The following is a 53,021-nucleotide window of genomic DNA, read 5'->3' as shown; positions in this document are numbered from 1 at the left end:
GCGCCCCAGCCGCCCGGCCCCGCGCTCGCCGACGGTGGAGCCTGTGCCGATCACCGCGCCGACGCCCAGTGTTTCCTACGTCTTCCTCGGCGACAGCGCTCTGGCCGGGGCGACGACAGCGGGCGGGGGCTCCGGCGTCGGCAGCGGCGCCGGGACCGGAACGGGCACGGGGTCCGGCAGCGGGTCGGGCTCAGGCTCTGGATCTGGCTCGGGCGGGGTCTGCAACATGGTCGAGCGCCTGCAGAACGCCCTGCGCGACGACCCGCGCATTCGCGCCCGCCTGACCGAGGCCTATCGCGAGTCCGGTGCGCGCGGCCGGGCCATCGTCATCTGGAACGGCGACTGGGTGCTGAGCCCCGGCCAGGAGGGCAAGGGGCTGGCGGGCGTGCGTCAGGCCGTGGCCGTCGTGGTCGGGTTCTCGCCGCGCGAGTGCAAGTCGCAGACGGTGCGCGGCTATGTGGTCGTGACGCTCAGCGACGATCCCGGCGCGCCCAAGCTGGCGCTGGGGACCGGCCAATGGCGCTGGTCGGACCTGCTGGGCCTTTAATAGGGCGACAGACGGTCGGCAGCTGTCTGGCACAGGGTCTTGATCCAGCGCCGCGCCGCCTTCAGCCGCGCCGTGCCGTGGACCTCGCGGTGGGTGCTGAGCCAGAAGCGGCGCTCGATCAGGACGGCGTCAGGCAGTATCCGCGTCAGGCCTTCTGCCAGAAAGCAGGGCAGGACCCCGACGCCGCCGCCCGCCGCGATCATGTCTCGCTGCGCCCGGATCGAGGACGAGGCCAGGCGGGGGCGCAGGTTGGGCCGGATCTCGTCCAGATAATGCAGCTCGGGCGCATAGATCAGGTCATCGACATAGCCGACGATGTCGAAGCGGGGCAGGTCGTCCACGCTGTCGGGCGCGCCATGTCGGGCGACGTGTTCGGGCGCGGCGTAGAGCGCCAGTTGATAGGGCGTCAGCGGCTCGACGATCAAGCGCGGGCTGGCGGCGGGGCTGAGGGTGATGGCCATGTCCACCTCGCGGCGGCTGGGCGACAGAAAGCCTGAACTGGCGGCCAGTTCGATGTTCAGCCCCGGGTGCGCCGCCAGCAGGGCGGGCAGTGCGGGGGCCAGGACGGCGCCGCCGAAACCTTCCGAGGCGCTGATCCGCACCGTGCCGGCGATCAGGTCGGGCCGCGTCACCCGCTCGGCGGCCTCCATGGCGCTCTCGGCGTCCAGCGCCGTCTCCAGTAGTTGCGCGCCCGCCGCCGTCAGCAGCAGCCCAGACGCCGAGCGCACCACCAAGGTCGACTTCAGGGCCGTCTCCAGCCGCGCCACGCGCCGCCCGACCGTGGCCGCGTCTATGCCCAGCCTTTGGGCCGCCGTCGCCAGCGAGCCGGCGCGGGCGGCGGCGATGAAGATGCGAACGTCGTCCCAGTCGAACATTGCAGGAGTGCACAGCATAGGATGCAAGATTGCAATGGGTAGTCTCGCGCCGGTCTGCTAGGCCATGCTGGAACGAACAAAGACATCACAGGGAAACGCCTCCATGCGCGACATTCGCCACTTCATCGACGGTGCGGCCTTCGACGGCGCATCGGGCCGTTTCGGCGACGTGTTCAACCCCAACACCGGCGAGGTTCAGGCCCGCGTCCAGCTGGCGACCGTCAGCGAAATGGACCGCGCGGTTCAGGCCGCCCAGGCCGCCTTCGAGGGTTGGTCGAGCACCAATCCGCAGCGCCGCGCCCGCGTCATGTTCGAGTTCAAGCGCCTGGTCGAGGCCAATATGAACGAGCTGGCCGAGCTGCTGTCCTCGGAACACGGCAAGGTCATCGCCGACTCCAAGGGCGATATCCAGCGCGGCCTGGAAGTCATCGAGTTCGCCTGCGGCATCCCGCACGCGCTGAAGGGCGAATACACGCAAGGCGCCGGCCCCGGCATCGACGTCTATTCCATGCGTCAGCCCCTGGGCGTGGTGGCGGGCATCACCCCGTTCAACTTCCCCGGCATGATCCCGATGTGGATGTTCGGCATGGCGATCGCCGCCGGCAACACCTTCATCCTGAAGCCGTCGGAGCGTGATCCGTCCCTGCCGGTGCGTCTGGGCGAACTGATGATGGAGGCCGGCGCGCCCAAGGGCGTCCTGAACGTCGTCCACGGCGACAAGGTGGCGGTCGACGCCATCCTGACCCACCACGACATCCACGCCGTCAGCTTCGTCGGTTCGTCCGACATCGCCCACTACGTCTATCAGATGGGCGCCCAGCACGGGAAACGCGTCCAGGCCATGGGCGGCGCCAAGAACCACGGCATCGTCCTGCCCGACGCCGACATGGATCAGGTGATCAAGGACCTGACCGGCGCAGCCTATGGCTCGGCCGGCGAACGCTGCATGGCCCTGCCGGTGGTGGTGCCGGTTGGTCAGCGCACGGCGGATGAACTGCGCGAACGCCTGGTCTCGGAAATCCCCAACCTGCGCGTCGGCGTCTCGACCGACGCCGAGGCCCACTACGGTCCGGTCGTTACACAGACCCACAAGGACAAGGTCCTGGGCTGGATCAACAAGGGCGTGGAAGAAGGTGCCGAACTGGTCGTCGATGGCCGCGAGTTCAGCCTGCAAGGCCACGAGAAGGGCTTCTTCATCGGCCCGTCGCTGTTCGACCACGTCAAGCCCGAGATGGAATCCTACAAGGAAGAGATCTTCGGCCCGGTGCTGCAGATCATGCGCGCCGCCAGCTTCGAGGAGGCGCTGAGCCTGCCGTCGAAGCACCAGTACGGAAACGGCGTCGCCATCTTCACCCAGAACGGCCGCGCGGCCCGCGACTTCGCGGCCCGCGTCAACGTCGGCATGGTCGGCATCAACGTGCCGATCCCGGTGCCGGTGGCCTATCACTCGTTCGGCGGCTGGAAGCGTTCGGCCTTTGGCGACATCAACCAGCACGGCATGGAAGGTCTGCGCTTCTGGACCAAGACCAAGACCGTCACCGCCCGCTGGCCCGACAGCGAACTGGAACACGCCGACAGCTCCTTCGTCATCCCGACGATGGGCTGATGAGACCGGAACCCGACCTCAGATCTTGAGGTCGGGTTTTTCTTTGGTTTAGCGCCGGATGGCCTCGAAGCCGCCGGTGAAGACGGCCTCCATGGCGTCGCAGATGGCGCCCATTTCCGAGGACTTGCACAGGCCGCCGGACAGGACGTCGATACGGCCGGTCTGGGCCAGCGACAGGGTCAGCGATCCCGACAGCAGGTGATAGAACCAGTAGATCTGACGCGGCGGCGTTTCGGGCGCGATGCGTCTCAGCACGCCGATGAAGCGGTCGATCACCGGGTCGAAATGCTTGTGCATGGTGTCGCCGCCCCAGACCGGGGTGTTGTTCACCTGGGCCACCAGGGCGGCATAGTTCAGCCAGGCCGGGTCGCCGTTGTCGAACAGGACGAACAGGGGGCGCAGGAAGGCGTCGATGGCGCCGCGCACCGTCATGGCGTCGCCGTGCTCGGCCTCATAGCGGTCCAGACTGTCGAGGCGGAGCTTGTTCACCACCTCGGCGCGACGGCCGAAGACGGTCGAGAACAGCCGGTTCTTGTCGTCGAAATAATAGTGCAGCAGGGCCGTATCGACCCCCGCCTCCTTAGCTACGGCCTTCAGGGTGACTCCGTGCAGGCCGTCGCGCGCGAACAGGGCCTCGGCCACGTCGAGGATGCGGGTCGTCGTCTCCTCGCGGCGCTGGGCCTTGGGCTTGGGCGGCGCCTTGGCTTTGGCCTTGGCGCGCGGCTTGGTCTCGGTCGTGGTCATTTACGCAGTCTAGACGAGAACAGGGTTCGCAGGCGATCACGCGCCCGCAGCAGCAGGATCAGCAGCTTCCCCTTGCGCCCGTGGTGGTCCAACGCCGCCTTCCACCAGCAGCGCTTCACCTCGCCGCCGGGCGTGTCGTTGAACACCATCCAGGCGTCGTCGGCGGGGACATAGGCGGGCCAATCGGCGCCCGGCGCGCCCGTTTTGGCGAAGTCGACCCAGCGGGCGTGCATGGCGGCGCTGATCGCCCGATCCGCCTTAGTCGCGGGCGGGGCGCCGTCGGGGCGATGGTCTAGGGTCTCGAAGACGTGGAAGATTTCCGCCGCATGACTGGCGCGCGGCATGGTCTCGCGCCGCGCCTCTTCGACATAGTCGAAGGCGTAGAGCCAGGCCTTCGACCGGCGCGGACGCGAGGCGATCCAGCGCGCCGGGGCGGCGAAGGCGAAGTCGCGGAAGCCCAGGCGGATCAGCTGTTCCTCGTCGCCGTTCGCCTGCGGATAGAGGGCGGCCAGTTTGGCGTTCGGCTTGATCAACTGGCCGAAGCGCTTCAGCCCGCCGCCGTAGTTGAGCAGGGAATCCTCGCCGCTGTTGACCCCGATCATCAGCGGCACGTCGGCGAAGTCGCAGAGCGCAAAGGCGCTGATCGGGTCGCGGTCCAGCAACCGACCGTCGATGACCGGCCCGAAGGCGCCCTCAATTGCTGTCAGATGCTCGGGCGCGAGGGCGCGCAGGGCGGCGGCGTCGGGGTGGGTCAGGCCCAGCGCGGTCGCTGCCGTTGCGCCGCGCTCGTGCGCGGTCTTCAGCGGCGTGGCGGGCAGCCAGCCGCCGCCGGACTGGACAGCAGCCTTGTGGAACAGGCCGCGCGCCCGCCTGGCCGTCATCAGGGCCAGGATGTCCAGCCCCCCGGCAGACTCTCCGACCAGGGTGATATTGGTCGGATCGCCGCCGAAGGCGCTGATGTGGTCGCGCACCCATTCCAGCGCCGCGATCTGATCCAGCAGGGCCTGATTGCCGAGCGGTTCGTCAGGCGCGGCTTCCGCCGTCAGCGCCGGGTGGGCGAAGAAGCCGAGCTGGCCCAGCCTATAGTTGACGCTGACCAGCACCACCCTGTCGCGGGCGAAGGCCGCGCCGTCGTAGAAGGGCAGGGAGCCCGCCCCCATGCGGTTCGATCCGCCGTGCAGCCAGACCATGACCGGCGCCGGATCTGTCGTCTCTGCGGGCGCCCAGACATTCAGCGTCAGGCAGTCTTCACTGGTCGGTTCCGGCGCGCCGCCGATGGAGACGATGTCGGCCACGTCGGACGGACCGGCCTGAGGGGCGGAGGGTCCGAAATCCGCGGCCTCGCGCACGCCGTCCCAGGCCGGAAACGGTCGCGGCGCCCGCCAGCGCAGCTCGTCCACGGGGGCGGCGGCGTAGGGCACGCCGCGAAACACGTTCGCCGATCCTTCGCGACGACCGCGTAGGTCGCCGGACGGCGTGTGCGCGACCGGCGAGGTCGCGGCCAGATTGATCTGATCCATAATTCCGTCCCTTGAGGCGCGATCTTCGCCGCGCTCGTTCACTTGAGAATGAACAACGCTCGCCCGGCTGTCGAGCCGCTACGTGAAACTTCATTCATGCAAGAATGAATGATGTTGACAGCGGGGCCATTCACGGACCACCGTCTGGCCAACACAGATCAGCGGCGACCAAACGACCGCGCGTGGAGAGGAAACGAGAATGCGAACGACAGGACAGTTGCGTCTGGCGCTGATGACCAGCGTCTTCATCACGGCCTCGCTCTGCGCAGCGCCGAGCTTCGCCCAGCAGGCGGAGACCGAGCAGGTCTCCAGCATCGACGACATCGTCGTCACCGCCCGTCGCCGTGAAGAGTCGTTGAAGGACGTGCCGGTCGCCGTCACCGCCGTCAGCGCCGAGCGTCTGGAACAGACCGGCGCCGCCGACATCACCACCCTGCAGCAGCAGACGCCCAACGCCACGGTCCAGATCGCGCGCGGCACCAACTCGACCCTGACCAGCTTCATCCGCGGCGTCGGCCAGCAGGACCCGCTATGGGGCTTCGAGCCGGGCGTCGGCCTCTATGTCGACGACGTCTATGTGGCCCGTCCGCAGGGCGCGGTGCTGGACATCTTCGACATCGAGCGGCTGGAGGTCCTGCGGGGACCGCAGGGCACCCTCTACGGCCGCAACACCATCGGCGGCGCGATCAAGTACGTCACCAAGCGCCTGGGTCAGGACCCGGAGCTGACGCTGAAGGGCGCCTATGGCAGCTATAATCAGGTCGACCTGATCGCCTCGGGCTCGACGCCCCTGACCGACACCCTGCGCATCGGCGGCGCGGTCGCCCGCTATACGCGCGACGGCTACGGCACGAACCTGACCACGGGCGCCGAACACTACAACAAGGACGTCACGGCGGGTCGTCTGAGCGTCGAGTGGACCCCGACCGACGACCTCTTCTTCCGCCTGGCCGGCGACATGACCGAGGACGAGTCCAACGCCCGTCACGGTTATCGCCTGATCGGCCCGACCACCGACAGCGTCTATGACACCCGCGCCGGCATCGGCGACGAGGGCTATGTGCGCACGCGCGGCCTGTCCTTCACTGGCGAGTGGAACGTCAACGACGCCGTGACGCTGAAGTCGGTCACGGCCTGGCGCGACGGCGACACCAAGGGCGACGGCATCGACTTCGACGGCCTGCCGCAGCCCATTCTCGACATTCCCGGCTATTACGCCGACAGCCAGTTCACCCAGGAATTCCAGGTCCTGTTCGAGGGCGAGCGCTGGCAGGGCGTGGCCGGCGTCTTCTATATGGACGCCTCGGCCGAGGGCGCCTTCGACACGGTCATCGGCCTTTATCCGCTGGTGCCGCCCGGCTTCGCGCCCGGCCTGACGACCTTTACGGGCGGCAAGGTGGACACCGAGAGCTTCGCCGTCTTCGCCGACTTCAGCTACGATCTGACGGATCAGTTGTCGCTGTCGGTCGGCGGTCGCTGGACGCAGGACAAGAAGAGCGTTGATCAGTTCCGTCAGAACTATCTAGGCATCAAGAGCCCATTCTTCGGCAACAGCTCGGCGGTCGCCGCCGGCGCGCCCTCGACCGACTACACCAACTCGGACACCTATTCCGAGTTCACCCCGCGGATTAGCGCCAGCTACAAGTTCACGCCTGAACTGACCGGCTACGCCTCCTATGGACGGGGCTTCAAGTCGGGCGGCTTCGACATGCGCGGCGACGCCAGCCTCTATCCCGAGACGATCGACGGCTATCAGCCGGAACTGGTCGACACCTATGAGATCGGGCTGAAGGGCTCGCTGCTTGACCGCCGCGTCAACTTCGCCACGGCCCTGTTCAAGTCGGACTACACCGACCAGCAGATCACCTCGCAGTTCTTCATTCCGCCCGCTTCGGTCGTCAGCTTCGTCGACAATGCGGGTTCCAGCGAGATCTGGGGCTGGGAACTGGAGGCCAGCGCGCGGATCACCGACAGCTTCATCCCGCGCCTGACGCTGGGCTACCTGGACGCCCAGTTCAACGACTTCGTCACTTTCAACCCGTTGACCGGCAGACGCGAGAACATGGCCGACCAGCGCGAGTTCCAGAACACGCCGGATTGGACGGCTAATATCGCGCTGCCCTACAGCGTCGATCTGGGCGATCGCGGCTCGATCATCTTCACGCCCATGGCCTCGTATCGTGGCGCGACGCAGATGTTCGAGACGGCCATCCCGCTGCTCGATCAGGGGGCCTACTGGCTCTATGACGCCACCCTGATGTGGACCGCGCCCGACGCCCGTTATCGCGTCAGCCTGGCCGGGCGCAACCTGTCCGACGAACGTTATCGCGCGGGCGGCTACAACTTCCCCGGCGCTCTGACGGGCGATTCCGTCATCGGCTTCTACGGCGCGCCGCGCACCGTGACGCTGAGCGTGACCGCCAACTTCTAGGGTTTCCAGCCCCGGAAAAACTGAAGCCCCGCCGGTCCGCCCGGCGGGGTTTTCTTTTGAGCCTCAGCTGAGGGTGTAGGGGATCACGCCGCGCTCGTTTTCCGGCACGCGCAGGGTCCGGTCGATGGGCGGGAAGGCGCGTTGGGCGCAGTCGGTGCGCTCGCAGATGCGGCAGCTTACGCCCATGCGGGTGGGCGGCCCGTTCAGGTCCAGTCCCGCCGCATAGACCAGCTGATCCGCGTGTTCGATCTCGCAGCCGAGGCCGAGTGCATAGCGGCGGTCGGGTTCGAGGTAGGAGCCGCCCGGCTTGGATACGCTCTTGGCGATGCAGATGTAGCGTGAGCCGTCCGGCATCTCCGACAGGTTGACCAGGATACGGTCCGGCGCGCCAAAGGCTTCGTGCACGTTCCACAGGGGGCAGGCGCCGCCGAAGCGGGCGAACTGGAAGCGCGTGGCGCTGTGCCGCTTGGTGATGTTCCCGGCCATGTCCACCCTCGCAAAGTAGAAGGGCACGCCGCGCCAGCCTGGACGCTGCAATGTCGAAAGCCGGTGGCAGACCTGCTCGAAGCTGACGTGGAAGCGGTTGCGCAAGCGGTCCACGTCGTGCCGCAGTTCGCGCGCCGCCTCCAGGAAGCGGCGATAGGGCAGCAGCAGGGCACCCGCCGCATAGTTGGCCAGCCCCACCCGGCAGACGTCGCGCGCGGCGGGAATGTCGAAGGCGGCGCGGTCCAGTTCATGCTCGATCAGGTCGTGGAAACGCAGCAGGACCAGCTGATGCGCCATCAAAAAGGACCGCGTCGCGCCGGGCAGGCTGGCGTCGATATAGAGGATGCGCGCCGCCGGGTCGAAGCGCCGCATGGCCCCGCGCCCTTCGCCGGTCGCCAGGCGCACCCCGCACAGGTCGTTCAGCGCCGCCTCCAGATCGCGCTCCGGGTGGCCGCCAGCGCCCAGACCCAACTGCTCCGCCAGCGCCTCCGCCGCCTGATCCAGAACGTCGATGTAGTTGTCGCGATAGTGGAAGAAGTCGCGCACCGCCTCATAGGGCAGGGCGGGGGCCGCTTGCGCCCGCTCGTCGCGACCCAGGGTCTCGTTCAGCGTCTTCAGCCGCTCGTCGAGGCGGCGGTAATCCTGATGCAGGGCCAGAAACTGTCGCGCCAGTCGCGGCGTGGTGGTCACCGCCTGCTTCAGCTCGACGGCGGACGGCGCCTCGGCGTGACCGGCCACGTCGGTGACAGCCTCGCGCAGGTCGGCGATCAGGCGGGCGTCGCCGTCCAGATCGAACAGGCTGGCGTCCACGTCGAAGGCCCGCGTCAGGGCGATCAGAACCCGCGCCGTCGCCGGGCGTTGATTGGTCTCGATCTGCGACAGGTAGGAAGGCGACAGGGCCAGCCGCCCAGCGCAGGCTTCCAGCGTCCAGCCGCGCGCCTCGCGCAGCTTGCGCACCTTGGCCCCGAGGTAGAGTTTTTCCGCCATCGCAACTTTGCAAAACAGCCCTTCGACCTTGGCAGGCTTACGCACTTACGCCCCTTTTGCAAAGTTGCGATTGCCTTTTTGCAACGAAGCGTCTCAGTGATCATCAAAGATTACAGGGAGCAGCCCAAACCATGAGCCAGGCCATCCTCGAGGAGCTTGAACGCCGTCGCGCCGCCGCCAAACTGGGCGGTGGTGAAAAGCGCATCGCCTCCCAGCACGCCAAGGGCAAGCTGACCGCGCGCGAACGGATCGAAGTCCTGCTGGACGAAGGCAGCTTCGAAGAGACCGACATGTTCGTAGAGCATCGCAGCCACGACTTCGGCATGGATCAGCAGCGCATTCCGGGCGACGGCGTCGTCACCGGGCGCGGCACCATCGGCGGCCGTCTGGTCTATGTCTTCTCGAAAGACTTCACCGTCTTCGGCGGCTCCCTGTCGGGCGCGCACGCGGCCAAGATCGTCAAGATCCAGAAGATGGCGTTGACGGCGGGCGCGCCGATCATCGGCCTGTTCGACGCGGGCGGCGCGCGCATTCAGGAAGGCGTGGAATCGCTCGCCGGCTACGCCGACATCTTCCTGCAAAACACCCTGGCCTCGGGCGTCATCCCGCAGATCTCGGTCATCATGGGCCCGTGCGCGGGCGGCGACGTCTATTCGCCCGCCATCACCGACTTCATCTTCATGGTGAAGGACACGTCCTACATGTACGTGACGGGCCCGGACGTGGTGAAGACCGTCACCAACGAGGTCGTCAGCCACGAGGACCTGGGCGGCGCCCGCGTTCACGCCGGCAAGTCGGGGGTCGCCGACGGCGCCTTCGAGAACGATCTGGAGGCCCTGTCCGAGGTCCGCCGTCTGATCGGCTTCCTGCCCCTGTCGAACCGCGAAAAGCCGCCGGTGCGCGACAGCTACGACGAGCCGGATCGCGATGAGGCGTCGCTCGACACCCTGATCCCGACCAATCCGAACCAGCCCTACGACATGAAGGAGCTGATCCTGAAGATGGTCGACGAGGCCGACTTCTTCGAGATCGGCGCCGACTTCGCCCGGAACATCATCTGCGGCTTCGGTCGTCTGGACGGCCAGACCGTCGGTATCGTCGCCAACCAGCCGCAGGTGCTGGCGGGGGTGCTGGACATTGACTCGAGCCGCAAGGCCGCGCGCTTTGTCCGCTTCTGCGACGCCTTCCACATTCCGCTGGTGACGCTGGTGGACGTGCCGGGCTTCATGCCGGGAACCAAGCAGGAGTATGGCGCCCTGATCAAGCACGGCGCCAAGCTGCTGTTCGCCTATGCCGAGGCCACCGTGCCCAAGCTGACGGTCATCACGCGCAAGGCCTATGGCGGCGCCTATGACGTCATGAGCTCCAAGCACCTGCGCGGCGACGTCAACTACGCCTGGCCCACCGCAGAGATCGCGGTCATGGGCGCCAAGGGCGCGGTCGAGATCATCTTCCGCAAGGAGGCCGGCGACCCCGAGGCCCTGGCCGCGCGCGAGGCCGAGTACAAGGAACGCTTCGCCAACCCCTTCGTCGCGGCCGGGCTCGGCTACATCGACGACGTCATCATGCCGCACGGCACGCGCCGCCGCCTGATCAAGGCCCTGCGCACGCTGAAGAACAAGACCCAGGAAAATCCCTGGAAGAGCACGACAACATTCCGCTGTGAATTTTCCCAACTGAAAAAGGAAATTCGCCGATGGAGCAGATTCAAAGCACTGCGCTTTGGGAGTTTGGCGTTCAGCTCACCAAAATGTTGGACTGGGATGCTGTAGGGGCTGTTCTCGTCTTTCTAACTCTGCTGCAGGCGATAGCTCTATCGAACACCGGCAATAGGCGGCTCGAGACGCAGCAGGCCGTAGTCATTGGTTACGTTAGATTGCAAATCATGAAGTTGGCTACGATCCAAAAAATGACGTCAGGTGTCATGAAAAGTGGGTTGAGGCTCCATGAGATGCCAGCATTTGAAATGCTCGACGAGTTGTCGGAGTCTTTAAAAAGAATCGATCCAATGACGTTGCCTACGCCGGCTGCAATAGATGCTGTTGAGCAGTCGGTAAACGCAATCTCTACATTGAAATGTCTCTACGATCCTAACGAAGAGGAGCGTGGTTTGATGGAAGTGTTGTTCCCATTCACGGCCGCTTATACGGAATATTCTATAAAAATTCTTGATCGAGAAATTGAAGATCGAGATCCGTCGTTGGTTTCTAGGTCGATTAAGAAACTAAAACGCGGGAAGCCTCCAAGGCGACCAGATAGCTTCCTCGGAAGCGCGATGGGTGCAGCCGCAGATTCAGATGCCTCACAGCCAAAAAGCCAAGGGAGTGCTTAGTCAACAACGTTACTCCAAGGCGTTGCAGATAGCATTAGCGGTATAAAAATGTTCAAGAAAATCCTCATCGCCAACCGGGGCGAGATCGCGGTTCGGATCATCAAGACCTGCCGCAAGATGGGCATCAAGACGGTGCTCGTTTACTCGGACGCCGACGCCGGTTCGCTGGCCTGCGAGATGGCCGACGAGACCATCCACATCGGGCCGTCCCCCGCCGCCCAGTCCTATCTGATCCAGGACAAGATCGTGGACGCGGTGCGTCAGTCGGGCGCCGAGGCGGTGCACCCCGGTTTCGGCTTCCTGTCGGAAAACCCGGTCTTCGCGCGCCGGCTGGAGGCCGAGGGCATCACCTTCATCGGCCCGAACCCGCACGCTATCGAGGCCATGGGCGACAAGATCACGTCCAAGAAGTTCGCGGCTGAAGCGGGCGTCTCGACCGTGCCGGGCCACATGGGCCTGATTGAATCGACCGAAGAGGCGGTCCAGATCGCCAATGAGATCGGCTATCCGGTCATGATCAAGGCCAGCGCCGGCGGCGGCGGCAAGGGCATCCGCGTCGCCCATTCCGATGCCGACATGGCCGAGGGCTTTGCCGCCGTGAAGGCCGAGGCCCTGACCGCGTTTGGCGACGACCGGGTCTTCCTTGAGAAGTTCATCGTCAATCCGCGCCACATCGAGATCCAGGTGCTGGGCGACAAGCACGGCAACATCGTCTCGCTGTTCGACCGCGAATGCTCGATCCAGCGCCGCAACCAGAAGGTCATCGAAGAGGCGCCGTCGCCCCTGCTGGACGACGCGACGCGCAAGGCCATGGGCGATCAGGCCATCGCCCTGGCGCGGGCCGTGAACTATGACAGCGCCGGCACGGTCGAGTTCGTGGCCGGTCAGGACCGCAGCTTCTACTTCCTGGAAATGAACACCCGTCTGCAGGTCGAGCATCCGGTGACGGAGCTGATCACCGGCGTCGATCTGGTCGAGCAGATGATCCGTTCATCGGCGGGCGAGACCATGGCCTTCAAGCAGGAAGACCTGTCGATCAACGGCTGGGCCATCGAAAGCCGTATCTACGCCGAGGACCCCTATCGCGGCTTCCTGCCGTCGATCGGCCGTCTGGTGCGCTATGAGCAGCCCGAGGAAGGCGATCAGGGCGACTACACCGTTCGCAACGATTCCGGCGTCCGCGAGGGCGACGAGATCAGCATGTTCTACGACCCCATGATCGCCAAGCTGTGTTCCTGGGGCGAGACGCGCGAGGCCGCCGTCACCGGCATGGCCCGTGCGCTGGAGGACACCCACCTGTCGGGCGTCGGCCACAACGTGCCCTTCCTGTCGGCGGTGATGGATCAGGAGCGCTTCAAGTCCGGTCAGTTGTCGACCAGCTACATCAAGGACGAGTTCCCCGACGGCTTCCGCGGTCTGGAGCCCAGCGAAGAGCAAAAGGACCTCGTTCATCACCGTGGCCGCGGCGATGAACGAGGTCCTGGCCGAGCAGGCGGGCGATCCGTCGGAACGCACCGACTGGACCGTGCTGATCGACCGCGAGGCCCATGAGGTGTCGCTGTCGTACGATGAGGCCGAGGATCTGGTCATCTCGCTGGACGAGCGCGACCTGACCCTGTCGGAAATCGACTGGCGTCCGGGCATGGCCCAGTTCCGCGCCGTGCTGGACGACGAACCCTTCACCGCCGAGGTCAAGCGCGCGCCAGACGGCTTCGACATCCGCCACCGGGCGGCCAAGGCCCGCGTCCGCGTCCTGACGCCCAGCACCGCCGCCATGTATCAGCGCCTGCCTGAAAAGGTCGCCGCCGACACCTCCAAGCTGGTGCTGTCGCCCATGCCGGGTCTAGTCGTCGACATCCCCGTGACCGTCGGTCAGGAGGTCAAGTCGGGCGAGACCGTCGCCATCATCGAGGCCATGAAGATGCAGAACATCCTCAAGGCCGAGCATGACGGCGTGGTGAAGGCGGTCGGCGCCAAGGCCGGCGATCCGGTCGCCGCGGACGATGTGCTGGTGGAGTTCGCGTAGATGACGACCTTTCCCACGCCGACGCCGCTGGAGTGGCGGGAACAGGCCGAGAAGGCGCTGAAGGGGCGGGCCATCGAAAGCCTGCTGCATCTCGACGCCGACGGCCTGCTCATCCGGCCGCTCTATGCCGACGCAACCGGGGTGCAGGCGCTTCGCGCGCCGCGTACCACGGACGCCGAGGGGCGGGCGTGGGACCTGCGCACCTTGGTTGAGGGCGACGAGGCGGCGGCGGTCAACGCCGCCGTCCTGACCGATCTTGAAAACGGCGCCGCCTCGGTGGTGCTGAAGGGCGCGTTCACGACGGACGAGACGGCGCTGGCCGCCGCCCTCGACGGCGTGGCTCTGGAACTGGCGCCGGTGGCGCTGGATGCGGGCTTCGACGGCGTAAAGGCTGCCGAGGCTCTGGCGGCCGTGGCCAAGGGTTCGCCCCGCGCCCAGCTGCAATTCCACCTCGACCCGATTTCGGCTTTTGCTGAGGCGGGGGAAGGCGAGATCGACGCCGCCGTGACCGAGGCGGCTGAGGCCGCCACGCGTCTGGCCGGGACCTACCCCGAGGCCAGACTGTTCCTGGCGTCGGGCCGCGTGGTGCACGAGGCCGGCGGTTCGGCAGGCCAGGAACTGGCCTTCGCCGCCGCCAGCGCCGTCGCCTACGTCAAGGCCGCCGTCCTGGCCGGCCTGAGCACCGAACAGGCGCTGAAGGGCGTGGTGCTGGGCGTTTCGGTCGACGCCGAATATTTCGACGCCCTGGCCAAGGTGCGGGCCATGCGCCTGATCTGGGCCAGCGTCTCCAAGGCCTTCGGACATGAGACCCCGGCTGTCATCGAGGCCCGTTCGTCGCGGCGGATGCTGTCGGCGCGCGATCCCTGGCCCAACCTGCTGCGCCTGACCGCTGCCGGTTTCGCGGGCGCAGTCGGCGGTGCCGATGTGGTGGTGCTGGACGCCTTCACCCGCGCCGAGGGCCGTCCCGACGCCTTCGCCCGGCGTCAGGCCCGCAACACCCAGCTGGTGCTGATGGAAGAGGCCAATCTGGGTCGGGTCGATGATCCCGCCGCCGGGTCCTGGTTCCTGGACAGCCGCACTCGCGATCTGGCCGAGGCGGGCTGGACCGAGTTCCAGTCGATTGAAGCCGAAGGCGGCGTGGTCGAGGCCTTGAAGCACCACCTGATCCAGCCGCGCGTCGAACGCGCGCGTGGTCAGTTGGAAGCGGCGCTGAAGGACGGCGCCCGCCACATGGTCGGCGTGACCAAATACGTCGATCCCGATCCGCGCCCGGCCCCGGTCGAGGCCGCCGATCCCGCCTTCGTCCCGGTACGCCACGGGGCCCTGACCCCGGTGCGGTTCGCCGCGCCCTTTGAGATCGCGTCCGAGGAGGCGAACCCATGAGCTTCCCCGACTTCTCCAAGGTCGACCTCGACCTGACCGCGACCGGCGCCGGTCCCGCGCGCGATCCCTGGCTGACGCCCGAGGGCCTGACGGTCGAGACCGCCTATGGCCCCGAGGCGCTCGAAGGCCTCGACGCCATCCACGGCCTGCCGGGCTTCGCCCCCTATATGCGCGGCCCCTATCCGACCATGTATGCGGGCAATCCGTGGACGATCCGCCAGTACGCGGGCTTCTCGACCGCCGAGGAATCCAACGCCTTCTATCGTCGCAACCTGGCGGCGGGTCAGAAGGGCCTGTCGATCGCCTTCGACCTGGCCACCCACCGCGGCTATGACAGCGACCACCCGCGGGTGAAGGGCGACGTCGGCATGGCCGGCGTGGCCATCGACAGCATTCTGGACATGCGGACCCTGTTCGACGGCATCCCGCTGGATCAGATGTCGGTGTCCATGACCATGAACGGCGCGGTATTGCCGATCCTGGCCCTCTATGTCGTCGCCGCCGAAGAACAGGGCGTGCCGCACGCGGCCCTGACCGGGACCATTCAGAACGACATTCTGAAGGAGTTCATGGTCCGCAACACCTACATCTATCCGCCCGCGCCCTCGATGCGGATCATCTCGGACATCTTCGCGTGGACCGCGCAGGAGACGCCGAAGTTCAACTCGATTTCGATTTCCGGCTATCACATGCAGGAGGCGGGGGCCTCGGCCGAGATCGAGCTGGCCTATACGCTGTCGGACGGTCTGGAATACATCAAGGCGGGCGTGGACGCGGGGATGGACGTGGATCGGTTCGCGCCGCGCCTCAGCTTCTTCTGGGCCATCGGCATGAACTACTTCATGGAGGTGGCCAAGATGCGGGCCGGCCGCCTGTTGTGGGCCGAAAAGGTCGCCGAGACGTTCTCGCCCAAGGATCAGCGGTCGCTGTCGCTGCGGACCCACTGTCAGACCTCAGGCTGGAGCCTCGCCGCGCAGGACGTGTTCAACAACGTGCCCCGCACCATGGTCGAGGCCATGGCGGCGGCGGGCGGTCAGACCCAGAGCCTGCACACCAACGCCCTGGATGAGGCGCTTGCCTTGCCGACCGACTTCTCGGCCCGGATCGCGCGCAACACCCAGATCCTGTTGCAGATGGAGACGGGCCTGACCCGCACCATCGACCCCTGGGGCGGCAGCTTCTACGTCGAGCGCCTGACCCACGATCTGGCTGAGCGCGCCCGCGCCCTGATGGCCGAGGTCGAGGCGGCGGGCGGCATGGCCAAGGCCATCGAGGCCGGCATTCCCAAGCTGCGCATCGAGGAGGCGGCGGCCAAGACCCAGGCCCGCATCGACACCGGCAAGCAGACCGTGGTCGGCGTGAACCGCTATCTGAACGACACGCCCGACGACATTCCGATGCTGAAGGTCGACAACGCCGCCGTCCTGACGGCCCAGATCGAGAAGCTGAAGCGCCTGCGCGCCGAGCGTGATCAGGCTGCCACCGACGCGGCCCTGGAAGCCCTGACCGCTGGCGCGCGCGGAAACGCCAACCTGCTGGAACTGGCGGTTCAGGCCGCCCGCGCCAAGGCCACGGTGGGCGAGATTTCTGACGCTCTGGAGGCCGCCTTTGGGCGTCACGTCGCCACGGTGAAGACCGTGTCGGGCGTCTATGGCAAGGAAGCCGGCAATGATCCCAAGGTCGCTCGCGCCCGCGACATGGTCGCCACCTTCGTCGAGAACGACGGCGGTCCGCCGCGCATCCTGATCGCCAAGCTGGGCCAGGACGGCCACGACCGGGGCCAGAAGGTGGTCGCAACCGGCTATGGTGACATCGGCTTCGACGTCACCGCCGGCTCGCTGTTCCAGACGCCCGCCGAGGCCGCCCGGGATGCGGTAGAGAAGAACGTCCACGCGGTCGGCGCCTCGTCGCTGGCGGCCGGACACCTGACGCTGGTGCCGGAACTGCGCGCCGAACTGGCCAAGCTGGGCCGCGAGGACATCATGATCGTGGTCGGCGGCGTCATTCCGCCGTCGGACGTGCAGCCCCTGCTCGATATGGGGGCGGCGGCGGTCTATCCGCCCGGCTCGGTGATCGCCGACACGGCGGCGGACCTGATTGAAAAGCTGAACCAGCGTCTGGGCTACGCCCAGCCCGCACCCAAGGATGTGAAGTGATGATTGGCGCCCTGAACCATGTCGGCGTCGCCACGCCCTCGATCGCGGACTCGATCAAGCTGTATCGCGACATCCTGGGGGCGACGAAGATCGGCGAGCCGTTCGACCTGCCGGCCCAGGGGGTGAAGGTCTGCTTCATCGACACCCCCACGGCCCAGATCGAACTGATCGAGCCCTATGACGCGACCAGCCCGATCACCGGCTTCCTGGCCAAGAACCCCAAGGGCGGCCAGCACCACGTCTGCTTTGAGGTGGCCGACATCCACGACGCCATCGCGGATATGCGCGCCAAGGGCGTGACCATCCTCGGCACCGGCGAGCCCCGCATCGGCGCCCACGGCACGCCGGTCGTCTTCCTCCATCCCAAGGAGATGGGCGGGGTCCTGATCGAGCTGATGGAGACGCCGAAAGAGGCGCACTGAAGTCAAAAGGCCCGGTCGATGACCGGGCCTTTTATCTTGGCTGCGATCCGCCCCTTTGCCGTCACCCCGGATGGCCCGAAGGGACAATCCGGGGCCCAGGCGGCGGCTTCAATGGCATGGGCGGAGAAGACCCTTGGTCTGGGTTCCGGGTTCGCTTCGCGCCCCGGAATGACGGCAGGGAGGATCAGAACAGAATCTTGCGCAGACTGATCCGGAAGGTCCGGCCCAAGGGGTCCAGATAGTCGGGCTGATAGGACAGGGGCGTTTCGCCCAGCCCGTCGCGCACATCCAGCCTTTGGTCGAACAGGTTTTCGATGCCGATGCTGACGCGGGCGCCCTTCAGCCACGGGTATTTCGCCACCCAGGTCTGGCGCGACGACAGGTCGGCGAACAGGTTCAGGTTCACCGTCGTCAGGTCCGAGAAGCTCAGGTCGTCGGTCGGCGACGAGCCGCCGCTGATCCGCGTGGACTCCTTCCAGTTGGCGTTCAGGAAGCCGCCCATGCCGCTCTTGAACAGGCCGGCCTGGAACTGGACCTCGTTACGCGACTGGCCCCCGCGCGCGCCGATGGCGGCGCCGTCCAGCAGGTCGAGCACCGGCAGGCCGTCGCGGATCGTGATCTCATCCTGGATGCGATAGGTGTGATAGAGCGAGACGTTGAAGCGCCCCTGGCCGGGCTGCATGGCTGCGCCACGACCGCCGCGTCCGCCGCCGCCCATTCGCATGCCGCCGCCGCCGGGGGGAGGACCGCCCGCGCCCGGACCACCGCCGGGTCCGCCGGGGCCGCGCACCATACGCCCTGCCGCCGCCGGGTCAGGCTTGCCGAAGGGGGTCGAGAAGTTCAGGCCCCAGCGGATTTCCTGCTGCTCGGCCTTCTGGAAGTTCAGCGGGCGGGCGTCGATGGACAGCAGATTGCCGTCCGTGTCGCGGGTGAAGCGCTCGGGCAGGGCCGCTTCCAGTTCCGGTGTGATGGTCGGGAAGGCGGCGATGGAGCCTTCGACCTCGGTGCGGGTGTAGTTGGCGGTCAGCCGCAGGTCCTTGTCCTTCAAGGGCGTCAGGTTGAAGCCCAGCTTGAGCACGCGCTTGGTCTCTTCGGACAGGCCGGCGTTGCCGCCTTCGATGCGGGTGATGTTGACCGACTGGCCGGTGCGGAAGTCATAGACGGGCACGTTCGGCGTCGAGATGGTCGGGTCGTTCAACTGGGATATCGACGGCGGGCTCTGTTCGTCGGCCCAACTGACGTTGAAATTGAGCGGCGTCCACGGCGACCAGTTCAGGCCGACCGTATAGGCGCTCAGCCCGCCGAAGTCGGACAGGTCCTGATAGGCCAGGTTCAGGTTGGCCGACAGGTCGCCCAGCACCCTCAGAACCTCGCGGTCGCGGCTGGCGATGGGCAGGTTGAAGTTGCCTGAGGCGCTGGTCCGGTCGCGCGACAGCGAGCGCTCCGAGAAGACGCTGGTCTTCAGGTCCGCATCATAACGCAGGCTCTCGGAATCCAGGGTCTGGGTGTCGAAGCCGACCTTGAAGGTCGAGGTCAGGGCGCCCGCAGGCCCCTCCCAGGCGGTGCCGTTGATGACGCCTTCGAGATTGCCGCTGCTGGACACGGATCGGGCGGTGTCGAAGGGCAAGCGCGGCGCCTGGTCGGCGTCGCCGAACGGATCGATCATGCCCGCCGTCACCCCGGATTGCAGCGTGTCCTGATCCAGCCCGCGCCCGGTGCGGGTCTTGGTTTCGGTGCGGTCGTAGCCGCCGGTCAGCGTCCAGCGCCAGTCGCCCAGATAGCCGTCCACCAGGGCCCCGACCTTGCCCGCCAGGGTGTCGGTGGTGCGCGACAGGGCGTCGGGGGCGTTCAGGTAGAGCATTTCCGTCACCGTCGACGGCGGCAGGGCCAACTGGACGCTCGGCAGACCCTGATAGGACAGCCGCGAGGTGTCCTCCAGACTGGCGCTCAGCGTCAGGGCGGTGGTGTCGTTCAGGTCGCGCACCAGCGAACCGGCGACCGAGGCCTGCTCCTGCTTGGCCAGCAGGGTGCGATAAGCGGTCGGGTCGCCGTCTTCACGCTGGATATTGCGTTCGGTCTCGAACAGGGGGGTGTCGTTCTCGTATTCCAGATCCAGCGTCGTGCGCTGCTTGCCGGCGATGCGCAGGATGTTGCTTTCCAGATCGCTGACGGTACGCCCGCCTGCATCCGGGCGGCGGACGCTGGCCTGCATCGTCAGCGAGCGGAAGTTCGCCTTCAGCACAAAGTTCACCACGCGCTGATCGGCGCTGTAGCCGTAGGAGAGGGCGGTTTCCTCGGGCAGGATCTCGGTGCGTTCGATGGCCTCGGGCGGGATGCCGCGGATTTCCTGGAAGCCCGAGATGCGCCGTCCGTTGACCAGGAAGACCGGCGCGCCGCCGCGTGAGCTGCGCGTCACCGGCTCCAGCAGGGTCATCAACTCCTGGATGCTGCTGGCGCCGTAGGCCTTCAGCTGTTCTTCATCCAGCACCAGCTCGGGCTCATAGTCGCCCAGGGCCGCGCCCCGGCGCCGGCTCGACACAGCCTGGATCTCGCCCAGGTCATAGGCTTCCTGCTCTTCAGCCGCAGGGACGGCGGGCGTCTGGGTCTGCGGCGCGACCGCGGGCGTCGTCTCCGCATTGGGATCGAGCGAGGCGAGAGCGAGAAGCAGAACGACGGGTGACATGAAGAGTCCTGGCTAGACCGGAAGCTTGGGGCGTCGACCTGCTTGAAGACCGATGTGCGCCGAATAGTGGCGGGACGGTCTCCGTCAGATTAACAGGTAATGACGCGGAAATGTCACAGCAGGCCCGACAGTGATCTAACGCAGAAAGGGGCGGCGTCCGTCGCACGCCGCCCCTTCTTTTTTCGGCTCCGATGAAATCAGAAGCGGGCGCGCACGCCGACGACCAGGTTGCGGCCGCGCTGCGGGGCGGTTTCGGCCAGGAAGGAGGCGTGGTTCAGCGCCAGTTCGTCCAGCAGGTTGGTCCCGCGCAGGAAGATCTGAGACTTCACCCCGGCCAGCTCCACGTCATAGGCCACGGTGGCGTTGACCATGTTGTAGCCCGGCGTCTCGCTCTCGAAGGCGGCGATGTCGTTCTGCTTGAAGGTGCGGCTGTATTCGACGTCGCCCGACCATGGCCCGGCGAAGGCCTCAGCGCGGACGCCCAGACGCGCCGCCGGGATGCGCGGCAGGTTGCCGCCGTCGCCCTTCAGCTCGCCGCGCACATAGTCGCCGAAGACCGTGGCCGACAGCCAGGGCGTCAACTGCTGGCGCACCTCGCCTTCCAGGCCGGTGAAGGTCGCGTCGGCCTGGCTGTACTGGATCAGGCGGAAGTCCTCGAACTGATCCAGGGTGCGGGCGAAGATGTAGTCGTCGTAGACGTAGTGATAGGCGCTGACCGAGGCGGTGGTGGACCCCGCCGTCTTGCGCAGCGTCAGCTCGAGGGCGTTGGCGGTTTCGACGTCCAGGCCGCTGTCGCCGATCTCATAGGTGTTGGTCGCCAGGTGGACGCCGTCGGCATAGAGTTCCTGCGCCGAGGGGGCGCGTTGCGAGCGCGACAGCGACACCGCGCCCGACCAGCCGGGCATGAAGTGCCAGACCGCCGAGCCCGAGATCGAGAAGGGCTTGTGCTCGGCGTCCGGCAGGCCGATGGCCGAGGCCTCCTGCCACTCCTGACGCAGGGCGCCCTCCAGGTGCCAGTCGCCCAGTTCATATTCCTCCATCACGAACAGGCCGGTGTTCTTGGTCGTGCTGGGGGCCAGGAAGCTCTCCTCGCCGACCGCGGCGAAGTCGCTCTTGCTCAGTTGCAGGCCGACCACGCCCTTGAAGCCGGCGATCTCGCGATGCTGGGCCTCGATGCGGCCGTCATAGCCCTCGTTGGTGAAGGTGGTCGAGACGACGCCTTCTTCCAGCTCCTGATGCTGATAGTCGGTGTAGCCGGCGCGCAGACGCAGGTTCTCGATGCCGGGCAGGGGATCGCGCAGTTCGCCTCGCAGATCGACGCGGCGGCTCTTCAGACGGACCTCGGGCACGCCGTGGTCGTGATCGTGTTCCTCGCCTTCCTCGTGATCGTGGCCGTCATGGTCATGATCGTCGTGACCGCCGCAATGCAGGTGGTCGCCGTGCGGGTGGCAGCCCTCATATTCGTGGGTGTGGCCCGCGAGGCCGTAACGGCTGGTCTGTTCGGTATAGGCCGCGCCCAGATAGCCGCGCGAACCGATGTATGAGGCGCCCAGCGTCGCGGTCGAGGTCTCGTTGTAGGAGCCGTCCAGACGCGGTTCGTTCCAGTCCGGGACCTGGTAGTCGTCCGCCTTGCGGGCGGCGGCTTCAACGCGAACGGCGAAGTTGCCTGCACCGACCGTCAGGCCGACCACGCCGGCCTCTTCGTTGTCGACCGAGCCGCGACGGTATTCGACCACGCCCTCGCCGTTACTGGCGGGGATGCGGGTGGGGATCTTCTTGTCCAGAAGGTTGACCGCGCCGCCGATGGCGCCGCCGCCATAGAGCAGGGCCGAGGGGCCGCGCAGGATTTCGATGCCTTCCAGCAGCAGGGGCTCGCCCGAGATGGCGTGGTCGGGCGAGACTTCCGAAGCGTCCATCAGGCCCGCGCCTTCGCTCAGCACCTTGACGCGCGGGGCGGCCTGGCCACGCACCACCGGGCGGCTGGCGCCGCCGCCGAAGGTGTCGGAGTTGACGCCGGGAATGCTGCTGAGGGTGTCGCCCAGGGTCGACTGGCGGCGGTGGACCAGTTCGTCGCCGCTCAGCAGGGCGACGTGCGAGCCCACATCGTCGCCGGCGCGGCCCAGGGGCAGGGCGCGGACCACCACATCGGCGATCTCGGTCGGCTCGTCCTGATGCGCGGTCTGGATGACGTCGTCAGCCGCGAAGGCGTTGCAGGAGAGGGCGGCGGCCCCGGCGGCGGTCAGCAGAAAGGTTTGAAGTCGCAAGGCACGCATCCCCGTTACAATGTCGCGAACTTGATATGTTATAGTGTATCACTACGCAACCGCCTCGCTGCATTTCCTGACAAGCGGAGCCTTTGACGCAGAGCGGCGTTCGGACGGGACACCCTCAGAGAGGCCGACCATGACCCGTACCGCCGTTGCGCTGATGACCTGTCTCGGCCTGACCGCAGCCGCCTGTTCGCAGGAGGCGCCGCCGACGACCGCCCCGGTCGAGGCGCCGGTCGCCCCGCTCGCCGCCGCCGTCGGCTATGCCTGCGAGAGCGGCAAGGTGGTCACTGTGACCTATCCCGACACGGAGACGGCACGGGTGTCCTATGACGGTCGCGACTATGTCCTGGCCAGCGCGGTTTCGGCCAGCGGCGCGCGCTACGCCGGACAGGGGCTGGAGTGGTGGACCGCCAGCCGCGACGGGCAGGAAAGCGGGACCCTCAGCCGACTGGCGCCGAATGATACGACAGGCGGGACCATCATCGAGCGTTGCAGTCGCCCGGTCCCGGCCCTGGCTCCGTCGCCCGAGGCGCCGTGCATCGGGACCAATCTGAGGCTGTCGGTCGAGGGCGGCGACGCGGGCATGGGCAATCGCCTCACCACCCTGGCCTTGCAGAATGTCGGGACGCAGACCTGCAGCCTGACGGGCTATCCGACCGTGACGCTGGCCGATGCGGGCGACCGTGTCCTGACGGCGGTCAAGGCGGTGCAGGAGCCGGGGAGTTATTTCACGCAGGGAACGACGCCGACGCCGGTCGCGCTGAAGCCCCAGTCCAAGGCCTATTTCGATCTGGCCTGGAACGTCGTGCCGCATGAAGCCGAGGGCGAAAAGGTCTGTCCCGAGGCCAAGACCCTGCGCCTGACGACGCCCGGCGATACGGCCTTGGTCACGCTCCCGCTGGCCCTGACCGCGTGCGGGAGGCAAATTCGTGTCAGCCCGTTTCGTTCGGTAAGCGAGGCTTCGGCCAGGCCTGCCCCTGCGGCCTGAAATCAGGGGTTCAAACCTGCCTGAATTCAGCGTAGCGGAGAAATCATGACCCAGAGCACCAATACGGTCTTCTACGACCGCATCTCCGCCGAACTGGCCGACATCGACGCCCAGGGCCTGACCAAGCCCGAGCGCGTCATCGCCTCGCGTCAGGGGCCGGTGATTTCGGTGAACGGCCGCGAGGTCCTGAACTTCTGCGCCAACAACTATCTCGGCCTCGCCGGCGACGAGCGCGTCACCCAGGCGGGCATCAAGGCGATGGAGACGTGGGGCGCCGGCACGGCCTCGGTCCGCTTCATCTGCGGCACGCTGGAAATCCACAAGGAGCTGGAACGTGCCATCGCCGACTACCTCGGCTTTGAAGACACCATCCTGTTCGCCGCCGCCTTCGACGCCAACGGGGGCATCTTCGAGCCCCTGTTCGGGGCTGAGGACGCCATCGTTTCGGACAGCCTGAACCACGCCTCGATCATCGACGGCGTGCGCCTGTGCAAGGCCAAGCGCTATCGCTTCGCCACCTCGGACATGGCCGATCTGGAAGCCCAACTGAAGCAGGCCCGGGCCGACGGCGCGCGCGAGATCATCATCGCCACCGACGGCGCCTTCTCGATGGACGGCTATATCGCCAGGCTGAAAGAGATCCGGACCCTGGCTGACCAGTACGGCGCCCTGATCATGGTCGACGATTGCCACGCCACCGGCTTCCTGGGCGACAAGGGGCGCGGCTCCTACGCCCATCACGGCGTCGAGGTGGACTTCGTCACCGGCACCTTCGGCAAGGCCCTGGGCGGCGCCATGGGCGGCTTCATCTGCGCCAAGGCCAATGTCGTGGCCCTGCTGAAGCAGCGGGCGCGGCCCTACCTCTTCTCCAACGCCCTGGCGCCCGCCGTCTGCGGTTCGTCGCTGGAGGCCATCCGCATCGCCGCGGGCGAGGAGGGCGACGCCCTGCGCGCCCAGCTGTTCGCCAACGCCGCGCGCTTCCGCTCGGCCATGACGGCGGCGGGCTTCACCCTGCAGCCGGGCGAGCACCCTATCATCCCCGTCATGCTAGGCGACGCCAAGCTGGCGCAGGACATGGCGGCGCGGATGTTGGAACTGGGCGTCTATGTGATCGGGTTCAGCTTCCCGGTGGTGCCGCGCGGTCAGGCCCGCATCCGCACCCAGATGTCGGCGGCTCACACCTTTGAACAGATCGACGCCGCCGTGGCGGCGTTCGTTCAGGCGGGCAAGGAGTTGGGCGTCATCTGACGTCCGATCTAGCGATGGAAGCGCATATCGACGGGCGGATAATCAAGACCACCGACGATTTCTATGAGGCTTTTGCGAGGATCGAAGGGGTGCCGAGTTGGTTCGGTCGAAACCTCGACGCCCTCTGGGACACGGTGACCGGCCTGCTGGAAAAGCCGGTCACTCTCGACTGGCGGGATTTCCAGGCTTCCAGAGATGCGATGGGACCGGACTTCGAGACGCTCATTGAGCTTCTCCTTCAGGCCCAGGCAGAGACGGCCTCAGCCCCCGATCGTGTAAGATTTGAATTGAAGCTCGACGGCCAGCCCAGCTAGGGCTGCACGAGTGGGAGAAGTGATCCGATGACCCAATCCATGAAGGCCCTGGCCAAGACCAGGCCCGACGTCGGCCTTGAGCTGATCGACGCCCCGATCCCCGTGGCGGGTGACGAGGACGTTCTGATCCGCGTCCACCGCACCGCTGTCTGCGGCACCGACATCCACATCTGGAACTGGGACGAGTGGTCTCAGAAGAACGTCCCGGTGCCTATGATCACCGGCCACGAGTTCGCCGGCGAGATCGTGGCCATCGGTAAGGACGTGGATCGCCGCCTGAAGATCGGCCAGCGCGTCTCGGCCGAGGGCCACGTCATCGACCTGAACTCCGAAGCGGCCCGCGCCGGTCACTTCCACCTGGACCCCGACACCCGCGGCATCGGCGTGAACCGTCAGGGCGCCTTTGCCGAGTTCGTGGTGGCCCCGGCCTTCAACGTCATCGAGCTGCCCGATGACGTGCCCTATGAGATCGGCTCGATCCTGGACCCCTTCGGCAACGCCGTGCACACGGCCCAGCAGTTCGACCTGCTGGGCGAGGACGTGCTGGTCACCGGCGCCGGTCCCATCGGCATGATGGCCGCTGCGGTCGCGCGCCACGCAGGGGCTCGCACCGTAGTTCTGACCGATATCAACGACTTCCGTCTGGAACTTGCGCAAAAGGTTGCGCCGGGCGTGCGCACGGTGAACACCACCAAGGAAGATCTGCGCGACGTCATGCACGAGCTGGGCCTGAAGGTCGGCTTCGACGTGGCGCTGGAGATGTCGGGTTCGCCCATCGCCTTCAAGCAGTGCGTCGACACCCTGATCATGGGCGGCGGCATGGCCATGCTGGGCATTCCCTCCAAGCCGATGGAGACGGACTGGGGCGCGATCATCCTGAAGGCCCTGACCATCAAGGGCGTCTATGGGCGTGAGATGTTCACCACCTGGCGCAAGATGCTGGGCCTGCTGAAGGCCGGTCTGGACCTGACGCCGCTGATCACCCACCAAATGCCCTATCAGGACTTCGAGGCGGGCTTCGAGGCCATGCGCTCGGGCCAGTCGGGCAAGGTCGTCCTGAACTGGGCCGACTGATCCGGACCTGAAGCGAACCGAAGGCTCCCTGACCGCAAGGCAGGGGGCTTTTTCGTGTCAGGCGCTCTCCGAACTCGGGCGCGGTCGTCATTTCATTGCGGCGACAGCAGCCGGATCAGGCGGGGCTCGAAGCCTTTGGCCTCCGCGCCGGGCAGGGCCTCGGCCAGGCCGCCGTTTTCGAACAGGTCCAGCACGCGCGGGTGAACGTAGGCGGCGCGGCAGACCGTGGGCGTATTGCCGAGCAGGCCGGACACCGCCTTGACGCAGAGGGTGACTTTGCGCCGGGCGTCGGTGGGGGAGGTCGGCGGCTCCATGTCGCGCAGGGCGCGGGCGGCGGCTGCCGTTCCGGCCCAGGTGCGGAAGTCCTTGGCCGAGAACTGCTCGCCCAGGGCGTCGCGGATATAGGCGTTCACGTCGTCCGAGGTGACGGGATGCAGGTCGCCGTGGGCATCGCGATACTTGAACAGATGCTGGCCGGGCAGGCCCTCCAGGGTGCGCAGGGCGCGGGCCAGGCGCTGATCGCGGACGCTGATCCGGTGATCCTTGCCGCTCTTGCCGCGAAACTCAAAGGTCAGGGCGGCGCCGTCCACCTCCAGATGTCGCTTGTGCAGGGTGGTCAGGCCGAAGCTGCGGTTCTGGCGCGCATACTCGGCGTTGCCGACGCGGATCAGGGTGATCTCCAACAGGCGGACGGCGGTGGCCAGCACCTTGTCCCGGCACGGTCCGCGCTGTGACAGGTCCTGCTCTACACGCTCGCGCAGTTTCGGCAGCTTGCGGGCGAAGGCGGCCAGGCGGTCGAACTTGGCGTCGGCGGCGTGGCGGGTCCAGTCGGGGTGATAGCGGTACTGCTTGCGTCCCTTGAGGTCGCGGCCCGTCGCCTGGATATGGCCGTTGGCGCGCGGGCAGATCCACACCTCGGTCCAGGCGGGGGGGATGGCCAGGGCGCGGATGCGGTCCAGCGTCCTGGCGTCACGAATGGGCTGTCCGTCGCGGTCGCGATAGGAAAACCCCTTGCCTGAGCGGCGGCGGCTGAGGCCCGCTTGGTCATCGTTGCACCAACTGAGGCCGTCGGGGATGTCCGGGGCGGTCGGAAGGCGGGCGGCGCCGTCGGGCATGGCTTGTGATCCTGAAGATGCGACGACCAACGGACCATGAGCCTACCGGGTTCCTCTTGACCGCGAGCGCCGGGCGGGGGACGGAGCGGCATGAACTATCGTCACAGCTTTCACGCCGGAAACTTCGCCGACCTGGTCAAACACGCCCTGGTGCTGTGGCTGCTCAAGGAGCGGCAGGCCTGGACCGAGGCTCTGGGGCCGGTGACGGTCATCGACACCCATGCGGGCGCGGGCCTCTACGACCTGTCGGGCGACGGGGCGCGGTCGAAGGAGGCCGAGGCGGGCGTGGCGCGGCTGATGACCGCCGAGGACCGGCCGCCGCTGATCGAGGCCCTGGCCGCCGAGGTCGCGGCGCTGAACCCCGAAGGCGGGGCGCGCTTCTATCCCGGCTCGCCCCTGCTGATCGCGCGGGCGCTGCGGGACGGCGAGCGCTATGTCGGGTTCGAATTCCATCCGCCTGTCCAGGACATGCTGGCCGAGGCCCTGGCCGACTGGCCCGCCGCCGAGGGTCATGAAGGCGACGGCTATGTCGAGGCGCTGAAGGCGGCGAAGGCGACCAAGGGGCCTTTGGTCCTGATCGATCCGCCGTTTGAGCGGCCCGACGACTATGTCCGCTCAGCCGAGACCGCCGCCGCCATCCTGCGCCACGACCGGACGGCGACGGTGGCGATCTGGACCCCGCTGAAGGACATGGAGACCTTCGACGGTTTTATCCGGCGGCTGGAAGAAGCCAAGGTCGGGCGGGTGCTGGTGGCCGAGGCGCGCCTGCGCCCGCTGAACAATCCGATGAAGATGAACGGCTGCACCATGACGGTGGTCAATCCGCCCTCGGGCGCAGAGGCGGCGGCCGCCGAAATCTGCGGCTGGGTGGCCGCGACCCTGGGCGAGGTGGGCGCGCGGGCCGAGGTCTGGCGCGCGGGCTGAGGCCGTGGATTGCACTGCGACGCGAAAAAAACAGTGCAATTCGTGCAATGGCGAGGCGGGCGTGGGGAGGCCGCGAGCCGGGGGCTTCGGAGCGCCTGCCTTGTCCGCCGCCATCCTCGGGCTTGACCCGAGGATCGAAGGAGCGGGCGCGCTCGACGTGCCGACGTCGCGCAGACGGATAGCCCGATCCTCGGGTCAAGCCCGAGGATGACGGCAGGTGGGGCGCCCCCTTCACCGCGTGAGCGGGAAGGATCGAGGCGGACGGCGGGCTGCGACGATGTCAAAGAACCCCTTCATCCTGGCACAACCCGAGGCGTAGTCGTGCAAAACGCCGCGAGAAGCCGTCGATCCCAATGAAACATGGGGATTGGCGGGGTCTGATAGGCGAGCCGGTCAGGCCTCGACGACCTCGCCGGGCTCGTACAGGTGGGGCTCGAAGGTGGCGATGGCCAGGATCGGCCCCATGGCCGCCACGACTTCGGGGTGGCGCGTCATGACCTTCCAGTCCGTCGCGCTGGCCCAGACGGCGTGATTGGCCACGACCCGTCCGTTCAGACCGCGATGCAGGGTGGCCGAGACGAAGCCGGGCAGGGCGCGCTGGACCTGGGCCAGGGTCGTCAGATGCTCGATCAACTCGTCCTGACGGCGCGCGTCGCACTTGAAGATATTGATCAGGACGACAGGGGTGTCGGCGGTCGCGTCGGCGGACATGAAGGGCGGCCTCGTTGCAATCGTCCGACTTCTACCCCAATCCAGAGGCAGACGCTTCCTTCTCCCCGCTGGAAAACGCCGAAATGACCCGTATCGCCATTCTGGAAACCGGCCACCCGCCCGAGCATCTGCGGGACGCCTTCGACGACTATCCCGCACGGTTCCGCGCCCTGCTGGGCGAGAACGTGCCCACCGTGCGCTTTGACGTGCAGTCGGGCCATCTGCCGGAGGACCCGTCGATCTATACCGGGGCCATCGTCACCGGCTCGGCGGCGGGGGTCTATGACGATCTGCCGTGGATCTCGCCGCTGGTGGAGTGGTTGCGGGCTGCACGGGGCCAGACGCGGCTGCTGGGCATCTGCTTCGGGCATCAGGTCATCGCCCATGCCTTCGGCGGCAAGGTCAAGAAGTCGCACAAGGGCTGGGGCGTCGGCCTGCATCGCTATGACGTGGTCAGCCATGAGCCGTGGATGCATCCGCGCGCGCCCTCCATCGCCATTCCGGTGTCGCATCAGGATCAGGTGGTCGCCGTCGCGCCCGACACACGGGTGATCGCCTCCAGCCCCTTCACCCCCTACGCCGGTCTGGCCTGGGGCGAGGACGCGGTCAGCTTCCAGTGCCACCCGGAGTTCCAGCCCGCCTATGCCGCCGCCCTGATCGAGGGGCGGCGCGGCGACCGCATCCCGCATGATCTGGCGGATGAGGCCTTGCTGAGCCTGGAAGGCGCCAATGACCGGGCGGTGCTGACGGCCTGGATCCGGGCCTATCTGCTGCTGACCCCGCCGCCGGTCGAGGCGGACGGGAGCGGCATCTGACAAGAGGGGGCGGGGCGTTCGCTGAACGCTAACTTCTGGCGTGCCATTCTGGGGCGTCAGTTCGGAAGTGATATGTCGCCCATCAAAGCCGCGGTCCTCGCGATCGCCATTCTGCTGTCGCCGGGTCTGGCCCAGGCTCAGGTCCAGGCCCAGACGCCAGGCGAAGGTCCGCCTGCGGATCTGCTGCGGGCCGTGGAGACGCGCGCCTCGCGGACGAGTTTCGCGCAGCTGGAAGCCTTTGGCGAGGCGGCCTACAGGCGTCGGGACCGCGAGGGGCTGAACCGGATCTATCACGTCGTCTGGATCGTTCAGAACCAGGGCGAGTTCGAGCGCGCCGCCTTCTGGAACCGCCGTCTGGAAGAAAGAGCGCGGGCGCAACGCGATCAGCGCTTCATCCAGGTCGCGCATCTGAACGACCTCAGCGCCCGCTATGATCAGGGCGACCTGAACGTCGATGTCGAAATGAATCGGATGGTCGTCAATGGCGTCGACTGGTTCGTGCGCGCCCACGCCGCGCGTCTGACGGCCCTGACCCTGATGGATCAGGACCGGGTCGGCGAGGGGCTGAAGCTGCTCAATCAGGCCGAGGCCGACATTCCCGACGAGGACGCCTATGCCGCCACGGCCCATTCCGGTCTGTGGGAGATGACCGGCATGGGCTTGATGAAGCTGAACGACGTGGTCGGGGCCACCATCGCCTTCCGTCGGTTCGAGATCGACTACGCCAACCCGGCCTACCCACGCCCCGATTTCGACAGCCTCTACAACCTGACCAAGATGGCGGTTCAGGTCGGCGATCTGACGCGGGCGCAGGAATACTACGCCGCACACCGTCGGTTGAGCCTGAGGACCGGGCTGGAAAACCTGATGGTCTATGACGCGGCCCTGTGCGCCCAGGTCGCGGACGCCAGGGATGAGGCGCTGGACGTGCTGAGTTGTCTCGCCCCCTATGGCGAGGACCTGGGCGTGGCGGCCTTCCTGAGGCTGGAAATCCTGCCGCTGCGGGCGGTGGCGCGGGCGCGGACCGGCGACGTGGACGGGGCGCGGCGCGACCTTGATCAACTGCGCCATTTCGACGGCCTGGGCGGGGTGGATTCCCATGTGGCCCTGGTCGAGGCGGAGCTTCTGTTCGCGCAGGGCCGGTCGACCGAGGCCTATCAGGTGCTGCGAACCTATCAGCGCGCACGGGACGTCCAGACCTCGCAGCGGTTCAGCGCCGGCATCCGCCAGGTCACAGGCGATATTCAGGAGCAGCTGGATCGGCGCCGCCAGCAACTGGACACGGCGCGGGCCAACACCGAGCTGCAGCGCACGGTCATCCGCTGGCAGAACTGGATTGTCGGCATCGGCGTGGTCTTCATGCTGTCGGCCCTGCTGACCCTGATCTGGCAATGGCGCCAAGGCGCGGAACTGCGCAGCGCGCGCCGTCGCGCCGAAGACGCCAATCGGTCCAAGAGCGAGTTTCTGGCCAATATGAGCCACGAGATCCGCACGCCGCTGAACGGGGTGGTGGCCATGGCCGACGCCCTGGCGCAGCGCGACCTGAACCCCGACGAACAGGACATGGTCGAGGTCATTCGCTCGTCCGGGGCGACGCTGGAAAGGCTGTTGTCCGACATTCTGGACAGCGCCCGGATCGAGTCCGGTCAGGTCACGATCGAGGCCGCGCCCTTCCATCTGGGGCGGGCTGTGCACGACGTGGCGGCCCTGTGGCGCATCCCCGCCGAGGCCAAGGGGGGGGCGGTCGTCGCCCATGTCGATCCGGGGCTGGATCGACTGGTCGAGGGCGACGCCGTGCGCGTGCGTCAGGTCCTGACCAATCTCGTCAGCAATGCGCTGAAGTTCACCGCCGAAGGACAGGTGACGCTGACCGTCGAGCCGGGCTTGGAAGGCGATGTGCGCTTCACCGTCACCGACACCGGCGTCGGCTTCGACGAGGAACAGAAGGCGCGCATCTTCGGTCGCTTCCAGCAGGCGGACGGCTCGATCACGCGGCGCTTCGGCGGCACGGGGCTGGGGCTGGCCATCTCGCGCGAACTGGTCGGGCTGATGGGCGGCTGGCTGGAGTGCGAGAGCAGGCCCGGCGAGGGCTCGCGCTTCTGGTTCGAGATTCCGCTACCGCCGGTTCAAGGGACGGTCGAGCCCGCCGAGGCGGTTCAGCCGGCCGCAGACGTGCGCGAACAGCCGTTGCGGGTGCTGCTGGCGGACGACCATCCGGCCAACCGCAAGGTCATCGAGATCATGCTGGGTGCGACGGCCATGGAGCTGGTCGCGGTCGAGGACGGGGCGCAGGCGCTGGAGACCTTCAAGCGCGAGAGCTTCGACCTGGTGCTGATGGACATGCAGATGCCGGTGATGGACGGGCTGACCGCCACCGCCGCCATACGCGCCTTCGAGGCGCAGTCGGGCCGGGCGCCGACACCGATCCTGATGCTGACCGCCAACGCCATGGCCGAACACATCGAGGCGGGTCGGGCGGCGGGGGCGGACGGCCATCTGACCAAGCCGCTGACCCTGGCCGCCCTGTTCGACGGGATCGCCCGCGTGATGGCGCTGAGCGAGCGGTCGAAGGTCGCCTAGATCAGGGCCACTTCACCACGGGCGGCATGGAGCTGAGGATCGACTCGACGTTGCCGCCGGTCTTCAGCCCGAACATGGTGCCGCGGTCGTAGAGCAGGTTGAACTCGACGTAGCGGCCGCGACGGATCAGCTGTTCCTCGCGTTCCTCGGCCGTCCAGGCCTCGGTCATGCGGCCCGCGACGATCTTTGAGTAGACGTCGAGGAAGGCCTTGCCGACGTCCTGGGTGAAGGCGAAGTCCTTCTCCCAGTCGCCGCTGTCGTGGTGGTCGTAGAAGATGCCGCCGGTGCCGCGCGGTTCGTTGCGGTGCGGCAGGAAGAAATACTCGTCGCACCACTGCTTGTACTTGGCGTGCCAGGCGGGGTCATAGGCGTCGCAAGACGCCTTCATCGCCGCGTGGAAGGCGAGGGTGTCGGGGTGGTCGTCGCGACGGTCCGCGTCCAGCACGGGCGTCAGGTCGCCGCCGCCGCCGAACCAGGTCTTGGTGGTCGAGATCAGGCGGGTGTTCATGTGCACCGCCGGCACGCGCGGGCTGACCGGGTGGCAGATCAGGCTGATGCCGGTGGCGTAGAAGCGCGGGTCTTCCTCGGCGCCGGGCACGTTCTTCGCATAGTCGGCCGGGAAGGCGCCGTGGACGGTCGAGCAGTGGACCCCGACCTTCTCGAACAGACGCCCATGCATCATGCCCATGACGCCGCCGCCGCCCTCCTTGCGCTCCCAGGGCGTACGCACGAAGCGGCCCGCTTCGCCAGGGAAGAGGTCGGCGGGCGCAGCGTCCTCCAGGGCCTCGAAACCGGCGTGGATCTGATCACGCAGGGTCTCGAACCAGACGCGGGCGCGCTCGCGATGCTCGACCATCAGGGTGGGGGTGTCTTGGATCATCAGGGCTTCAACCATGACGGGCGGCCTTTGTGAACAGTGTGCGATGCGCACTTCATGCGCCCCGGCCTGAAAGAGAGCCTTGATCCAGATCAGACCCGGTTCCCATGCCGCCCCGCCTGTGCCAGCGTGGCCTTATCAGTTTTGAGGGGACTTCCATGATCCGCACCGCCCTGCTCGCCGCCGCTTCGCTCGCCGTCCTGGCCGGACCCGCTCTGGCCCAGGCCCAAGGGGATGCAGCGGGGCAGGAGCGGGTGATGCAGATCCTGCGTCGCACGCCCCTGATCGACGGTCACAACGACCTGCCCTGGGCCTTGCGTCAGAGCTTCGGCAACGACCCCTATCGCGTTGATCTGGCGACCAACCTGGCGGCGACGACGCGGCTTCACACCGACATTCCGCGCCTGCGCGCGGGCGGGGTCGGGGCCCAGTTCTGGTCGGTCTATGTCCCCGCTAGTCTGGAGCCGGTCGAGGCGGCCAAGGCCACTTTCGAGCAGATCGACACGGTCAAGCGCATCGCCGCCGCCTATCCCTCGGTGTTCGAGATCGCCACGACCGCCGACGACATCAGCCGCATCCACAAGGCGGGCCGCATCGCCAGCCTGATCGGCATGGAGGGCGGTTATTCCATCGACGATTCCCTTGGTCTGCTGCGCGAGTTCTATGATTCCGGCGCCCGCTACATGACCCTGACCCACTCCAAGACCACGACCTGGGCCGACAGCGCCACCGACGCGCCCAAGTGGGGCGGCCTGTCGCCGTTTGGCGAGCAGGTGGTCAAGGAGATGAACCGCATCGGCATGATGGTGGACCTGAGCCACGTGTCGGAAGAGACCATGACCGACGCCATCCGCGTCTCGACGGCGCCGGTGATCTTCTCGCACTCGTCGGCGCGGGCGGTGACGGCCCATCCGCGCAACGTGCCTGACGCCGTGCTGCGCATGATGCCGGCCAACGGCGGCATCGTCATGGTCACATTCGTGCCGGGCTTCATCAGCGAGGCGGTGCGCGCCTCGGGCGCCGCGCGTTCGGCGGAGATGTCGCGGCTGTCGGCCCTGAACCCCGGCGATCCGGCTGCGGTCAAGGCGGGCATGGAGGCCTTCATCGCCGCCAACCCGGCGCCCAAGGCCACGATCGACGACGTGGTGGCCCATATCCAGCACGTTCGCGACGTAGCGGGCATCGACCATGTCGGTCTGGGCGGCGACTTCGACGGCGTCGACAGCCTGCCGGAGGGCGTCGAGAGCGTGGAGGCCTATCCGCGCATCCTGGCCGAGTTGATGCGTCGCGGCTGGAGCGAAGCCGACATCCGCAAGATTTCGGGCGAGAACCTGTTGCGCACCATGCGCGCGGTGGAACGCGCCGCGACGGCTGAACGGGGCCAGCGCCCGAACCTGGCGCAACTGCCGAACGAAGGCGCGCCGGAGTAGGGGGGCGTAGTTTCTCCCTCCCCTTCATGGGGAGGGCGGTCGAAGCGAATCTGAGACCGAGTGGGGAGGGCCCGGTGATGCAGGGCGCGCTTGATTGGCCAAAGCGCCCCCACCCGGCATCGCCCTGCGGGCTCAGCCACCCTCCCCATGAAGGGGAGGGAGAAAGGTTAGCGCACCGGCAACCCGTCCAACTGCCTCAGCCCTTCCCACAGGGCGATCCCCGCGCTGACGGATAGGTTCAGCGAGCGCGTCTCTGGCCGGATGGGGATGAAGACGCGGGCGTCGGCGGCGGCGTGGACGTAGTCAGGCGCGCCGGCGCTTTCCTTGCCGAACAGCAGGACGTCGTCTGGCCGGAATTCGAAATCGGGCAGGGGCGTGGCGCCCTTGGTCGTGAACAGGATCAGCCGCCCCGGCGCGCGGTCGCGCTGGAAGGCCTCCCAGTCCGCGTGGCGGGTCATATGGCTGAGCGGGCCGTAGTCCAGCGCCGCGCGCTTCATGGCGCGGTCGTCGAAACGGAAGCCGACGGGCTCGATCACGTGCAATTCGACGCCGAAACAGGCGCTCTGTCGGATACAGGCGCCCACATTCTGCGGGATGTCAGGTTGAAAAAGGGCGAGACGCATTCTAAGGCCCTCATACGCGCGGGGCGGGGTTTTGTCGCGGCCATTATTGCGACCGTTTCGCAAGTTGCGTCAGCGACTTGCAGAGAGGGTGGCGAAATCAGGGCCGCAGGCGACTTTCACCGTTCCGCTAGACGATCCATGCCGACGACCATCCCCCTCCCGGGGCGGGCGATCGGGACTGCAGAGGTGATAGCGTGGCCGAATCGGTCGTGAATGCTGAAGGGCCTGATGGCCAACACGGGGGCGGCGACGCCACCCGCCGCGACTTCATCCACATCGCTGCCGGCGCCGCCGCAGTCGGTGCGGGCGTGATGGTGGCCTGGCCGCTGATCAACCAGATGAACCCCGCCGCCGACACCCTGGCCCTGGCGTCGATCGAATTCGATCTGACCAAGGTTCAGGAAGGCCAGCAGGTCGTCATCAAGTGGCAGGGCAAGCCGGTCTTCGTGCGTTACCGCACCCCGGCCGAGATCCAGAAGGTGTCCGCCGAGGGCGCCGTCGGCTCGCCGCCGCAGACCGATGTCGAACGCACCAAGGCCGGCCACGAGAAGTATCTCGTCGTCATCGGCTCGTGCACCCACCTGGGCTGCGTCCCCACCTTCGGGACGGGCGACTTCGGCGGCTGGTTCTGCCCCTGCCACGGTTCGCACTACGACGCCTCGGGCCGTATTCGTAAGGGGCCGGCGCCGTTGAACCTGGTGGTGCCGAACTACGAATACATGTCTGACACCCGCGTCAAAATCGGCTGAGGACGGACAGAGGACCCATGAGCGATCACGAATCCACCTACGTCCCCAAAACCGCGATTGAGCGGTGGATGGACACCCGCCTGCCGATCATCCGTTTCGGCATGGACTACGCCAACCTGCCGACCCCCCGTAACCTGAACTACTGGTGGACCTTCGGCGGCATCCTGGCCCTGTGCCTGATGACGCAGATCATCACCGGCATCGTTCTGGCCATGCACTATACGCCGAACACGGCCCTGGCCTTCGCCTCGGTCGAGCGCATCATGCGCGACGTCAACGGCGGCTGGCTGATCCGTTACGTCCACGCCAACGGCGCGTCGATGTTCTTCATCGCCGTCTATCTGCACATGCTGCGCGGTCTCTATTACGGCTCCTACAAGGCGCCGCGCGAGATGATCTGGATCGTCGGCTGCCTGATCTTCTTCCTGATGATCGCCACCGCCTTCCTGGGCTACGTCCTGCCCTGGGGCCAGATGTCCTTCTGGGGCGCTGAGGTCATCACCAACCTGATCGGCGCCATTCCGGTCATCGGCGAGCCGATCCTGATCTGGCTGCGCGGCGGCCCGGCCATCGACAACGCCACGCTGAACCGCTTCTTCTCGCTGCACTACCTGCTGCCGTTCGTCATCGCCGGCTGCGTGGTGCTGCACCTGTGGGCCCTGCACGCCGCCGGTCAGAACAACCCGGTCGGCATCCTGATCCCGAAGGACCGTCAGAAGAAGGACATGCTGCCCTTCCACCCCTACTTCACGGTCAAGGACGGCTTTGCGATCATCCTGTTCCTGATCCTGTTCGCGGTCTTCGTCTTCTATCAGCCGAACGCCCTGGGCCACGCCGACAACTACATCCCGGCCAACCCGCTGCAGACCCCTGCCCACATCGTGCCCGAATGGTACATGCTGCCCTTCTACGCGATCCTGCGCGCCATCCCCGACAAGTTCGGCGGCGTGGTGGCCATGTTCGGCGCCATCGGCGTGCTGTTCGTCCTGCCCTGGCTGGACACGTCCAAGGTGCGCTCCATGCGCTACCGCCCGACGATGCGCACCTGCTTCATCATCTTCCTGTTCGTCTGCTTCGGCCTCGGCTGGTGCGGTGGTCAGCTGCCGGATGCTCCGGTCGTTCCGGGCATGCCCAGCTTCAACCTGTTTGACGGTCAGCTGAACTCCTACCTGTGGCTGACGCGTCTGCTGACGGCCTACTACTTCATCTTCTTCCTGGTGCTGATGCCGTTCCTCGGCCTGCGCGAGAAGCCGTTGCCGGTCCCGGCCACGATTTCCGAGCCGGTCCTGCCCGTCACCGAGCAGAAGGGCTGAGCGCGATGATTTCGAACGAGAAGAAAACCGTGTCCTTCCGCAAGATCCTGGTTTCCCTGACGGCCGCTGTCGGTCTGGTCGCCATCGCCGCTCCGGCGATAGCCGCCGGGGGCGCCAAGCATCCGCGCGAGGGCAACTTCAGCTTCGAGGGGCCGTTCGGCACCTATGATCAGGGCCAGCTTCAGCGCGGCTACAAGGTCTACAAGGAGGTCTGCGCCTCCTGCCACGGCATGGACCTGATGCATTTCCGTAACCTGGGCGACAAGCACGGGCCGTTCTGGAACCCCAAATACCCGAACCCGAACGACAACCCTGTCGTGAAGGCTCTGGCCAAGGAAGCCCAGGTCCCGGACATCGACAGCGAAACGGGCGAGGCGCTGATGCGCGACGCCACCACCGCTGACAAGTTCCCGAATCCCTATCCGAACGCCACGGCTGCGGCTGCGGCCAACGGCGGCGCCATGCCGCCGGACCTTTCGGTCATGGCCAAGGCCCGTCACGACGGCGCCAACTACATCTACTCGCTGCTGTCGGGCTATGTGACCCCGCCCGCCGGCCTGAAGATGACCTCGGCCCAGCACTACAACCCCTATATGGCGGGCGATCTGACCCCGTTCTGGGAAGGCGAGGGCCATGTGCCTCCGGGCGGCTTCATCGCCATGCCCGCGCCGCTGCGCGCCGGTCAGGTCACCTATGACGACGGCACCGAAGCCACTGTCGACCAGATGGCCAAGGACGTCGCCGCCTTCATCGCCTGGACCTCCGAGCCCAAGGCGACCGAGCGCAAGCAGATGGGCTTCGGCGTGATCATCTTCCTGCTGCTGTTCGCAGGGATCACCTACGCCAGCTATCGCCGCATCTGGAAGGGCGTCGCCCACTAAGGCGAAATCCATTCGAGACGAGATGACCCGCCGGAGCGATCCGGCGGGTTTTTTCGTGGGCGCAGGCGGAACAGGTCGCATCGACTCGCCGGATTTCGACCGATAGGGTCCGGGGCTCTGATTTGGTCGAGGGTCTGTTTCCATGCGTCTGATGTCGTCCGCCGCCGTCCTGCTGTTCGCCGCCGCCCTGGCCTCGAACGTTGGCGCCCAGACCCCTGACTTCGATGCGGCGCGCATCTCCAACGACATCAAGGTCCTGTCCGACGACAGCTTCGAGGGCCGCGGCATCGCCACCCCGGCGGAGCAGAAGGTCATCGACTATCTGAGCCAGCAATATGCGGCGGCGGGCTTCGCGCCCGGCGGCGAGAACGGCGGCTGGACCCAGGCGGTCGGCCTGAACCGCTTCACCGTCTCCAACGTCAGCGGCCAGATCAAGGTCGGCGACTGGACCCAGCCGCTCGTCCAGGGGCAGCAGGCCACCATCACCACCCGCCTGCCCGGCGAGGGCGTCGACCTGCGCGGCAAGCCCCTGGTCTTCGTCGGCTACGGCACGAACGCCCCCGAGCGGAACTGGAACGACTTCAAGACCGACGTGCGCGGCAAGGTGATCGTGGTCCTGGTCAACGACGCCGACTTCGAGGAGCCTGCGCTGAACACCTTCGGCGGCGAGGCCATGACCTATTACGGCCGCTGGACCTACAAATACGAAGAGGCGGCGCGTCAGGGCGCGGCGGGCGTGCTGATCGTCCACGAGACCAAGCCGGCCTCCTATGGCTGGACCACGGTGGCCAACTCCTGGTCCGTGCCCCAGTTCGACATCGTGCGTCAGAACCCGTCGGCTGAGCGCGTGCCGATGGAGGCCTGGATTCAGCGCGACGTGGCTGTGGACCTGTTCCGCCACGCTGGGCTCGATTTCGAGCAGGAGAAGATCAAGGCCCGCAGCCGCGACTTCCAGCCGGTCGAACTGAAGGGCGCGACCATCGACGCCAGCTTCGATGTGAAGACCGATCAGATCACCACCCACAACGTCGTGGCCAAGCTGGAAGGCGCGACCTACCCGAACGAGACCATCCTCTACACCGGCCACTGGGACCACATCGGCATGGGCGAGCCGGACGCCAGCGGCGACCGTATCTTCAACGGCGCCGTGGACAACGCCTCGGGGACGGCGGGCTTGCTGGAGCTGGCGCGCCACTGGTCGGCGGGCAAGCGCCCCGAGCGCACCATCGTCATGATCAGCTTCACCGCCGAAGAAAGCGGCCTGTTGGGCTCGGAGTTCTACGCCGCCAATCCGCTCTATCCGCTGGAAACCACGGTGGCGGGCTTCAACCTGGACGCCATGGGCGTGCTGGGCCGCATGAGCAAGCTGGGCGTGACCGGCTATGGCCATTCGGAACTGGACGAGCGGGTCATCCCCCTGGCGGCGGCCCAGGGCCGTGGCTTCGAGGGCAATGCCGGTGTCGGCGCGGGCATCTACTTCCGTTCGGACCACTTCCCGCTGGCCAAGCGCGGGGTGCCGATGGCCTATCTGTCCTCGACCGGGGATTATGTTGATGAGCCCATCGCTCCGCGACAGGCCGCCGCCGCCGAATATGGCGCCAAGCGCTATCACCAGGCCGCCGACGAATGGGAGCCGACCTGGGACTATCGCGGCATGATCCAGGATCTGGAGGTGGTCTATGCGGCCGGTCAGGCCTTGGCCAACAGCCGCGACTGGCCGCAGTGGAAGACGGGTTCGGAGTTCGGCCCGGCGCGCGCCGTCAGCGCCGGCCAGCGCAACTAGGCCAGGTCTGACCCGCCTTCGCGGAACATGACAAAAATGTAAGGGGCGGCCTCCTGCGAGGTCGCCCTATTAGTTTGCATCAAAGCCCCGTGGGGAGGGCGAGGGAGTTTCCATGCATCGTCGGTTCATCAGCGGCGTCGCCGCCGCCGCTCTTCTGCTCGTCGCCGGTTCGGCGGCGGCGCAGGACTTTTCGGCCCAGCGCGTGTCGGACGAAATCCGCACCATCAGCGCTGACGACTTCCAGGGGCGCTATCCCGGCACGGATGGCGAGAAGAAGACGCTGGAATGGCTGCAGGCCCAGTACGAGGCCATGGGCATGGCCCCCGGCGGCCCGAACGGCCAGTGGCTGCAGGTCATCGACCTGAAGCGCTACACCCCCGTCGCGGACGCCGCCAAGGCCAGTTGGACCGGCGCCGACGGTCAGGTCCACGCCCTGACGCCGGGAACCGATATCACCCTGCGCGCCGTCAGCAATGACGGTCAGGCGTCGATCGCCAACGTGGGCGTCGTCTTCGCCGGCTATGGCATCCATGCGCCCGAGCGCGGGTGGGACGACTACGGCAGCTTGGATGTGGCGGGCAAGATCGTCATCGTCGTCGGCGGAGAGCCGGATGGCGACCTGTTCAACGGGCCGTACGCCACCAACTATCAGTCCGGCGCCTATAAGGCGGACGAGGCCAAGCGCCGGGGCGCGCTGGGCGTCATCACCGTTTCCAAGGCGAAGGCCACTGACACCGCCTGGACCCGCATGGCGCAAGGCAACGCCCGCACCCGCACCCTGACGCCCGGCGCGGCTGACACCGAGTTCTCGGGCGCGATCAATGCCGACACGGCCAAGGCTATGGGCCTGGACCTGGCCGAGTTGACGCCGCGCATCAGCACCGGCGACTTCCGCGCCTTCGCCGTGCCGGGCGTGACCCTGTCGGTCGAGGTCGCCGAGACCACCGACACCCTGCGCACCCACAATCTGCTGGCCAAAATTCCGGGGACCAAGCGTCCCAACGAGACCATCATCTATTCGGCCCACTGGGACCACGTCGGCGTCAACGAGAACGCCGCGGGTCACGACAAGATCTTCAACGGCGCCTGGGACAACGCCTCGGGCACGGTCGGCGTGGTCGAGATGGCGCGTCAGCTGAAGGCCGCGCCGGCGCCCGACCGCACCATCGTCTTCGCCCATATGGCGGCTGAGGAAATGGGCCTGCTGGGCGGTTACGCCTATGTCGCCGACCCGGTCTATCCGCTGGAAACCACGGTGGCCGACATCAACATCGACATGCTGCCCCTGTCGGGTCCGACCCGCGACGTGCCGATCTTCGGCAAGGGTCAGAACAGCCTTGAAGACGATCTTCAGGCCCTGGCCGAGAAGGAAGGCCGTTATGTCTCCGACGACGGTCAGCCGGAGCAGGGCTTCTATTACCGCTCCGACCACTTCCCCTTCGCCCGCGCGGGCGTCCCGGCCCTGATGCCGTGGCATGGCGTAGACTGGGTCGACGGCGGACGTGACGCCGGTCTGGCGGCATGGAAGGCCAGGTTCGGCGCTGACTATCACAAGCCCAGCGACGAATGGTCCGCCGACTGGGACCTGCGTTCGGCGGTCGAGAACCTGACCCTGCTGTATCGCCTGGGCCTGCAACTGGCCAACAGCGACGCATGGCCGACCTGGAAGCCGACCTCCGAATTCGGTCAGGTCCGCGCGACCAGCGACGCGGCGCGGAAATAGGGCTCAGGTCAGCGCTCTTGCTCGGGACAAGTCGCCGGGGCGGTTCAGATCGAGGGTTTCATGTTCAGGCCCTCCGCCCTTGCAGGGCGGAGGGCCTTTTCATTGCCGAGGTGAGGCGGGCGGTCAGACCGCCGCCAAGGCCTGTTCCAGATCAGCAATCAGGTCGTCGATGTGCTCGATGCCGACCGACAGGCGGACGGTGTCCTCGGTCACGCCCGCCTTCTTCAGCTCGTCGGGCGACAGCTGGCGGTGGGTGGTCGAGGCGGGGTGGCAGACCAGGGACTTGGCGTCCCCGATGTTGACCAGACGGGTGAACAGCTTGACCGCGTCCTGGAAGCGACCGCCGGCCTCGCGGCCGCCTTCCACGCCGAAGGTCAGCAGGCCCGAGGCCTTGCCGCCGAAATACTTCTGGATCAGGGCGTGGCCGGGGTGGTCGGGCAGGCCAGCGTAGTTGACCCATTTCACCTTGGGGTGGCTCTTTAGATACTCAGCCACGGCTGTGGCGTTCTCGACGTGCCGATCCATGCGCAGGGCCAAGGTCTCCAGCCCTTGCAGGATCAGGAAGCTGTTGAAGGGCGAGATGGCCGCGCCGGTGTTGCGTAGCAGGACCGTGCGGACGCGCCCGATATAGGCCGCCGGGCCCAGCGCCTCGGTATAGACCACGCCATGATAGGAGACCTCGGGCTCGTTCAGGCGGCGGAAGCGCGCCTTGTGCTCGGCCCAGGGGAATTTGCCGCTGTCGATGATGGCGCCGCCGATGCTGGTGCCGTGGCCGCCGATGTATTTGGTCAGGGCGTGGACGACGATGTCGGCGCCGTGCTCGATCGGGCGGGTCAGGTAGGGGGTCGGCACGGTGTTGTCGACGATCAGCGGCAGGCCTTGGGCGTGGGCCGCATCGGCCAGGGCGGCGAAGTCCACGACATTGCCCAGCGGATTGCCGATGGACTCGCAGAAGACCGCCTTGGTCCGCTCATCGGTGTTGGCGGCGACGGCGGCGATGTCGTCGGCGTCGATGAAGCGCACCTCGATGCCGTACTGGGGCAGGGTGTGAGCGAACAGGTTGTAGGTGCCGCCATACAGGGCGCCGGTGGCGATGATGTTGTCGCCGGCCTCGGCGATGGTCAGGATGGCGTAGGTGATGGCCGCCATGCCCGAGGCCACGGTCAGGGCCGCGATCCCGCCCTCCAGCGCCGCCAGACGCTGCTCCAGCACGTCGGACGTCGGGTTCATGATCCGGGTGTAGATATTGCCCGCCACCTTCAGGTCGAACAGGTCGGCCCCGTGCTGGGTGTCGTCGAAGGCGTAGCTGGTGGTCTGATAGATCGGCACCGCGACCGACTTGGTCGTCGGGTCGGGCGTATAGCCGGCGTGGACGGCGAGCGTGTCGAACTTCATGCGAATCCCCGGGGAGTATGACGCGGAAACCGCGCCTTCATTCCCCGAGGCTAGCAAACCCCAACCGGCAATGGGATTTCAGATTTTCTGCGGGGCCGGTCAGATTTTCTAACCGCGCCCCGCAGCAGGTTTAGTTGTTGAACAGGAAGTGCATCACGTCGCCGTCCTTGACGACATAGGCCTTGCCTTCGGCGCGCATCTTGCCGGCTTCCTTGGCGCCCGCTTCGCCCTTCAGGGCGACGAAGTCGTCGAAGGCGATGGTTTCGGCGCGGATGTAGCCCTTTTCGAAGTCGGTGTGGATCACGCCGGCGGCTTGCGGGCCGGTGGCGCCGACGGGGATGGTCCAGGCGCGGGCTTCCTTGGGGCCGACCGTGAAGTAGGTCTGCAGGCCCAGTAGCTTGTAGGCCTCGCGGATCAGGCGGTTCAGGCCGGGCTCTTCCAGACCCAGGGTCTCAAGGAACTCTTTTTGCTCCTCGTCGTCCAGGACGGCGATTTCCGACTCGATCTGGGCCGAGATGACCACCGAGTTGGCGTTGTCCTCGGCGGCGCGCTTGGCGACCAGGTCGGACAGCTCATTGCCCTTGTCGGCCGAGGCCTCGTCCACGTTGGCGACGTAGAGAGCGGGCAGGGAGGTCAGAAGCTGCAGCATGTGCCACGCCTTCTCGTCTTCCTTGTCCACCTGGGCCACGCGGGCGGGCTTGCCGGCGCGCAAGGGCGTCAGGGCCAGGTTGATCAGGCGCAGGGTCTGCTGGGCGTCCTTGTCGCCGCCCTTGGCCTTCTTCTCCACGTTGACGACGCGCTTCTCGAGGCTTTCGAGGTCGGCCAGCATCAGCTCGGTCTCGATGATCTCGAGGTCCGAAATGGGATCAATGCGGTTTTCGACGTGGGTGATGTCGTCATCGACGAAGCAGCGCGCGACAAAGGCCACGGCGTCGCAGTCGCGGATATTGGCCAGGAACTGGTTGCCCAGGCCCTCGCCCTTGGACGCGCCGCGCACCAGACCGGCGATGTCCACGAAGGTGATCCGAGAGGGGATGATCTCCTTGGACCCGGCGATGCCGGCCAGCACCTCCAGGCGCGGCTCCGGGACCGCCACGTCGCCGGTGTTCGGCTCGATGGTGCAGAACGGATAGTTGGCGGCCTGAGCCGCCGCCGTCTTGGTCAGGGCGTTGAACAGGGTGGACTTGCCGACGTTGGGCAGGCCGACGATCGCGACTTTAAGAGCCATGGGATTCCTCGTGAGCGCGAGCCTTTAGCCGGTTCGGGGCTGTTTGTCAGGTGCGGCGGCGAGCAACAGACCCTCTCCTTTTGGGAGAGGGCTTGAGCGCACGGGAGCGAAGCGAGCGTTCTTGCGCGAAAGGGTGAGGGTTCCGCGCTGTAAATCGGCGTGAGCCGTGGCGCGGCGGCTTGCGCCGACGGAGGGCTGCGACCCTCACCCTTTCGCTTGGCGGATCGCCTTCGGCTCTCCGAAGCTCAAGCCCTCTCCCGGCGGGAGAGGGCTAAAACACTAAACAACTGGAAACAAACATCATTTTCTGCTAAAGCATTCCTACACGATGTATGCACGTCACGGCAGATCAATGACTTAGCGCCGCGATGTGCACGAAATCTGCACGACGATGGAGGCTGTCATGGCGTTTGTCACGGACAAGGAAGAGCTAAAACCCGGACTGGTCATCTTCCGGCGGGGCGATTTGCAAAGCCGGGATTGGTACTGTCGCGTTCGCCTGCCGAAGGCGACCCGCTACAAGACCATCGCTTTGAAGACGCCGGACATCACGACGGCGCGCACCCTGGCCTACGATCACGAAAGCGAAGTCCGCTTTGCGCTGAAGCGCAATCTGCCGGTGTTCAACCGCCCGTTCTCCGCCGTGGCGAAGGACTATATCGCGGAGCAGAGACTACGCGCGCAGCGTGGCGAGATCACAATGGGCCGCGTGAAGCTCATCGAATCTGTCGTGAAGAACCAGCTCAACCCCTATGTTGGCAAGACCCAGATCGATCTGATCGCTCTGGATCGTTGGCAGAACTATCCATCCTGGCGGCGGTCGCTAGGTCAGGGCCGCATGACCCGCCACGGCAACGTGCGGCCGATGACGGAGGCGGAACGCTTTGCCGCTAAAGAAGTCGCCGAAGGCAAGGCCAAGGAAAGGCTTCGCCGGAACAGCAAGCCGCCCGAGGCGAACGCAGAGGTGAACCAGACGGACTGGATCATCGTTAGCGACGCCACCATCCGTTTCGAGATGAAGATCCGCGCCGAGGCGCGGCGGGCTTTAGGCTTCGCCCTGAGCTTCCGGCAGCGCCGGTGATCTCAGCCCATGCGGGTTGCAATCCCTATCGCGAAGAGCTTGGGGCGTTGCCCCTGGCGCACTTCGGAGAGTCTTCCGCCCAGCTTCACTCGCTCTGCTCGTTGCAGCCGGTACCCCGCGAAGCCTCCCGCTCCGTTTGCTCCCCCAGTCTCGCCGACGGGCAAGGGTTCAGTACGAACCCAAACCCCCGAGGCGGATATGAAGAAGGACTATTCAATCAAACGCACACACTGGAACGGCATTGAGATCGAAATCCGATGGAATGCCGACTATCTGGTCTATGACGACCGAACTCATATGGCCCATCTGGAAGTGGTGAGCGTGTCACCCGAGCGAGCGCCATTGCCGATCACCGAGACAGGTTACAGGTCGCACTTCACGCCGAAAGCGGCGATGGAGGGTTACGACAGCGCGCTAGCCTTCGTTGAAGCATGGCTCGATCAAGCATCGCGTTCCCCGGAATGGAGGGCTTTCGATCAGGCGAACAGGCAGTTGTCGCTGTTCTAGGCGGGCGTGATGGTTACGGTTGGCGCGGACTTCCGCCGTTCGCGTTAGGCCTTTGGCCGGCGGGGCTTCCGCGCCTTGGGCGCAGGAGGGGCTGCGGCGACTTTCGCCTGACGCCTCGCGGAGCCCAACTGCTGATACTGACAAGCAGCCCAAACATTGGACGCCGCCACCGACTCTAGCCATCGTTTGTTGCGAGCGTGACGAATTTTCTACACGAACTCTACACGGCATTTTTCACTGGTAAAATCATTCTATATTACAGATGGTTATACCATAGAGAGACAACTATCTTTCTCCCATCGGGAGAGGGACGCCGGTTCTACTCCTCGGAATCCACCACCGGCGGCTGCTTCACCGCCGCATGGACGCCGATGGCCGGGGCCTTTTCGAAGGTCAGGGTGAAGGAGGCGACGCCGCCGTCCACCAGCGGGTCGCGCAGGCCCATCAGCATGATGTGCGTCGAGCCCGGCTTCAGCTCGACCTTCTGACCGGCGGGCAGGGGCAGGCCGTCTTTCAGCTCGCTCATGCTCATCATGCCGTTCTCCATCTTCATCTCATGGATCTGGGCGCTGTCGGCCAGAGGGGTGGCGACGCTGACCAGGCGGTCGTCGGACCCGGCGGTCAGGGTGACGTAGCAGCCGCCGGCCTTGGCGCCGTTCGGCGTCGGGCGGCACCAGGCGTCGGCGACCGTGACGGTTCCGGGGACGGCGGCGGCGTCAGCGGGCTTTTCCGCCGGCTGACCGCAGGCGGCCAGGGTCAGGGCGGCGGCCGACAGACCGGCCAGGGCGAACAGGGATTTCATCGAGGGGTTCCTTTCTAGGAGGCGACGGTCTTGGACCCGGCGAACGTCCGCACGGCTCGATCGAGCAGCAGGGCGGCCACAAGGCTCAGTCCCGTCAAGGGATAGAGGATGGACAGGGGAATGACGATGCACAGCACCGCCGTTCGGGCGCGAGGCCCGGGGGGCGAGGGCGGGGCGCCCAGGCGACGGCGCGACAGACTGGGCGGACGGCGCTTCCACCACATGACCAGGCCGCTGATCGCCAGCACCCAGACGGCGATGCAGCCGACCAGCATGAGGATGCGGTTGATCCAGCCGTACTGCATCCCCTGGTGGACGGCGATGCCCCACTCAAAGCCCTTGGCCATGAGGCCGAACTGTTCCCAGCGCAGGTCGGCCTTCACCGCTCCGGTCGCGCCATCGACATAGAGGCTGCGCGCGTCCTCGGCCTGGCGCGTCTGGCGCGCGACGGTCCAGGCCAGGTCGGACGATTGCGGGATGCTGACGGTGAAGGGACGGGGCAGGCCCTGTTCACGCGTGGTTTGCAGCACGCGGCTCAGGCTAGGGGCTGCATGGCCGTGAGCGGGCGCGGGCAGGACGGCCTTCTCCAGCGTCCAGCCTACGCCGGCCGGGGCGTCGTGCGGCTTGGCGTGGCTCCAGGGGCTGGCGGCGGCGGGCGCGGGCGGACGGCCCAGACCTGTGCCGCGCGTCACCCCCATGAACTGATCGCCCCAGACGGCGGACCAAGGCATGCCCGTCACCGCCAGGAAGATGATCACCCCGCCGACATAGAAGCCGGTCACGGCGTGCAGGTCGCGCCAGAAGGGACGGCGGCCCGCGTCCCTTTCCTTCAGCCGCAGCACCGCCCCGGCTCGCTGGCGCGGCCACCACAGATAGAGGCCGGTGGCGCACAGGATGACGGCCCAGCCCGCGACGATCTCGACCAGGATGTTCAGCGCCTTGCCGACAGGCCCGCCGACGAGGCTGAGGGAATGCAGCGCCTTGATCGTCTCGGTCACGCCGCCATAGGCGGTGACGCCCGTGACGCGGGCCGTATGAGGATCGACGAAGACGGTCCGTTGCGAACCGTCCGGGCGATCCACGCGGACACGCACGGCCTGATCGGATCGCGCCGGGACCAGGACGTTCGCGGCTCGTCCCTGTCCGGCGACGGCCGCCGCCGCCAGCCATTGGTCGGGATCGGCCGTCTGCGCGCTGGCCGGGACCTGGATCATGGCGCGATAGACCGCCTGATCGATCTCGTCCTTGAACAGATAGAGGCCGCCGGTCAGCGTCAGCAGCATCAGGAAGGGCATGACCAGCACCCCGGCGTAGAAGTGCCAGCGCCAGACCGCGCGATAGGCGCCGGACATGATGTCCGGCGCCTCGCCCCTGCTCTTGGCGGGACGGCCCATCAGTAGGCCAGCCTGACGCCGACGAAGACGGAGCGCCCCTCGCCGGGGAAGAAGACGGCGCTGGATGCGTCGCCGACGGTCACGGCGGAGAACTCGCCGACGTAGCGTTCGTTCGTCAGGTTGCGCGCATCGACATAGACCGAGGCGTTGGCGCCGATGTTGAAGCCGCCGGTCAGGCCCAGCACCGCATAGTCCGGCGCTTTCATCGTATTGGCGTAGTCGACATAGGGGCTGCTGATCCGCCACTCGACCGATGGGGTGACGAAGACGCCCGAGGCGTGACGCCAGGTCAGCTCGGCCCGGTACTGATGCTCGGGCACGACCGGCAGGCGGTTGTCGCCCCAGCGCGCATCGCCGTCGAAGCGGAAGTCGCTCCAGGTCCAGGTCTGGCGCAGCAACAGCGAGCCGCCCGCCAGTTCGACGGGCAGGCGCCAGTCCAGACCGGCCTCGATCCCCTGGTGGAGGGTCTTGTCGGCGTTGAAGGTGGCGGCGGGAATGTCCGGGCCGGTGATGAAGTTCAGCATCTCGCCGTCGATCTGGCTGCGATAGGCTGTCAGGTCCCAGGCGAGGGCGCCGCGTCGCCCGCGCGTGCCGATCTCTGCGGTCCAGGCGTCCTGAACCTCGACCGGGATGAAGCCGGCCAGCGGGGCCTGCACCAGCGCCCCATAGGTCGGCGGCTCGACCGAGCGGGTGACGTTGGCGAAGACCTGGGCGCCGTCTTCGGCTTCCCACAACAGGCCAAGGCGCGGCGAGAACCAGTCGTAGTCGATGCTGTCGTCATTGGCCGGGGCCAGGTGGTCGCGATAGTCGCGCGTGGCCCGCCCCCAGGACCCGCCCGCGACCAGGGCCAGCCGGTCGGTGACGAACAGCCGCCCTTCGGCGAAGACGTCGAGCCCGGTCGCCTCCTGCTTGCCCTTGGCCGTCAGAGCGCCGCGATCGCCGGCGATGTTGACATAGCGCAGGGCGTCCAGGTCGCCGTCACGCCAGCTTAAGCCATAGAAGGCGTCGGCGCGCAGGCCCGCGACCTGACCCGTCCAGTCGATGCGGGCGAAGGCGCCGCGCGTGGCGCTTTCCTGATCCACGACCTGGAAGATCGGGTGATAGAGCGACTTCTCCCAGCCCCAGACCGCGCCTTCGAACAGGGTGGTCTCGTTGAAGCGCCAGCGCGTCTGCAGCGTCAGGCGCTTGACCGTCAGGTCGCGGGCCTGATCCCCGGTCAGGGCTGAGGTCGAGGCCATGCGCGGCGTCTTCAGCGCCTGATCCAGCGTCAGGGCGCCGGGGATGTCCTGCTTGATGTCCGCCGCCTGGGCGATCAGGCGCACCTCGCGGTCCTCGCCGAACGAACGCCCGGCGTTGATGGTCAGGCGGGCTTGCGACTGTTCGCTGTGGTCGCGCCAGCCGTCGCTCTGCATCCCGGTGACGGCGGCGTAGATGTCCCAGTCGTCATGTGTGCGGGCCACGGCGGCGTGGCCGCGCCAGGATGCGAAGCTGCCGCCTTCCAGCTGAAGCAGGTTCTCTTGCAGCGCCGTACGGCCCGTCGGCGTGACTAGGTTGATCGCCCCGCCCAGCTGCGCCCCGCCGAAGCGCAGGGTGTTCGCCCCCTTCCAGACCTCGATGTAGCGGGCGCTCAGGGCGTCCACGCTCTGGAAGTCGGAAAAGCCGTCGGCGTCGGCGAAGGGCACGCCGTCCTGGGCGAACAGGACGCCGCGCTGGTGGAAGCCCTGGGCGATGCCCGAGCCGCGGATGGAGAGGCGGCTTTCCTCGCCGTAGCGTTTTTGCGCCAGGACGCCGGGGACGTTCCTCAGGGTGTCGGAAAAGCCCTGGGCGAAGCGGTCGGCGTAGCTCTCGGCTGAGACGACGGCCACGGCGCCGGGGGTGCGGCTGAGACGGTCGCGCGCCTCGGCCACGACGGCGGGGTCTTCGGCGTTGCGGCGGCCGGTGACGATGATGCTGTCGACGACGGTGGCCGGACCTTCAGCGTTTGGCCCGTCAGCTTCGGCGGCATGAGCAAAGGCGGGCGCCAGGCAGGCGCCGATGAGCAGCGCGCACGGCGCCGCAGTGGTCTTGAAAGACATGAAACTGGAATCCTGAAAACAGAAATGCATCCGCGCGGCCCGTCAGCAGGCGCGCGGCGTCGATAGGTCTGGTTTTCAGGCGTGCGGAGGCGCGGTGGACGGCGGGCGCGGCGGCGCACGGGCCGGCGGCGGAGGACTGACGCGGAAGGGCGTATAGACGACCGGCGCGACCATGCGGACGGCTGGAGCCGGAGCGGGCGCGGGCGGTTCGGGCAGGGCGACCAGCAGGGGCATGACGCAGGCCGCGCACTTGGCCCCGACATGCTGGTTGACCGGGCCGTCGACGCCGCCCGTCTGGATCGTCTGCGGCCCCTCGGCCGAGCAGATGACGATGGGCTGACCGGGAACTGAGGCCGCAAGCGCCGCGAACGGCAGCAGGGTTCCGATCACGATGGCGAACGTCGCGGCCAGGAAGGCCAGCGAGCGCGCAATCGACCAGTTTTCACTCTGGGACCGGGTCACAGGCCGGGGCTTAAACCTTCCCGCAATGTGAAGCCAGAGCCGTCCAGCGCGACGGGACGCCGCGCACCCTCGACAACGGCCGTTTCTCCGTGTCAGCGTGGCCGCCGAAACGCTCAGGGAAGACCTCATGATCCGCGCACTCGGACCCTTCGCCGTCGCCATGCTGCTGGCCGCGCCCGTCTTCCCTTCTCAAGCATGGGCGCAACAGGTGGAGGAGGGGCCGGGCGGTCCCGATCGCGTCTCCCTGACCGTCTATAATCAGAACATCGCCCTGGTGGAGGACGTGCGGAACCTGAACGTGCCCGCCGGGCGCTCGCGTCAGGAGTTTCCGGGCGTGTCGGCCAGCATCCGGCCCGAGACGGTCGGCCTGTCGGGACGCGGCCTGTCGGTGGTCGAGCAGAACTTCGACTATGACCTGCTGACGCCGGGCAAGCTGATGGAAAGCGCTGTCGGCGGCGACATCGGCATCGTCCGCACCAACCCCGGCTCGGGCGCCCAGACAACCGAGCGCGCCCGCGTCCTGGCGGCGAATCAGGGCGTGGTCTTGCAGATCGGAAACCGGATCGAGGTGCTGCGCGACGACGGGGTGCCGACGCGGGTCATCTTTGATCGTGTGCCGGAAAATCTGCGCCCGCGCCCGACGCTCAGCGTCACCCTGGACGCCGAGGGCGCCGGCCGTCGCGAGACGACGCTCAGCTATCTGACCACCGGCCTGGCGTGGAAGGCCGACTATGTCGCGCGGTTCGACGAGAAGGCCGGTAAGCTGGACCTGACCGGCTGGATCACCATCACCAACAACTCCGGCGCGACCTTCTCGAACGCTCAGACGCGGGTGGTGGCGGGCGATGTCAACCTGATCAACCAGGGCGGCTACAACCCGCGCGGCATGGTGCGGCCCGGCCAGCGCGGCAACGGCACGCAGACGGGCGGGCAGGGCGCCCTGGCCGACGTCTATGTCTATCCGCTGCCGGAAGCCGTCACGGTCGCCAACAACCAGACCAAGCAGGTCGGCCTGATCGACGCGGCGGGCGTGCCCGCGACCAAGCGCTATCTGAACGTCATCAATGGCTTCCAGACCTTCGAGGAGCCCGTCGCGGCCGAGGTCGGCGTCATCTTCTCGAACGGTTCGGGCAATGCCGCCCGCGCCCTGCCAGCCGGGGTGATGCGAGTCTATGTGAAGGATGAGGCGGGCGAGCCGCGCTTCATCGGAGAGGATCAGGTGGATCACTCCCCCGCCGGGTCCGAGATCGTGGTCACGACCGGCGACGCCTTTGACGTGACGGTGCAGCCGCGTCTGGTCTCGTCCGAGCGAGTGTCCAAGCGCCTGGTCGACTATTTCCGCACCCGCTATGCGATGGAATACACGGTCCGCAACGCCCGGCCCGAGCCGGTGACGGTCGAGGTCCGCCAGCGCGGTCTGGGCCGCGACACCGAGCTGAGCGAGCAGAGCATCGAGGGCGAGATGCGCGACGCCCGCACCGTGGTCTGGCGCGTGCCCGTGCCCGCCAACGGCGAGACCAAGCTGACCGCGACCATCACGACCGGCGGCTGATCCGATGCGCCGCCTTCTGGCGATCACCACGGCCCTGACCGTCCTGGCACCCTCGGTGTGGGCGCAGACCGAAAGCGTCTCCGCGCGCCCGGACACGGCGACCGTGGTCATCTACCGCGACCAGCCGGTCGATACGGTCGCCCTGATGGAGCAGTCGCGCCAGCCGTGGAGCCGGCTGGACCGCGAAGGTCTGGCCCTGATCGTCGAGACGCGGACCGTCGACCTGCCCGCGGGCGAGGGGATCATCCGTTTCCGGGGTCTGGCTACGGGCGTGGTGCCGCAGAGCGCTGTCCTGGAGGGCCTGCCGGCCCATGTGGTCGAGCGCAACGCCGACTTCGACCTGCTGTCGCCCGCAAGCCTGATGGAGAAGTCGGTGGGGGAGGTGGTGCGCGTGGTTCGCACCAATCCCGCGACCGGCGAGCAGGTGGAAAAGGCCGCCGTGATCCGCGCGGGGGCCCAGGGCACGGTGCTGGAGATCGACGGTCGGTTCGAGGCCCTGGACTGCTCCGGCCAGACCGAACGCGTCATCTTCGATCGCGTGCCCGAGGGGCTGGGCGACCAGCCTGTGCTTTCGGTCCGCACGCGGGCCGAGCGGGCGGGACGGCACACCGTCACCCTGGCCTATCTGGCGACGGGGCTGCAGTGGTCGGCGGACTATGTAGCGCGACTGGACCCGTCGGACGGGACGCTGGACCTGACCGGGTGGGTGACGCTGGCCAACTTTGGCGGGACGGGCTTCCCCAATGCGCCGGTGCAGGTGGTGGCGGGGACGTTGCGGAAGGATGAGGGGACCGTGCCGGTCGAGCCGGTGGTGCGCTATCAGCAGAACCAGTGCTGGCCGCAGGGGACGACGACGTTCGGATCGGGGGAGTTCACGGGCTATGGCGGTGCGCCGCCTCCACCCCCGCC

39 protein-coding genes and 3 pseudogenes are annotated in these 53,021 nt (G+C 67.0%); 26 read left to right on the top strand and 16 right to left on the bottom strand.

What is annotated here, in order from left to right:
- A pseudogene (locus HX774_RS04485) lies at positions 1-547 on the top strand (hypothetical protein); the annotation flags it as partial.
- Here the strand turns inward: HX774_RS04485 and HX774_RS04480 are convergent.
- Positions 544-1,422: a LysR family transcriptional regulator gene (locus HX774_RS04480; RefSeq protein ID WP_178824592.1), complete on the bottom strand. Its 879-nt coding sequence runs from the start codon at positions 1,420-1,422 to the stop codon at positions 544-546. The pseudogene HX774_RS04485 and the gene HX774_RS04480 sit on opposite strands and share 4 nt — an antisense overlap.
- A 103-nt stretch (positions 1,423-1,525) precedes the next feature.
- On the opposite strand from HX774_RS04480, the gene HX774_RS04475 reads away from it, so the two are divergent.
- Positions 1,526-3,028 carry a CoA-acylating methylmalonate-semialdehyde dehydrogenase gene (locus HX774_RS04475; protein WP_178824590.1) on the top strand — a complete coding sequence of 501 codons (1,503 nt, stop codon included), beginning with the start codon at positions 1,526-1,528 and terminating at the stop codon, positions 3,026-3,028.
- A 48-nt stretch (positions 3,029-3,076) separates the two neighbouring features.
- On the opposite strand, the gene HX774_RS04470 is transcribed toward HX774_RS04475, so the two are convergent.
- Positions 3,077-3,772, bottom strand: coding sequence for a TetR/AcrR family transcriptional regulator (locus HX774_RS04470; protein WP_178824588.1), 696 nt, complete (start codon positions 3,770-3,772; stop codon positions 3,077-3,079).
- A complete protein-coding gene (locus tag HX774_RS04465) occupies positions 3,769-5,292 on the bottom strand; it encodes a carboxylesterase/lipase family protein (RefSeq protein ID WP_178824586.1) in 1,524 nt (507 codons plus the stop codon). The genes HX774_RS04470 and HX774_RS04465 overlap by 4 nt, the downstream gene beginning before the upstream one ends.
- A 199-nt stretch (positions 5,293-5,491) precedes the next feature.
- Here HX774_RS04465 and HX774_RS04460 point away from each other — a divergent pair, with 199 nt between their 5' ends.
- Complete coding sequence (locus HX774_RS04460; protein ID WP_178824584.1) at positions 5,492-7,723, top strand: TonB-dependent receptor; 2,232 nt, start codon at positions 5,492-5,494, stop codon at positions 7,721-7,723.
- A 63-nt stretch (positions 7,724-7,786) separates the two neighbouring features.
- Here the strand turns inward: HX774_RS04460 and HX774_RS04455 are convergent, their stop codons facing one another.
- Positions 7,787-9,196: a short-chain fatty acyl-CoA regulator family protein gene (locus HX774_RS04455; RefSeq protein ID WP_114816886.1), complete on the bottom strand. Its 1,410-nt coding sequence runs from the start codon at positions 9,194-9,196 to the stop codon at positions 7,787-7,789.
- 131 nt (positions 9,197-9,327) lie between these two features.
- Here HX774_RS04455 and HX774_RS04450 point away from each other — a divergent pair.
- From HX774_RS04450 to mce, 6 genes and pseudogenes are all read left to right on the top strand, one after another.
- Positions 9,328-10,862, top strand: a pseudogene (locus tag HX774_RS04450) (acyl-CoA carboxylase subunit beta).
- A 30-nt stretch (positions 10,863-10,892) separates the two neighbouring features.
- Positions 10,893-11,528 carry a hypothetical protein gene (locus HX774_RS04445; protein ID WP_178824582.1) on the top strand — a complete coding sequence of 212 codons (636 nt, stop codon included), beginning with the start codon at positions 10,893-10,895 and terminating at the stop codon, positions 11,526-11,528.
- A gap of 48 nt (positions 11,529-11,576) precedes the next feature.
- A pseudogene (locus HX774_RS04440) lies at positions 11,577-13,554 on the top strand (acetyl-CoA carboxylase biotin carboxylase subunit).
- Positions 13,555-14,937: a methylmalonyl-CoA mutase family protein gene (locus tag HX774_RS04435; RefSeq protein WP_178824580.1), complete on the top strand. Its 1,383-nt coding sequence runs from the start codon at positions 13,555-13,557 to the stop codon at positions 14,935-14,937.
- Positions 14,934-17,093 (top strand): methylmalonyl-CoA mutase, encoded by a 2,160-nt coding sequence (scpA, locus tag HX774_RS04430; protein ID WP_178824578.1) that lies wholly within the window; start codon positions 14,934-14,936, stop codon positions 17,091-17,093. Before HX774_RS04435 ends, scpA begins: the two co-directional genes overlap by 4 nt.
- Positions 17,093-17,515 carry a methylmalonyl-CoA epimerase gene (gene mce / locus HX774_RS04425; RefSeq protein WP_178824576.1) on the top strand — a complete coding sequence of 141 codons (423 nt, stop codon included), beginning with the start codon at positions 17,093-17,095 and terminating at the stop codon, positions 17,513-17,515. Before scpA ends, mce begins: the two co-directional genes overlap by 1 nt.
- A gap of 184 nt (positions 17,516-17,699) precedes the next feature.
- Here the strand turns inward: mce and HX774_RS04420 are convergent, their stop codons facing one another.
- A complete protein-coding gene (locus HX774_RS04420) occupies positions 17,700-20,198 on the bottom strand; it encodes a TonB-dependent receptor (RefSeq protein WP_178824574.1) in 2,499 nt (832 codons plus the stop codon).
- Positions 20,199-20,395: 197 nt separating this feature from the next.
- Positions 20,396-22,471: a TonB-dependent receptor domain-containing protein gene (locus tag HX774_RS04415; protein ID WP_178824572.1), complete on the bottom strand. Its 2,076-nt coding sequence runs from the start codon at positions 22,469-22,471 to the stop codon at positions 20,396-20,398.
- Positions 22,472-22,601: 130 nt separating this feature from the next.
- Here HX774_RS04415 and HX774_RS04410 point away from each other — a divergent pair, with 130 nt between their 5' ends.
- The 4 genes from HX774_RS04410 to tdh are packed head-to-tail and all read left to right on the top strand — an operon-like array spanning position 22,602 to position 26,092.
- Entirely contained in the window at positions 22,602-23,456 is an 855-nt protein-coding gene (locus HX774_RS04410) for a DUF4232 domain-containing protein (protein WP_178824570.1), read from the top strand.
- Between the two features lie 45 nt (positions 23,457-23,501).
- Positions 23,502-24,704 carry a glycine C-acetyltransferase gene (locus HX774_RS04405; protein ID WP_178824568.1) on the top strand — a complete coding sequence of 401 codons (1,203 nt, stop codon included), beginning with the start codon at positions 23,502-23,504 and terminating at the stop codon, positions 24,702-24,704.
- Between the two features lie 14 nt (positions 24,705-24,718).
- Complete coding sequence (locus tag HX774_RS04400; RefSeq protein ID WP_178824566.1) at positions 24,719-25,018, top strand: barstar family protein; 300 nt, start codon at positions 24,719-24,721, stop codon at positions 25,016-25,018.
- Positions 25,019-25,057: 39 nt separating this feature from the next.
- Positions 25,058-26,092 (top strand): L-threonine 3-dehydrogenase, encoded by a 1,035-nt coding sequence (gene tdh, locus HX774_RS04395; protein ID WP_370523339.1) that lies wholly within the window; start codon positions 25,058-25,060, stop codon positions 26,090-26,092.
- Between the two features lie 92 nt (positions 26,093-26,184).
- Here tdh and HX774_RS04390 read toward each other — a convergent pair whose 3' ends face one another.
- Positions 26,185-27,207: a DNA topoisomerase IB gene (locus tag HX774_RS04390; RefSeq protein WP_178824562.1), complete on the bottom strand. Its 1,023-nt coding sequence runs from the start codon at positions 27,205-27,207 to the stop codon at positions 26,185-26,187.
- A 90-nt stretch (positions 27,208-27,297) separates the two neighbouring features.
- Between HX774_RS04390 and rlmJ the strand changes: the two genes are divergently transcribed.
- Positions 27,298-28,131, top strand: a complete 834-nt coding sequence (gene rlmJ / locus HX774_RS04385) for a 23S rRNA (adenine(2030)-N(6))-methyltransferase RlmJ (RefSeq protein ID WP_178824560.1) — start codon at positions 27,298-27,300, stop codon at positions 28,129-28,131.
- A gap of 393 nt (positions 28,132-28,524) precedes the next feature.
- Here rlmJ and HX774_RS04380 read toward each other — a convergent pair whose 3' ends face one another.
- Positions 28,525-28,842, bottom strand: a complete 318-nt coding sequence (locus HX774_RS04380) for an antibiotic biosynthesis monooxygenase (protein ID WP_114816900.1) — start codon at positions 28,840-28,842, stop codon at positions 28,525-28,527.
- Between the two features lie 83 nt (positions 28,843-28,925).
- Here HX774_RS04380 and HX774_RS04375 point away from each other — a divergent pair, with 83 nt between their 5' ends.
- Positions 28,926-29,657: a type 1 glutamine amidotransferase gene (locus tag HX774_RS04375; RefSeq protein WP_178824557.1), complete on the top strand. Its 732-nt coding sequence runs from the start codon at positions 28,926-28,928 to the stop codon at positions 29,655-29,657.
- Between the two features lie 72 nt (positions 29,658-29,729).
- On the top strand, positions 29,730-32,237 hold the full coding sequence (locus HX774_RS04370) for an ATP-binding protein (RefSeq protein ID WP_178824555.1): 2,508 nt from the start codon (positions 29,730-29,732) through the stop codon (positions 32,235-32,237).
- 1 nt (position 32,238) lies between these two features.
- On the opposite strand, the gene hemF is transcribed toward HX774_RS04370, so the two are convergent.
- A complete protein-coding gene (gene hemF / locus HX774_RS04365; protein ID WP_178824596.1) occupies positions 32,239-33,093 on the bottom strand; it encodes an oxygen-dependent coproporphyrinogen oxidase in 855 nt (284 codons plus the stop codon).
- A 179-nt stretch (positions 33,094-33,272) separates the two neighbouring features.
- Here hemF and HX774_RS04360 point away from each other — a divergent pair, with 179 nt between their 5' ends.
- Positions 33,273-34,544 carry a dipeptidase gene (locus HX774_RS04360; protein ID WP_178824553.1) on the top strand — a complete coding sequence of 424 codons (1,272 nt, stop codon included), beginning with the start codon at positions 33,273-33,275 and terminating at the stop codon, positions 34,542-34,544.
- Positions 34,545-34,711: 167 nt separating this feature from the next.
- On the opposite strand, the gene HX774_RS04355 is transcribed toward HX774_RS04360, so the two are convergent.
- Entirely contained in the window at positions 34,712-35,167 is a 456-nt protein-coding gene (locus HX774_RS04355) for a tRNA (cytidine(34)-2'-O)-methyltransferase (RefSeq protein WP_178824551.1), read from the bottom strand.
- 194 nt (positions 35,168-35,361) lie between these two features.
- Between HX774_RS04355 and petA the strand changes: the two genes are divergently transcribed.
- The 5 genes from petA (at position 35,362) to HX774_RS04330 (ending at position 41,616) form a co-directional block, all read left to right on the top strand.
- A complete protein-coding gene (petA, locus tag HX774_RS04350; RefSeq protein ID WP_178824549.1) occupies positions 35,362-35,916 on the top strand; it encodes a ubiquinol-cytochrome c reductase iron-sulfur subunit in 555 nt (184 codons plus the stop codon).
- A gap of 17 nt (positions 35,917-35,933) precedes the next feature.
- Positions 35,934-37,229 (top strand): cytochrome b N-terminal domain-containing protein, encoded by a 1,296-nt coding sequence (locus HX774_RS04345; RefSeq protein ID WP_114816906.1) that lies wholly within the window; start codon positions 35,934-35,936, stop codon positions 37,227-37,229.
- Between the two features lie 5 nt (positions 37,230-37,234).
- Positions 37,235-38,110: a cytochrome c1 gene (locus HX774_RS04340; protein ID WP_178824547.1), complete on the top strand. Its 876-nt coding sequence runs from the start codon at positions 37,235-37,237 to the stop codon at positions 38,108-38,110.
- Positions 38,111-38,252: 142 nt separating this feature from the next.
- A complete protein-coding gene (locus HX774_RS04335; protein WP_218650268.1) occupies positions 38,253-39,893 on the top strand; it encodes a M28 family metallopeptidase in 1,641 nt (546 codons plus the stop codon).
- A gap of 112 nt (positions 39,894-40,005) precedes the next feature.
- Positions 40,006-41,616, top strand: coding sequence for a M28 family peptidase (locus tag HX774_RS04330; RefSeq protein WP_178824545.1), 1,611 nt, complete (start codon positions 40,006-40,008; stop codon positions 41,614-41,616).
- Positions 41,617-41,739: 123 nt separating this feature from the next.
- Here the strand turns inward: HX774_RS04330 and HX774_RS04325 are convergent, their stop codons facing one another.
- Both HX774_RS04325 and ychF read right to left on the bottom strand, forming a co-directional pair.
- Positions 41,740-43,011 (bottom strand): O-acetylhomoserine aminocarboxypropyltransferase/cysteine synthase family protein, encoded by a 1,272-nt coding sequence (locus HX774_RS04325; RefSeq protein ID WP_178824543.1) that lies wholly within the window; start codon positions 43,009-43,011, stop codon positions 41,740-41,742.
- 130 nt (positions 43,012-43,141) lie between these two features.
- On the bottom strand, positions 43,142-44,239 hold the full coding sequence (gene ychF / locus HX774_RS04320) for a redox-regulated ATPase YchF (RefSeq protein ID WP_114816911.1): 1,098 nt from the start codon (positions 44,237-44,239) through the stop codon (positions 43,142-43,144).
- Positions 44,240-44,642: 403 nt separating this feature from the next.
- On the opposite strand from ychF, the gene HX774_RS04315 reads away from it, so the two are divergent.
- Complete coding sequence (locus tag HX774_RS04315; protein ID WP_178824541.1) at positions 44,643-45,320, top strand: hypothetical protein; 678 nt, start codon at positions 44,643-44,645, stop codon at positions 45,318-45,320.
- Positions 45,321-45,518: 198 nt separating this feature from the next.
- Positions 45,519-45,827: a hypothetical protein gene (locus HX774_RS04310; protein WP_178824539.1), complete on the top strand. Its 309-nt coding sequence runs from the start codon at positions 45,519-45,521 to the stop codon at positions 45,825-45,827.
- Positions 45,828-46,146: 319 nt separating this feature from the next.
- Here HX774_RS04310 and HX774_RS04305 read toward each other — a convergent pair whose 3' ends face one another.
- From HX774_RS04305 to HX774_RS04290, 4 genes are all read right to left on the bottom strand, one after another.
- A complete protein-coding gene (locus HX774_RS04305) occupies positions 46,147-46,629 on the bottom strand; it encodes a copper chaperone PCu(A)C (RefSeq protein ID WP_178824537.1) in 483 nt (160 codons plus the stop codon).
- 14 nt (positions 46,630-46,643) lie between these two features.
- The gene (locus HX774_RS04300; protein WP_178824535.1) at positions 46,644-48,023 is read right to left on the bottom strand and encodes a PepSY domain-containing protein; all 1,380 of its coding nucleotides are present in this window, start codon (positions 48,021-48,023) and stop codon (positions 46,644-46,646) included.
- Complete coding sequence (locus HX774_RS04295) at positions 48,023-50,098, bottom strand: TonB-dependent receptor domain-containing protein (protein WP_178824533.1); 2,076 nt, start codon at positions 50,096-50,098, stop codon at positions 48,023-48,025. The genes HX774_RS04300 and HX774_RS04295 overlap by 1 nt, the downstream gene beginning before the upstream one ends.
- A gap of 75 nt (positions 50,099-50,173) precedes the next feature.
- Complete coding sequence (locus HX774_RS04290) at positions 50,174-50,560, bottom strand: hypothetical protein (protein WP_178824531.1); 387 nt, start codon at positions 50,558-50,560, stop codon at positions 50,174-50,176.
- Positions 50,561-50,687: 127 nt separating this feature from the next.
- Here HX774_RS04290 and HX774_RS04285 point away from each other — a divergent pair, with 127 nt between their 5' ends.
- Both HX774_RS04285 and HX774_RS04280 read left to right on the top strand, forming a co-directional pair.
- Positions 50,688-52,112 carry a DUF4139 domain-containing protein gene (locus HX774_RS04285; protein ID WP_178824529.1) on the top strand — a complete coding sequence of 475 codons (1,425 nt, stop codon included), beginning with the start codon at positions 50,688-50,690 and terminating at the stop codon, positions 52,110-52,112.
- A 4-nt stretch (positions 52,113-52,116) separates the two neighbouring features.
- Positions 52,117-53,021, top strand: a 905-nt coding sequence (locus HX774_RS04280; protein WP_370523338.1) for a DUF4139 domain-containing protein, incomplete at its 3' end; no start/stop codon positions are given.

Origin of the sequence: Brevundimonas sp. P7753 (genome assembly GCF_013386595.1) — a bacterium.
Lineage (GTDB): Bacteria > Pseudomonadota > Alphaproteobacteria > Caulobacterales > Caulobacteraceae > Brevundimonas > Brevundimonas bullata.
The sequence above is the reverse complement of the archived record's forward strand: the minus strand, read 5'-3'. Positions and strand labels throughout refer to the sequence as shown.

What these genes read in the sequence shown, in the direction of transcription:
- HX774_RS04480 (WP_178824592.1), bottom strand. Translation starts at nt 1,422, where the DNA reads ATGTTCGACTGGGACGACGTTCGCATCTTCATCGCCGCCGCCCGCGCC.
- HX774_RS04475 (WP_178824590.1), top strand. Translation starts at nt 1,526, where the DNA reads ATGCGCGACATTCGCCACTTCATCGACGGTGCGGCCTTCGACGGCGCA.
- HX774_RS04470 (WP_178824588.1), bottom strand. Translation starts at nt 3,772, where the DNA reads ATGACCACGACCGAGACCAAGCCGCGCGCCAAGGCCAAAGCCAAGGCG.
- HX774_RS04465 (WP_178824586.1), bottom strand. Translation starts at nt 5,292, where the DNA reads ATGGATCAGATCAATCTGGCCGCGACCTCGCCGGTCGCGCACACGCCG.
- HX774_RS04460 (WP_178824584.1), top strand. Translation starts at nt 5,492, where the DNA reads ATGCGAACGACAGGACAGTTGCGTCTGGCGCTGATGACCAGCGTCTTC.
- HX774_RS04455 (WP_114816886.1), bottom strand. Translation starts at nt 9,196, where the DNA reads ATGGCGGAAAAACTCTACCTCGGGGCCAAGGTGCGCAAGCTGCGCGAG.
- HX774_RS04445 (WP_178824582.1), top strand. Translation starts at nt 10,893, where the DNA reads ATGGAGCAGATTCAAAGCACTGCGCTTTGGGAGTTTGGCGTTCAGCTC.
- HX774_RS04435 (WP_178824580.1), top strand. Translation starts at nt 13,555, where the DNA reads ATGACGACCTTTCCCACGCCGACGCCGCTGGAGTGGCGGGAACAGGCC.
- scpA (WP_178824578.1), top strand. Translation starts at nt 14,934, where the DNA reads ATGAGCTTCCCCGACTTCTCCAAGGTCGACCTCGACCTGACCGCGACC.
- mce (WP_178824576.1), top strand. Translation starts at nt 17,093, where the DNA reads ATGATTGGCGCCCTGAACCATGTCGGCGTCGCCACGCCCTCGATCGCG.
- HX774_RS04420 (WP_178824574.1), bottom strand. Translation starts at nt 20,198, where the DNA reads ATGTCACCCGTCGTTCTGCTTCTCGCTCTCGCCTCGCTCGATCCCAAT.
- HX774_RS04415 (WP_178824572.1), bottom strand. Translation starts at nt 22,471, where the DNA reads ATGCGTGCCTTGCGACTTCAAACCTTTCTGCTGACCGCCGCCGGGGCC.
- HX774_RS04410 (WP_178824570.1), top strand. Translation starts at nt 22,602, where the DNA reads ATGACCCGTACCGCCGTTGCGCTGATGACCTGTCTCGGCCTGACCGCA.
- HX774_RS04405 (WP_178824568.1), top strand. Translation starts at nt 23,502, where the DNA reads ATGACCCAGAGCACCAATACGGTCTTCTACGACCGCATCTCCGCCGAA.
- HX774_RS04400 (WP_178824566.1), top strand. Translation starts at nt 24,719, where the DNA reads ATGGAAGCGCATATCGACGGGCGGATAATCAAGACCACCGACGATTTC.
- tdh (WP_370523339.1), top strand. Translation starts at nt 25,058, where the DNA reads ATGAAGGCCCTGGCCAAGACCAGGCCCGACGTCGGCCTTGAGCTGATC.
- HX774_RS04390 (WP_178824562.1), bottom strand. Translation starts at nt 27,207, where the DNA reads ATGCCCGACGGCGCCGCCCGCCTTCCGACCGCCCCGGACATCCCCGAC.
- rlmJ (WP_178824560.1), top strand. Translation starts at nt 27,298, where the DNA reads ATGAACTATCGTCACAGCTTTCACGCCGGAAACTTCGCCGACCTGGTC.
- HX774_RS04380 (WP_114816900.1), bottom strand. Translation starts at nt 28,842, where the DNA reads ATGTCCGCCGACGCGACCGCCGACACCCCTGTCGTCCTGATCAATATC.
- HX774_RS04375 (WP_178824557.1), top strand. Translation starts at nt 28,926, where the DNA reads ATGACCCGTATCGCCATTCTGGAAACCGGCCACCCGCCCGAGCATCTG.
- HX774_RS04370 (WP_178824555.1), top strand. Translation starts at nt 29,730, where the DNA reads ATGTCGCCCATCAAAGCCGCGGTCCTCGCGATCGCCATTCTGCTGTCG.
- hemF (WP_178824596.1), bottom strand. Translation starts at nt 33,093, where the DNA reads ATGGTCGAGCATCGCGAGCGCGCCCGCGTCTGGTTCGAGACCCTGCGT.
- HX774_RS04360 (WP_178824553.1), top strand. Translation starts at nt 33,273, where the DNA reads ATGATCCGCACCGCCCTGCTCGCCGCCGCTTCGCTCGCCGTCCTGGCC.
- HX774_RS04355 (WP_178824551.1), bottom strand. Translation starts at nt 35,167, where the DNA reads ATGCGTCTCGCCCTTTTTCAACCTGACATCCCGCAGAATGTGGGCGCC.
- HX774_RS04345 (WP_114816906.1), top strand. Translation starts at nt 35,934, where the DNA reads ATGAGCGATCACGAATCCACCTACGTCCCCAAAACCGCGATTGAGCGG.
- HX774_RS04340 (WP_178824547.1), top strand. Translation starts at nt 37,235, where the DNA reads ATGATTTCGAACGAGAAGAAAACCGTGTCCTTCCGCAAGATCCTGGTT.
- HX774_RS04335 (WP_218650268.1), top strand. Translation starts at nt 38,253, where the DNA reads ATGCGTCTGATGTCGTCCGCCGCCGTCCTGCTGTTCGCCGCCGCCCTG.
- HX774_RS04330 (WP_178824545.1), top strand. Translation starts at nt 40,006, where the DNA reads ATGCATCGTCGGTTCATCAGCGGCGTCGCCGCCGCCGCTCTTCTGCTC.
- HX774_RS04325 (WP_178824543.1), bottom strand. Translation starts at nt 43,011, where the DNA reads ATGAAGTTCGACACGCTCGCCGTCCACGCCGGCTATACGCCCGACCCG.
- ychF (WP_114816911.1), bottom strand. Translation starts at nt 44,239, where the DNA reads ATGGCTCTTAAAGTCGCGATCGTCGGCCTGCCCAACGTCGGCAAGTCC.
- HX774_RS04315 (WP_178824541.1), top strand. Translation starts at nt 44,643, where the DNA reads ATGGCGTTTGTCACGGACAAGGAAGAGCTAAAACCCGGACTGGTCATC.
- HX774_RS04310 (WP_178824539.1), top strand. Translation starts at nt 45,519, where the DNA reads ATGAAGAAGGACTATTCAATCAAACGCACACACTGGAACGGCATTGAG.
- HX774_RS04305 (WP_178824537.1), bottom strand. Translation starts at nt 46,629, where the DNA reads ATGAAATCCCTGTTCGCCCTGGCCGGTCTGTCGGCCGCCGCCCTGACC.
- HX774_RS04300 (WP_178824535.1), bottom strand. Translation starts at nt 48,023, where the DNA reads ATGGGCCGTCCCGCCAAGAGCAGGGGCGAGGCGCCGGACATCATGTCC.
- HX774_RS04295 (WP_178824533.1), bottom strand. Translation starts at nt 50,098, where the DNA reads ATGTCTTTCAAGACCACTGCGGCGCCGTGCGCGCTGCTCATCGGCGCC.
- HX774_RS04285 (WP_178824529.1), top strand. Translation starts at nt 50,688, where the DNA reads ATGATCCGCGCACTCGGACCCTTCGCCGTCGCCATGCTGCTGGCCGCG.